Source organism: Mesorhizobium sp. dw_380 (assembly GCF_018588885.1).
Lineage (GTDB): Bacteria > Pseudomonadota > Alphaproteobacteria > Rhizobiales > Rhizobiaceae > Mesorhizobium.
The window spans coordinates 1-55,363 of sequence record NZ_JAFFIW010000032.1 but is presented as its reverse complement, the minus strand read 5'-3'; the positions used below and the strand labels follow the sequence as shown (position 1 = coordinate 55,363).

Below are 55,363 nucleotides of genomic sequence, written 5' to 3'. Positions count from 1 at the left end.
GCTGGGGATCGGTGTCTCGCTCCCTGCCCGCCTGCTGGTCGGCCTCGATCTTGCCGGCGATCGCCTTGCGCCATGCCGTAAAGATGCCGGCAAGGGCGGCGCGGAAATCGGGATCGGCGAGCGACAGCTCGTGCGCCAGATTGTTGAGCGGGCAGCCGCGCACGAAACCCTGCTGCTCCAGTTCCGCCGTCACCGCCTCGAAGACAGCCCGCACCCCTTCGCGGGCCGAAGCCGCCGCCTTGACCGGCACGATCCATGTCTCGTCGACCGCAGCCGCCACGCGCTCCTCGATCACGGCCAGGGCCAGCGCCTTCTTGGTCGGGAAATGGTGATGCAGAGCGCCGCCGCTGACGCCGGCCGCCGCCATCAGGTCGCCGAGGCTGGAAGCATGATAGCCGCGCGCCTGAAACGTTTCCTCGGCGACATCGAGCACTTTCCTGCGCATGCCTTCGGGGTCGTTGATGCGTTTTTGGGCATGCCGTGCCATCGCGAATCTCCCCTTCTCCCCTTGTGGGAGAAGGCGCCTGAACGAAGTGAAGGCGAATGAGGGGTGCTCCAGCTTGCCATAGCCAGCTTGGCATAGACGGTGTTCCGTCCGACACCCTCAACCGTCTTGGCGCTGCGCGCCAATCTTCCTTCTCCCTCAAGGGGAGAAGGAAGAAGAAGATAGCATATTGACAAAACAGGACAACCGGTCTGTTTTATAAACAGGACGATCACCCTGTTTCCTAGGATTGACGGATGAACCTGCCCCTGAATGCCTCAGCAGCCCCCGTTGCGCTCGCCTCGCCTGTCGTCGAATTGCGGCAGTACACTTTGAAATCAGGCAAGCGCGAGAAACTCATCGACCTCTTCGACGGCAGGCTGATCGAAGGCCAGGAAGAGGCCGGGATGACCATCATCGGCCAGTTCCGCGATCTTGACCGTCCGGACATGTTCGTCTGGCTGCGCGGCTTCGACGGTATGGACGCACGCAAGGATGCTCTGGCCACGTTCTACGACGGCCCGATCTGGGCGGCGCACCGTGACGCGGCCAATGCGACGATGATCGATTCCGACGATGTGTTGCTGCTGAAGCCGGCATGGTCAGGCGCCGGCTTCAACCTCTCGGGCATGGAACGGGCCGCCTTGGCTATCGGCGAAAAGCCGATTCGAAACAGGTCGATGGCTGGCATTGTAGTCATCCGGATTCATCATTTGCGGCCGGGAGCGGAGACCGAGTTCGCCAATCGCTTCGAGGCCGAGGCGGCGCCAATGATGAAGGCAACCGGCGCCCGCCTGCTCGCCGCTTTTGTCACGGAGCACGCCGAAAACAGCTTTCCACGCCTGCCGGTGCGGGCGAGTGAAAATGTCTTCATTTCCGTCACCGGCTTCGAGGATGCCGAGGCGCATGCCCGCCATGAAGCCACCTTTGCCGTCTCGCCAGATTGGCTGGCTTTTTGGCAGGCAGCTCGGCTTGACCTGACCAAACCAACGGAGACCTTGCGGCTGTCGCCCACGTCGCGATCGTTGGCCGGGCGGCGCACCTAAAGCGCGTCGCGTTGAGACGGACTCATGCGACGCGCTTTAGGGTATTTATTTTATGCATGTCGTTCTCTCCAAACCGAGGACACTTTTGGGCGGCATGCATTAGACTTCAAATGCCTCAACGATGGCCCTGGCGACAAAAGCCGGCTCCTCCCAATGCGGGTTGTGGCCACACGCTTCGGCCCGCAGGAAGACGGCTTCGGGAAGAGCGCGGAGCAACGCCTGCTGGTGCGCTTCGCCGAACAGCGGGTCGCACGCGCCGGCGAGGATCAGCGTTTGGGTTCGCACTGCCTGTGCCGCACCGGTCAGGTCGGCCCCGCAGATTTCTTCCAGGATGGCCCGCCAGCGCGCCGCGGGCATCGCCGATGCGTCTTTCGCCAGGCCGGCGAGAAACGGCTGGGGCACACCGGGCCGGCAGGCATGCCACCAGGCATAGAACGGGTCGGCCGGCGATATCGGATCGCGCAGAGCCTGAACACCCGCGACGAGCGGATGACCCTGCGCGAAATCGGGCTTCAGCGTGCCGGCCATGACCATCAGCCCCCCGATGAGGTCGTTGTGCCGCGCGGCCAGCGCAATGACCACCATAGCACCCAAGGAATGGCCGACGACGGCAGGCCGGTCGAGCCGCAAGTGCCGGATAAGCCCGGCAATGTCATCGGCAAAGTCGGCGATGCCGAAGCCCTTGCCCGTTTGCGACGCACCGTGGCCGCGCAGGTCAGGCATGATCAGCCGGCGACCGGCCAGATGCGGCACCAGGAGCGAAAAGCTGCGGCTGGTATCGGTGAAGCCATGCACCAGAACCAGCGCCGGCTCGGCGCCTGATATCTCGACATAGGCGATCTCGAGGCCGCCAACATCGACAAGTTGCTTGCGGCCGGCCCAGGCGTCCTGTTCCACCGGGGCATCCAAGCCCGTGTCCAGTACTGCCGGCGTCACAGGCCGAGCTTTTCCTTGACCGCGGCAAGGCCGGGCTTGCCGTCAAAGGTGGTGACGCCGGCGAGCCAGGCGTCAAGGCGGTCCTTGTTGAGCGTGATCGCCTTCAGCGCCCCGTCCTCCGGCTTCATGCCGTCATTGATCAGGTAGCCCATGCCGACATTCTCGAAATCGATGTCGAAGGCGAGATTTTTGAGGAATTGCGCGACGTTCGGGCACTGATCGAGATAGCCTCTGCGCACCTGCGTCGTCACCGTTGCGGCACCGAAGTTCGGGCCGAAGAACTTGTCGCCGCCGGTCAGATACTTGAAATCGTACATGGTGTTCATCGGGTGCGGCGCCCAGCCCTGGAAGACGATGAACTGCTTCTCCTTGATCTCATAGCCGACCTCGGAGAGCATGCCTGCCTCGCTCGACTCGACCACGTGCCAGCCGTCCAGGCCGAAGGCCGGATCGGCGATGGCATCCATCATCAGCTGGTTGGATCCGGGCTCGATGCCGTACATCTTCTTGCCGAACTTGTCGGCGAATTTGTGCAGGTCGGAGACGTCCTTGACGCCCGCTTCCCAGACATAGGTCGGCACGGCGAAGGTGTATTTGGCGCCGACGAGATTGACGTGCACATTCTCGATCGAGCCATCCTTCTTGTAGGGCTCGTAATAGGTGACCATCGCCGGATCCCAGTAGCCCAGGAACAGGTCCAGATCCCTGTTCTTCATGCCCTCATAGATGACGTTGATGCCAAGCACCTCGCTTTGCGGCTGATAGCCGAGCGCTTGCAGCAGGACGTTGGCCACCCCCGTGGTGAAGGCAAGATCGTTCCAGCCGGGCTCGGCCATGCGAACCGTCCTGCATTGTTCGGCCTCCGCCGCCTGGGCCGCGTGAGACGCCAGCGCCAACGCGGCAAGACAGACGCCATTTGCAAGGATGCGCAGCATTTCGTTCTCCTCTATCGTATTGACCAGCTCTTCTCGCTGTTGACCGCTTGGTCTTTTTATTGTCCCATCGGTCAATGATTGATCTGGCTGGACGAAAATGTCAACGTGGATTCGTCATGCATGGATCGAACCCGTGAAACTCAAGCGTCTCGGTGACATACGCCGTAAGGAATTGCGGCAGGCGGCCTTCGCGGTGCTGGAGCGCGAAGGCATTGCGGGTGCTACTCTGGAAAAGGTGGCCGCTCATGCGGGAGCCTCCAAGGGAATCGTGCTGCATTACTTCCGCAACAAGCAGGAACTGTTCGAGCATGCGATGCGGGAGGCCAACGCCGTGCTGCGCGATGCGGTGGTCGTCCGGCTTCGCCAGGCGCGGACGCCGAGGGAGCGCCTGGACGCCGTGATCGAGGGCAATTTCGAGGAGCATCTGTTCCTGCCGCCTCTATGCCATGCCTGGCTTTCGCTTTGCGCCGAGGTGCCGCGCGACGAAAAGCTGGCGCGCATCCAGAAGGTGCTTCACGCGCGCATGCGCTCGAATCTGTTGTCGGGCCTGCACGGCCTTGCCTCGCGCAGGGACGCCGACGACATCGCGCTTGGCGTCACCGCGCTGATCGACGGACTCTGGCTGCGGCTCGGTCTGGAGCCGGGCAGCGTCTCGCGCGAACAGGCGATCCGCCAGGTCAAGGATTTTGTCGCCGCGCGGCTGGCCATGCGGCAGCCTGAGACTGTTGGCGCGTAACCGGAGTTCGGCTGGCCAGCCGGAACAGGCCTTCCTTCTCCCCTTGCAAGGGGAGAAGGAAAGGCCCTCGTCCTTCAACCGATTTGTACCTGTCTCGACATCATTCTCCGCTTGATGCGTTTTGTGCAACACGATACGCCGTTGCCCAAATCGACAGACCGGAGATTTCCCGTGAGCGCTGAGAAAACCAGAACCGAAACCGATACGTTCGGCCCCATCGAGGTTGCGTCCGACCGCTACTGGGGCGCGCAGGCGCAGCGTTCCCTGGGCAATTTCAAGATCGGCTGGGAAAAGCAGCCGGCCTCGATCGTGCGCGCGCTCGGCGTCGTCAAGCGGGCGGCGGCGGAAGCCAATATGGAGCTGAAGCGGCTCGATCCCGCAATCGGCAAGGCGATCATCGCGGCCGCGCAAGAGGTCATCGACGGCAAGCTCAACGACCATTTCCCGCTGGTGGTCTGGCAGACCGGCTCGGGCACGCAGTCCAACATGAACGCCAATGAGGTGATCTCCAACCGGGCGATCGAGATGCTGGGCGGCGTCATGGGCTCGAAGAAGCCGGTGCATCCCAACGATCACGTCAATATGAGCCAGTCGTCGAACGACACCTATCCGACGGCGATGCACATCGCCTGCGCCGAACGCATCGTGCACGACCTGATCCCTGCGCTGCACCACCTGCACAAGGCGCTCGGCGCCAAGAGCAGGGAGTTCAACCACATCATCAAGATCGGCCGCACCCACACGCAGGATGCCACCCCACTCACCCTTGGCCAGGAATTCTCAGGCTATGCGGCGCAGGTCGCCTCCTCGATCAAACGCATCGCGACGACGCTGCCCGGCCTGCAGGAACTGGCGCAGGGCGGCACCGCCGTCGGCACCGGCCTCAACGCGCCGGTCGGCTTCGCCGAGCGGGTGGCCGATCGCATTGCCGCCATCACCGGCATCGCCTTCGTCACCGCGCCGAACAAGTTCGAAGCGCTCGCCGCCCATGATTCCATGGTGTTCTCGCATGGCGCGATCAATGCCGCGGCCGCGGCGCTGTTCAAGATCGCCAACGATATCCGCTTCCTCGGGTCGGGCCCGCGTTCGGGCCTCGGCGAATTGTCGCTGCCGGAAAACGAACCCGGCTCCTCGATCATGCCGGGCAAGGTCAACCCTACCCAGTGCGAGGCGATGACGCAGGTCTGCGTGCAGGTGTTCGGTAACAATGCGGCGCTGACCTTCGCCGGCAGCCAGGGTCATTTCGAGCTCAACGTCTATAACCCGCTGATGGCCTACAACTTCCTGCAGTCGGTGCAGTTGCTCGCCGACGCTTGCGTCTCCTTCACCGACAATTGCGTCGTCGGCATCGAGGCGCGGGAAGACAACATCAAGGCGGCCCTCGACCGCTCGCTGATGCTGGTGACGGCGCTCGCCCCGACCATCGGCTACGACAATGCCGCCAAGATCGCCAAGACGGCGCACAAGAAGGGCACGACACTGCGCGAGGAAGCGCTGGCCACCGGCCTGGTGAGCGAGGCCGACTATGACCGGCTGGTGCGGCCGGAGGACATGACACATCCGGGGTGAGGTTTTTCGGCGGGAAAATTTGCTCCCGTCACCGCATCGACCGACACGAATTTCGCGCGTCTCGTCCAATCACGGAAACGTATGGCCTGTGAACAATGTGTCGCCGCATAGGCGGCTTTGGTGAACAGTCGGCATCGTCTATCTCAGTGGTCATTCAACCCATTCGGAGAGCCACCATGTCCATCAACACTTCTGCCGCCGGCGCCGGTACCGCGTCCAACAGCTCCGTCACCATCCTGCTCGGCCGTATCCTGCTCGCGGTCATTTTCCTACTTTCCGGCTTCGGCAAGCTCACCGCCATTTCCGGCACCGCTGGCTATTTCGGCGGCTTCGGCCTGCCGTTGCCGACCGTAACAGCGGTTGTCGTCGGCCTCATCGAACTGCTCGGCGGCCTCGCCGTCCTCGTCGGCTTCCAGACCAGGATCGCCGCCGTGGTGCTCGCGATCTTCACGGTCGCCACCGGGCTGGTCGCCCACACCGGCTGGGCCGACCAGATGCAGATGATCCAGTTTCTCAAGAACCTCGCCATCACCGGCGGCTTCCTGCTGCTGGCTTCATCGGGCGCCGGCGCTTATTCCATCGACGCCAAGCGCGGCTGAACCTCCCTCCCAAGCCTTGACTGAAGCGGCGCGGAATTTTCCGCGCCGCTTTTTCGTTGTCTGGAATAGCTCGCCGGTTTCAGCTGCTGCCTCACCAGCGTAGACTGCGGTGCGGGCGGCCCGAGGCCAATTGGGGGTGCCGGCAAGGGAGGTGACCATGACCCGCAACGCATTGCTTCTGGTTTCACGACTGCTGCTTGCCGTGCTATTCGTACCGTCCGGCTTCCAGGCGCTGGCCAACATTGCCGGCACGACCAGTTATTTCACCGATCTCGGCCTGCCGCTGCCGGGGCTCGCCGCCTGGGGCACGGGCCTGTTCGAGCTGATCGCCGGATTGCTGATCCTCGTCGGCTTCCAGACCCGGATCGTGGCGCTGCTGCTCGCCGCTTTCTGTATCGCGGCCGGCTACATCGGTCACCATGGCCAGGGCGTCGGCGACGTTACACTCGCCTTCCTGCACCAGCAGATGCTGATGAAGGACATCGCCATATCAGGCGGTTTCCTGGCACTGGCCATGGCCGGTGCCGGAGCCTGGTCGGCCGACGGACGCGGTTTCGGCATCGGTGCGGACGTGACTTGATCTTTATTTGACGGAAACGCTCGGGCCGCCTTCGACCGCCAGCACCAACCGGCGATTGGTGATCCTTGCAAGTTGCGCCAGCCGGCCGGCCGGGCGCTCGCCATAGAGATCGGCCAGCGACGCGGGCAGCACCAGCGCCAGCACGCCGTTGGCGCGCTGTTCCCATTTCAGCCTGGGCATGATGCCGGGCATCGAGGCCGTCAGCAGATAGACGACACGCATCATCGCCGCCAGCACCCGGGCACGCTCGAGATAGCGCGGCGTTGCCAGCGCCTTGATTTCCGGCGCGATCGATTCGTTGAAGATGCCGTCATGGCGATAGGCGTTGGCCAAGGCCAGGAAGGCACGGCCGGGATGATCGACGCCGAAGAAAGAGGCATGGGCAATGATGTTGAGCGACTGCCTGCCGCGATACTCCGGATGCGCGCGCCAACCGATATCGGCCAGCAATGCGGCGGCGTGGCGGTAGCGCGCCTCGTCCTCCGTCTCATCGATGCCGAAGGCGGCAAAGGATTTGGCCGTCCAGTCGACCAGTTCATGCGAATGGCTGACCGAGCGCGACCGCAACCGGGCGAGTTCCTCGGATGCCGAGATCAAGGGATCGGCCTTCTGCTCCGCCTCATCGAGGAGCGAATAGAGAAAGCCTTCACGCACACCGAGCGCCGAGACGATGATCTTCGACGGCTGCATCGCCGCCATGATCTCCTGCAGCACGATGGCGCCGTAGGGCAGCAGCGAACGGCGGTTCTTCGAGACGCCTTCGATACCCTTGACCTTCTCGATCTCGGCTTTGGCCACCTGCTTGAGAAAGGCCGTCGCACTGTCGGCTGATATCTCGTAATGGTGCATGACGCCGAGCGGGTAATTGGTCATCTCCATGTGCAGCCGGGCGAGATTTCGCCAGGTGCCGCCGACGGCGTAGAAGGGCCGGCCCTGCCCGCCCTTCAGCAGCTTGGCCCGCGCCAGTTCGTCGCGCGCGATCTTCTGCGCCTGGCTGAGCGAGTTCTTCGCCATGTCCTGCAGGCGAAGGCCACCGAGCGGCAGCGTTATGCCGTCACCGATCGCTTCGCCATTGACGTCGACCAGTTCAAGGCTGCCGCCACCCAGATCGCCGGCGATGCCATTGGCCGGATGGAAGCCCGAAATGACGCCGAGCGCCGAATAATAGGCTTCCTGGCGCCCGCTGATCACCCGGATTTCGGTCTTCAGCACCTCTTCGGCGCGGTGGATGAAATCGGGGCCGTTGATGGCCTCACGGGCTGCGGCCGTGGCCAAGACGTACATATGCCCGGCGCCGGCCTGGTCGGACAGCGCGCGAAAGCGGCGGAACTCTTCCATCGAGCGCGTCACCGCCTCGGGATCGAGTTTGCCGGTCGAAACGATGCCGCGGCCAAGACCGGCCAGCATCTTTTCGTTGAACAGCATGGTCGGCGAGCGCGCCAGCCCTTCATAGACAACGAGGCGGATCGAATTCGACCCGATGTCGATGATGGACAGCGGTCGCCGGTCCTGCAGCCGGCCCTGGGAATCAGACAGCATCAGCCGGACGCTGCGGCGTTCTTCTTGCGGCGCTTGAACTGCGCGATGCGCTTGGGCGCATGCGACTTCAGCGCGTCACCCCGTCCGGACAGGCTCGGATTGGTCATGAAATATTCCTGCGCGTTGAACGGTTCCTCGCCCTCCTCCAGCATCACGCGCCGGGAGGTTCCATCAGCCAATACGTCGAAACTTTGCTGATTGTCCATGATGTTGCCGAGCATGATCTGGCCCAGGACCTGTTCATGCACAGTTGGATTGGTGATCGGCACCATGGTCTCGACGCGGCGGTCCAGATTGCGCGGCATGAGGTCGGCCGAGGAGATGTAGATGATCGCCTCGTCCGACGGCAGGCCGTGGCCGTTGCCGAAGCAGTAGATGCGGCTGTGCTCGAGGAAGCGGCCAACGATCGACTTGACCCTGATGTTTTCCGACAGGCCCGGCACCTGCGGTCGCAGACAGCAGATGCCGCGCACGACGAGGTCGATCTCGACGCCGGCGCGGCTGGCATCATAAAGCGCATCGATGATGATCGGGTCGACAAGCGCATTCATCTTCATCCAGATTCGCGCCGGCCTTCCTTCTAGCGCGTGGGCAACTTCGTCGGAAATGTGCTGCAGGATGCGGTTTCGCAGCGTGAACGGCGAGATCGCCAGCCGCATTTCGGCGGTCGGCTCGGCATAGCCGGTGATGAAATTGAACAGCTGGGCAACGTCGCGGGCGATCGTCGGATCGGTGGTGAAGAAGGACAGATCGGTGTAGATGCGCGCTGTGACCGGATGGTAGTTGCCGGTGCCGAGATGCACGTAATTGCGCAGCTTGCCGTCCTCGCGTCGCACCACCAGCGACATCTTGGCGTGGGTCTTGAGTTCGAGGAAACCGAACACGACCTGCACGCCGGCGCGCTCGAGGTCGCGGGCCCAGCGGATATTGGCTTCCTCATCGAAACGCGCCTTGAGCTCGACAAGCGCGGTCACCGACTTGCCGGCCTCGGCCGCGTCGACCAGGGCGCGCACGATCGGGCTGTCATTGGAGGTGCGATAAAGCGTCTGCTTGATCGCCACCACTTCGGGATCAGCCATTGCCTGGCGCAGGAACTGCACCACCACGTCGAAGGATTCGTAGGGGTGATGGACGATGATGTCCTTCTCGCGGATGGCGGCAAAACAGTCGCCCCCGTGCTCGCGAATGCGCTCGGGGAAGCGTGGATTGTAGGGCGTGAATTTGAGATCGTCGCGGGGGACGGAGACGATCTCGGAAATCTGGCTGAGCGCCAGCGGACCAGTCAAGACGCTGATGCGGCTCGACGAGACGCCAAGCTCGCCGGCGACGAAGTCGCGCAATTCGCTGGGCATCAGTCTGTCGAATTCGATGCGGATCACCGATCCGCGGCGGCGGCGTTTCAGCGCCGTCTCGAACAGGCGCACCAGATCTTCCGATTCCTCCTCAACCTCGATATCGCTGTCACGGATGATGCGGAATGTGCCTGAGCCCTTGACCTCGTAACCCGGAAACAGCTTGCCGATATAGAGGCCGACCGCCTCTTCCAGCGGGATGAAGCGGACGTGGTGCTTGCGATCCGGAAGGCGGATGAAGCGCTTCAGCGCCACCGGCAGGCGTAAGAGCGCGCTCATCTCCTCGCCATTCTTGCGATGGCGCAGCTGCAGCGCCATCGAGAAGCCGAGATTGGGAATGAACGGGAACGGATGCGCCGGGTCGATCGACAGCGGGGTGAGCACCGGAAACACCTGGTCCTGGAAATGCTCTTCCAGCCAGATCTTCTCGTCCTTGGTCAGCGCGTCGCGGGTGATGCTTTCGATGCCTTCCTTGTTGAGCAGCACCGTCAGAGCCGAAAGGCTCTTCTGCTGGTCTTCCTGCAGCCGCTCGACCTCGCGCAGCAGCTGTTCGAGCTGCTGTTCGGGGGTGCGGCCGTCAGGGCTCTTCAAGACGATGCCCTCGCGCACCTGGCCGGCGAGGCCAGCGACGCGCACCATGAAGAACTCATCGAGATTGGCTGCCGAGATCGACAGGAAGCGGACACGCTCCAGCAGCGGATGATTGGTGTTCAGCGATTCCTCGAGAACGCGGCGATTGAACTGCAGCCAGGAAAACTCACGATTGACGAAACGGTCCGGGTTGCCGCCCTCCGGGCTCGCCGCCTCGACATTGATGAATTCGCTCTGCACCGGCTTCAGTTCGTTCATGGTTCCTGCTCTTCCTACGCCTGGTCGCTTAGCCGCATTTCTGCGACCCCAAGCCGTTCCGCTTGGCTGCAAAATGCTCCAGCCGGTTAACCGGCTTAACTTATCCTCTGACAGGCTTTTGCGACAGTTTCATTTCATCGATCTTGCAAAGAGGCCTGTTATGATCCAGATGCAGACGAGACTGCGTTAAGGAGACGACGATGGCAGGCGGTTCCATTCCCCATTTCCAGAACGATGCGGGCTTTCCGGCAATCGACATCGGGGTCAAGGAATTCATGTGCACGGGTGCCAATCCGCCTTTCGACCACCCGCATGTGTTTCTCGACATGGGCGACGACAATGAAAAAGTCTGCCCCTATTGCTCGACGCTCTACCGCTATTCGCCGAAGCTGAAGGCAACCGAAACGCTGCCGGCCGGCTGCCTCTACATCGACCAGGCCGCCTGATTCTTTCGCGACAGACCTGATGGACACGCGCTCCCGGCAAGTCGTCATCGCCGGGGCTGGCGTCGCCGGGCTGACCGCGGCCATTGCCTTCGCCGAACGCGGCTATCCTGTGCAGGTGTTCGAACAGGCGCAGCGCCTTGAAGCGGCTGGCGCCGGCATCCAGCTCTCTCCCAACGCGACACGCATCCTTCGCCAGCTTGGGGTGCTCGACCGACTGCTGCCGGCGGCGGTGCGGCCGGAGGCCGTGGTGCTGAAGGACGCCGCGACATTGCGCGAACTGGCGCGCGTGCCACTCGGGCAAGCTGGCGAAATTCGCTGGGGCGCTCCGTATCTCGTCGCGCACCGGGCCGACCTGCAGAGCGCGCTGATGGCGGGGGTTGGCGAGATGCCTGATATCCATCTCACCACTGGCGCCCGTGTCAGCAGCGTTGCCGGCGGTCCCCACGGAATCACGGCGACAGCCGAAATTGACGGCAAGATCGTTGGAGCCGAGGGGTTTTTGCTGATTGGCGCCGATGGCGTCTGGTCGTCGACACGTTCGCTTGTCAATTCCGGCAAAGGCGCCGCCTTCGCGAAAAGCCACTTCTCCGGCGAATTGGCCTGGCGTGCCACCGTCGCGGCCGGCAGCCCCGCTGGGCAGGCCTTTGCCGCCATCGGCGCCACCAACTGCGTCACCACTTTCCTCCATCCCGGCTTCCATATGGTCGCCTACCCGGTCAGCAGAGGCAGCGCCTTCAATCTCGCCGCCTTCACCAGGGGCGAGCGGATTGCCGAGGGCTGGTCCGGCAATGCCGACCAGGGAATTCTGACCGGCGCCCTGCGCGGCGCGTCATCGGCACTTGGCCACCTCGTCAAGGAAGCCGGACCTTGGACGGCATGGCCGATCCATACGGTTGACAGCACACGGCCCTGGACGAGCAGGAGCATCGCGCTGATCGGCGATGCGGCGCATGCGATGACGCCGTTCGCGGCGCAGGGCGCAGCCATGGCGATCGAGGACGCGGCAATGCTTGCCCATATCATCGCCGACTTCCCTGCCGATCCGACAAGAAGTCTTCAGATATGGGAGAACCTGCGACGGCCGCGCATCGCGAGAGTGGCTCGTCGCGGCGCCGTCAACCGCCTTGCCTGGCATGCCGCCGGTCCAGTGGCAGTCGCCCGCAATCTGTTCCTGAAAATGCGGCCTTCGGAAAAGCTCGCCACCGACCTCGACTGGCTCTACGGCTGGCGACCGGCTGAAATCAAAACACTGGCCAGTTCTTGACGTAGTGGTAATTTGTAGTTACATTTTCGCAGTGACACGAGGCTTAGATTGCGATTCGAATGGGATGCCGAAAAGGCAATGTCCAAGTTGCGCAAACATGGCGTGAGTTTCGAGACCGCAGCTCGCGTTTTCTTCGACCCTTTTGCATTAACGATCCAGGATCGGGTGGAAGAAGGCGAATATCGTTGGCAGACAATTGGCGCCGTCGACGGGGGATTGGTTTTGTTGATCGCGCACGCTGATCGAGAGGAAGACGGGATGGAGGTGATCCGCATCATTTCAGCGCGGGGAGCCACGCCTCAGGAGAAAAGACGCTATGGGCAAGATCGTCCGACATAAAATCGATCCAACGAATCCGCCTTCTTTGACGGAAGCACAAAAGGCTGAAATTGCCGCTCTCAAAGCGCGACCTGAGGATGACATCGACACGAGCGATATTCCCGAATTGACCGAAGAATTCTGGCAAAACGCGGTTCGAAATCCCTATTTCAAACCCATCAAGCAGCAGTTGACCCTGCGTCTCGATTCCGATCTCGTCGCATGGTTCAAGCGACGCGAGCCGGATGGTCGCGGCTACCAAAGCGCGATCAACAAGGCGCTTCGCGAATACGTGGCAAAGCAAGAGCGCAAGACCGGCTGACCACTTTGGCGACACGTTCAGTGGTCAGTTGTAAAGCCGCATCGACAGCCCAAGCGACACCGGCAGCGGGTTCCACCAGCCGGTGCGCAGGCCGGCGGTGCGCAGTGCCGCCGCCGTCCAGGTGTTGCAGCCGACCAGTGCATTGAAATGGTCGTTCGCCTCGTAGAAGCGGTCGAAGCTGGAATAGCTCGCATTCTCGATCACGACGGGGCCGTTCAGCCCCTGCTGGAAACTCGCCGCGATATAGTCGAGCAATGCCGCGAACCGCTCCTCGCCAATATCGAAGCCCGCGACGTCGGGATGCGGCTCGGCGATCGCGCCGGCGACATCGACATGCATCACCGAGGCATCGAGCGTCAGCGCCTTGAGCACCGGCATCGCCTTTAGTTGCGACCACGTTGGTGTTTCCAGATAGAAGGCGCGGCCACCCCAGCCGAAGACGATGTAGCGCACGTCAGGCGCGTCGGCCGGAAGGCCGGCCTTGACCAGGAAGTGGAAACGCCTGCGAACCTCCTCGTCGACCGGGATGGCGATGTCGGTGTGGATCGGGTTCTTCAGCACCAATATGCGCCGCGCTCCCTCGCCCGCAGCGGCCGCCGGCCAGAGAGGACGCGGCACCAGCGTGCCGAGGCCCGCGGCAAGCACGATTGCGGCCAGGAGGCCTGCAACGAAACGCCAGAACCTTCTCATCGACGACCCCGCTCCCGATGGCATTGGCTGCCCATATGCAGAAAGCCCGGCCACATTGCGGCCGGGCTTTCAGCGGTCGGTGTGCAACCGTCAGTGCAGGATCTGCGACAGGAACAGTTTCGTGCGCTCGTGGCGCGGGTGGTCGAAGAACTCGGCCGGCGTGTTCTGCTCGACGATCTGGCCCTGGTCCATGAAGATCACCCGGTTGGCGACCTTGCGGGCGAAGCCCATTTCGTGGGTCACGCACAGCATGGTCATGCCTTCCTCGGCCAGCCCAACCATGGTCTCGAGCACTTCCTTGATCATTTCAGGGTCGAGTGCAGAGGTCGGCTCGTCGAACAGCATGATGCGCGGGTTCATGCACAGCGATCGGGCGATCGCCACGCGCTGCTGCTGGCCGCCGGAAAGCTGGCCCGGATATTTGTTGGCCTGCTCCGGGATTTTGACACGCTTGAGGAAATGCATGGCGATTTCCTCGGCCTGCTTCTTCGGTGTCTTGCGCACCCAGATCGGCGCAAGTGTGCAGTTCTCCAGGATGGTCAGATGCGGGAACAGGTTGAAGTGCTGGAACACCATGCCGACCTCGCGGCGCACCTCGTCGATCTTCTTGAGATCGTTGGTCAGTTCCTTGCCGTCGACGATGATCTTGCCCTTCTGGTGCTCTTCCAGCCTGTTGATGCAGCGGATCATCGTCGACTTGCCGGAGCCTGACGGTCCGCAGATGACGATGCGCTCGCCGCGCATCACTTTCAGATTGATGTCCTTCAGCACATGGAATTCGCCATACCATTTGTGCATGGCGATGATGTCGATGGCGACATCGGTGGTCGAGATGTGCATCTTGGCGGCGTTGACCTTGATCTCTTCGGCGCTGACGGCGTTTTCGGTGGCCATGACAGGGTCCCCTTGTTCTTAGCGTTTGTGGCCGGTGTCGAGCCGGCGTTCGGTGTACATGGAATAGCGCGACATGCCGAAGCAGAACAGCCAGAAGACGAAAGCGGCGAACACCAGGCCGGACCTGGCCGTTTGCGGCGTCGCCCAGTTGGCGTCCGAGAAGTTTTGCTTGACCACACCAAGCAGGTCGAACATCGAGATGATGAGAACCAGGCTGGTGTCCTTGAACATGCCGATGAAGGTGTTGACGATGCCGGGAATGACCAGTTTCAGCGCCTGCGGCAGCACGATCAGCCCCATCTTCTGCCAATAGCCGAGGCCGAGCGAATCGGCGCCTTCATACTGGCCTTTTGGGATCGCCTGCAGGCCGCCACGCACGACTTCCGCCATATAGGCGGCTGCGAACAGCGACACGCCGATCAGTGCCCGCAGGAACTTGTCGAAGGTGACGCCCGCCGGCAGGAACAGCGGCAGCATGACGCTGACGAAGAACAGCACGGTGATGAGCGGGATGCCGCGTACCGTCTCGATGAAGACCACGCACAACGTCTTGACGATCGGCATTTTCGAGCGCCGGCCGAGCGCCAGCACGGTGCCCAGCGGCAGTGAGACGGCGATGCCGACGAAGGACAGGCTGAGCGTGACCAGCAAGCCGCCCCAGCGCGAGGTCTCGACGTGCGGAAGGCCGAAAGCGCCGCCAATCAGCAGAAAAAAGGAGACGATCGGCAGCACCAGGAAAAGCAGGATAGCGTTCAGCCCCTTGCGCGGCACGCGCGGGATCAGCATCGGCACCAGCAGCGCCACGAACAGGATGGCAACCAGGATCGGCCGCCAGCGCTCCTCGATCGGATAGGTGCCGAACATGAACTGGCCGAACTTGGCATTGACGAAAGCCCAGCAGGCGCCGGTCCAGCCATCCGGCTGGATGCCGCCTTGGGTAATGGTCGCACAGACAGTGCGGTCCGGCCCGGTCCACTGTGCGTTGATGAACGCCCAGTTGATGACCTGCGGCAGGACCCAGGCGACGATGGCGATGCCAAGGATGGTCAGGATGGTGTCGCCGAGCGAGCCGATCAGATTCCTTCGGACCCAGGCAATCGGGCCGCGGACGCTTGTTGGCGCGGGCTGCGCCAGCGCCATTTCGGTGCGCACCCAGGACATGTCGTGTTCCTGCATGGCTCTACCTTTCCACCAGCGCCATTCTGGCGTTGACCACGTTCATGACGGCCGAGGTCACCAGGCTGAGTATGAGATAGGCGATCATCATGATCAGCACGCCTTCGACCGCCTGTCCGGTCTGGTTCAAAACCGTGCCGGCCGTTGCCGTCAGGTCCGGATAGCCAATGGCGATCGCCAGCGACGAGTTCTTGGTCAGGTTGAGATACTGGCTGGTCAGCGGCGGAATGACGATGCGCATGGCCTGCGGCACGACGACCAGCCGCAAGATCGACCCGGACCGCAGGCCAAGTGCCGCGGCAGCCTCGGTCTGGCCCTTGCTGACGCCCCTGATGCCGGCGCGCACGATTTCGGCGATGAAGGCCGCGGTGTAGCAAGACAGAGCCAGATAGAGCGATAGGAATTCCGGCTTCACCTGAAAGCCGCCGGTCAGGTTGAAGGTCGATTGTTTCGGAAGATCAAAGCTCAGCGGAAAGCCGCTCAGGACGTAAGCGAGCAATGGCAAGCCGACGATCAGCGCGACTGAAGTCCAGAGCACCGGAAATTGCTGACCCGTCGCCATCTGCCGCTGGCGCGCCTTGCGGGCGACGAACCAGGCCATGGCGATGCCGACGATGAGCGCGACAAAAATCAACCAGGAGCCCTCGCCCCAGACCGCGCGGGGAAAATAGAAGCCGCGCTGGTTGAGGAAGGAGCCGAGGGGCAGATGGTAGCTGTCACGTGGCGCCGGCAGCACCGCCAGCACGCCCGAATACCAGAAGAAGATGACCAGTAGCGGCGGGATGTTGCGGAAGATCTCGACATAGACCGTGCAGATCTTCTGGATCAGCCAGTTCTGCGACAACCGGCCGATGCCGATAACGAAGCCGATGATGGTGGCGGTGATGACACCGGCTGCCGCGACGATGATAGTGTTTATCAGGCCGACGACGATGGCGCGGCCATAGGTCGAATCCGATGTATAGGCGATCGGCGTGTCCGAGATGTCGAATCCGGCGCGGCCGTTGAGGAAGCCGAAGCCTGAGGCGATGTGCAGGCGCTGCAGATTGTCGATGACGTTCTGCACGATCCACCAGACAGAGCCGAACAGCACGATGACGACCAGCGTCTGGAAGAAGAGGCTCCGGACTTTCGGATCATTGAAGAAGGAGGACCGGCTGGTCTCCTCACGAAGCACTTCCTGCGATGCCATTCGACCATCCCCTGGAAAGAGAAACCGGGAGGCAGATGATCTGCCTCCCGGATCACATTTCAATCAGCGGATCGGCGGAGCGTATTGCAGGCCGCCCTTGGTCCACAATGCATTGATGCCGCGCGCGATCTTGAGCGGGCTGCCCGAGCCGACATTGCGGTCGAACATTTCGCCATAATTGCCGACGGCCTTGACGATGTTGACGACCCAGTCATTGGAGACGCCGAGATCGGTGCCGATCTTGGTGTCGGCTTCCTGGCCGAGCACGCGCTTGATCTCCGGGCTGGCCGAGTTCTTCATCTCATCAACATTGGCCTTGGTGATGCCGAGCTCCTCGGCGTCGAGCAGCGCGAAATAAGTCCACTTGACGATGTGGTACCACTGATCGTCGCCTTGGCGCACGGCCGGCCCGAGAGGCTCCTTGGAGATGATTTCGGGCAGCACGACGTGGTCGGCCGGCGAGTCCAGCGTCAGGCGAATGCCATAAAGGCCCGACTGGTCGGTGGTGTAGACGTCGCAACGGCCGGCGTTATAGGCGGCGTTGACCTCTTCGAGCTTCTCGAAGACGACCGGACTGTACTCCATCTTGTTCGCCTTGAAGTAGTCGGCGAGGTTGAGTTCGGTGGTGGTGCCGCTCTGCACGCAGACGGCGGCGCCCGAAAGCTGGAGCGCCGAATTGACGCCCGGCAGTTTCTTGGCGTTGATCATGAAGCCCTGGCCGTCATAGTAGGTCGTGCCGACGAAATTCAGGCCAAGCGCGGTGTCGCGGTTGATGGTCCAGGTGGTGTTGCGCGACAGGATGTCGACCTCGCCCGACTGCAGCGCCGTAAAGCGCTCCTTGGCGCTGAGCGGCGTGAACTTGACCTTGGTGCCGTCACCGAAGACGGCAGCTGCCACGGCGCGGCAGAAATCCGCGTCGATGCCTTGCCAGTCACCCTTGTCGTCCGGGGCCGAGAAGCCGGCCAGACCGGTCGAGACGCCGCACTGGATGAAGCCCTTCGCCTTGACTGTGTCGAGCGTGGTCGCCGAGGCGGCCGACGCCATCAACCCAAGCGTAGCGGCGCCAAGAATGCCGATAGCAATATGTTTCATGACCCACAGACCCTTTTCTCTGTTTTTCAGGGCAAACCCTGATCTTTTTCCCGCGTGAACGCAGCTCCCATCCCGGCCCATTTCCGGAACCCCGCATCGTAACCGACACGCCACCTCCCATTCACGAATGGCATCGAAGGCGATAATTCCCGTGAGGTCAAGGGAAATGACCGAATCCGAACGCGTTTGGAAATCGGCCGCCTGAAATGCTTGAATTGCAGACAAACGCGCCCGCGATTTAGTCACAAGCGCGAATAAAGTCGGCAAAGCTCATTCAATGAAAATACCGGCGAGCGGCGATATCCATCGCTGGCGCTAGCTTGGCGTCACTGATCTGGAGACGGGATGAATTGGCGCGCCGGAAGACTATCACCAGACCTGCGCTCTCGAAGGCCCCGAGAGATGAACCACGCGCCGGCCGCCGCCATCAACGCCCCGGAAATGGCCGCCCACAATAGGCCGATCGGCGCGCTTGGTTCAGCACGCGACTTCGGCTGCGGTGTCTCTCACGCACGGAATTGGCATATTCGAAGTCCGCGCCCTGGCGGACGGTGCGCTGTTGCACGGGCCATGCCACCGCACTATGGCTAGCGCCTTGTCAAACAAGGCGAAGACGAAGAATGGCTAAGGACGGCAGCGGGCAAGTTTCCGGCACGATGGGCATCAACACGCGGCTTGCCCATTCGGGCAACAACCCGCACGACTATTTCGGCTTCGTCAATCCGCCGGTGGTGCATGCCTCGACCGTGCTATTCCCCAATGCCGCCGCGATGGCGGCGCGGAGCCAGAAATACACCTACGGTACGCGCGGCACGCCGACGACCGACGCCCTTGCCCAGGCGATCGACGCGCTGGAAGGCTCGGCAGGCACCATCGTGGTGCCGTCCGGGCTTGCGGCGGTGACCATACCGCTGCTCGCCTTCCTGTCGGCCGGCGACCACCTCCTGATCGTCGATTCCGTCTATCACCCGACCCGCAATTTCGCCGACACGATGCTGAAGCGGCTGGGCGTCGAGGTCGAGTATTATGATCCCGGCGTCGGCGCTGGCATCGCGGCGCTGATCAAGCCCAACACCAAAGTGGTGTTCACGGAATCGCCGGCCTCCAACACGTTCGAGGTGCAGGACATACCGGCGATCGCCAAGGCCGCACATGCGGCCGGCGCCATCGTGATGATGGACAACACCTGGGCGACGCCGCTCTATTTCCGGCCGCTCGACCACGGCGTCGACATCTCCATCCATGCGGCGACCAAATATCCGGCCGGTCATTCCGACGTGCTGCTTGGCACGGTTTCGGCCAATGAGGGCTGCTGGAAGCAGCTCTACGAGAGCTTTTGCACGCTTGGCTGCTGTGCGGGGCCCGACGACGTCTACCAGGTGCTGCGCGGCCTGCGCACGATGGGCGTGCGCCTGGAGCATCATCAGCGCAGCGCACTCGCCATCGCTTCGTGGCTAGAGGAACAGAAGGGCGTCGCGCGCGTGCTCCACCCTGCCCTTCCCAGCCACCCGGACCATGGCCTGTGGAAGCGCGACTTTTGCGGTTCGAGCGGCATCTTTTCCATCGTGCTCGCCGGCGGAGGCCAGAAGGAGCAGCACGCCTTCCTCGACGCGCTGCAGATTTTCGGGCTGGGCTATTCCTGGGGCGGCTATGAGAGCCTTGCGGTGCCGGTCTGGCTGGGCGACCGCGTCGTTGCGAAACCCGCTTACGAGGGTCCTTTGATCCGGCTGCAGATCGGCCTCGAGGATGTCGAGGACCTGAAAGCCGACATCATGCGCGGGCTGGCCGCTGCCGCCGCCTGACGGCGCCCACGGGCTGACCGCCGGAGAGAATCAGCAAACGGCCGCAAGGCTTTGACGCTGATGACAAAGCGCGAGCCGCTCGCAGCACTCCGGCGCCGCGCGGTACGCAATATTATTCTCCGGGGCCGCGACTTTCCGGATTTGTTTGACTTTCAAATCCGTTGGTCAGGCTGCATTGCGTGCTGCATCCGCATCCTCGCCAAATCGATCCGTCACAAAGCTTGCCATGGCCTTTCGTCTTTTTGTCCCCATCCTCGCCGGCGCGACGCTGCGTGAACGCATCCTGGCGTGTATCGGCGCCACGATCGGCATCGCGCTGACCGGCGTGATCAGCGGGCTGGCAATGGGTGGCGGCCCGCATGTGGCGCTGCTGGTGGCGCCGATGGGCGCTTCCGCGGTGCTTCTCTTCGCCGTGCCCGCGAGCCCGCTGGCGCAGCCCTGGTCGATCATCGGCGGCAACTCCATTTCGGCGCTGGTGGGTGTGACCGTGGCGCATTTTGTCCATGATCCAGTCATTGCCTCGGGCCTCGCGGTTGCGCTTGCCATCGCGGCGATGTCGTTCACGCGCTGCCTGCATCCGCCAGGCGGTGCGGCGGCATTGACGGCGGCGCTCGGCGGGCCGGCCGTTGTCAGCGCGGGCTTCCTGTTTCCGTTCGTGCCGGTGGCGTTGAATTCGACCATCCTGGTCGCGCTGGGCTTTCTTTTTCACAGGCTGGCGCGGCGCAACTACCCGCATGTCGCCGCACCCGCAGCCAACAGTCACGGCACCGCCGATCCGCCGGCGCAGCGGCGTGTCGGCTTCCGGCCCGAAGATATCGACGCAGCGCTGACCACGCTCGATGAAACTTTCGACATCGACCGCAACGACCTCGAACGGCTTTTGAGGCAAGTCGAGCTGCAGGCCATGGTGCGTTCGCACCGGACGCTTCTGTGCGGGGACATCATGTCCCGCGACGTGGTTGCGGTGCCTGAGCACGCCACGGCCGACGAGGCGCGCCGGCAATTGCTCGATCACAATATCCGCACTCTGCCGGTGGTCGACGCGGATGCCCGGTTGGTCGGCGCTGTCGGCTTGCGCGAGCTGACGAGGGCCGTCGATACGGTGAGAGGTGTGATGTCCACGGCCGGCGCCGCCTTACCCGACACGCCGGCGATGAGCCTGCTTCCGGTGCTGACCGACGGCCGCAGTCATGCCGTGGTCATCGTCGATGGCGAGCGGCGCATTCTCGGCCTGATCACGCAGACCGACCTTCTGGCGGCGGCCGCGCGCGTGCAGACCGCAGACAAGGGATTGGCGGCAGCCTAGAGCAATTCCAGGAAAAGTGTGGAACGGTTTTTCCGTCCGGAATTGCGTCTAAGATAGCGAAGCCGGATTGCTGAAAATCCGGGAACCCTTTTCCGGCAGGCGCATCAAACGTGCAGTCAAGCGTCTGTTCGGGGAGATCCGGTCGCGATGAGCAAGCTTGGAATGCCAGCCACGGCGCACGAGGTGGCCGAAAATCCTTCCGGCGACCTGCTGCTCGTGCACCGGGCGCTGGCGCGCGAGGCGGACGCCTTCCGCGTCATCATCAAGAGGTACAACCAGCGGCTCTACCGCATAGCGCGCGGCGTGGTGCGCAATGACGCCGAAGCCGAGGACGTGGTCCAGGAGGCCTATGTTCGCGCCTTCGCCAATCTGGCGGCGTTTCGCGGCGATTCCTCGCTCGCCACATGGCTGTCGCGCATCGTCATCAACGAGGCGCTCGGCCGTTTGCGCAAGAGGCGCCACACTGTGGCGATGCCTGACAATCCGGAAGCGCGGATCATCCCCTTTCCCCTCAATCCCAGCGACGACCCGGAGCGGACGATGGCGCAGCGGCAGATTCTCACACTTGTCGAACGGGCGACCGACAGCCTGCCCGACATTTACCGCATGGTTTTCGTGGCCCGCGTCATCGAGGGGCTGAGCATGGAGGAAACCGCCGATTTGCTCGGCGTCCGGCCGGAAACCGTCAAGACGAGGCTGCACCGGGCGCGTGCGCTGCTGCGCAAGGCGCTGGACGATGAAATCGGCCCGGTGCTGCTCGACGCCTTCCCCTTCGCCGGCCGGCGCTGCGAACGGCTGACCCAGGCGGTGATGGGAAGGCTGGGCCTCGAATGATCCTGTCCAAAATTTCCGGGAACGTTTCTGCCCGCCCCGCATCCAATCAGCGTCAACTGAAAACGCAGGCCCGGCGCCGCCGCGCAGCCGGGCAAAGGAGGATGCCATGTTCACCCGATACACAGCGGCCCTTGCCGCCCTGCTTCTCGTCAGCGCTGCCCCGTTCGCGCAAGCCGCCGACAAGCCGACCGACCCGCAGATCGCCCATATCGCCTATACGGCAGGCGTCCTCGACATCGAGGCAGCCAAGCAAGCGCTCGAGAAATCGAAGACCAAGGAGGTCGTCGACTTCGCCAAGGACATGGAGCGCGACCACGAAGCGGTGAACAAGCAGGCGCTCGATCTGGTCAAGAAGCTCAAGGTGAAGCCTGAGGACAACGCCACCAGCCAGGCGCTGACGAAGGCGGCGAAAGAGGAGCGCGCCAAGCTCGCCAAGCTGCAAGGGGCGGCTTTCGACAAGGCTTACATCGAGAATGAAGTCGCCTATCACAAGCAGGTCAACGGCGCGCTCGAGACCCTGCTCATTCCCTCGGCCAGCAATGCCGAGTTGAAGAGCTTGCTGGAAACCGGCCTGAAGATCTTCCAGGGCCATGAACAGCATGCCGAACATGTCGCCGGCATGCTGAAATGAACGCGATCGCCTTGCATCGCCTGTTATGGCTGGCCGTGCCGGGGCTGGTCCTTGCGACGCTGCCAGCGGCGGCAGCAACCATCCAGGTCACCATCGACAAGCTTGTCTTTTCGCCGGCGACCGTCGAGGCGAAGGTCGGCGACACGATCGAGTGGGTGAACAAGGACGTAATCGCCCACACGGCCACCGTGAAGGGCAGCTGGGAGGTCATGATCCCGCCGAAGAAATCAGCAAGCCTGACATTGAAGGCGGCGGGAGCGGTCGACTATTTCTGCCGTTTCCACCCCAACATGAAAGGCCATCTCGACGTGTCGCCCTGAGGCCTTACGGGTCGACTGCAATGCTACGGCTTTGCGGTCGACCCGTAGTTGGTGCCTCCATTGCCTTCGCCGGTATTCCGGCTGCGAATGGTGCTTGGGATGACGCGGGCCATAACCTTGGCGCAAACGAGTAGTTCTAGCGCTTAGGATTAGCTTGTGTTGCTCCCGCCAGACATCAAGGGCCATGTGGCGGCGATGGCACCCTGGTCCGTGTCCCACGCTGATCGAGTGCCGTTGAGGCTCGTCGGGCCTCATCAGGCCGTGTGATATGGGCCCATGAACCGTCGTAGCTCGGCTTGCGCCGCTCAATCCAGGCATCGAGCCCTTCACGCAGGTCGGTGGTCGGAGCCATGCGGGCGAATTGCTCGGTCTCGATAGCCAAGCCTTCGGCAATGCTCTGATTGAGTCCCCTCGCCACTGCCGTGAGAATGCTGGCGACGGCCGGTCCGGAATGCCGCAGAATACGCTTGGCCAGATCAAGTGCCGCCGGCATCAGCTCGGCATGGGGCACAACCTCGTTGACGAGACCCAGCTCAAGCGCCCGCGGCGGCGGAAACCAGTCGCCCGTCAACAGCAGTTCAAGCGCCCGCTTGCGCCCAGCCAGCCTCGGCAGGCGCTGCGTTCCGCCGAAAGTCGGGGGCATTGCGAGGTTGATCTCCGGCTTGGCGAACAGGGCACGGTCGCTGGCGATGGCGAGCGGCACGGCCTCGGTGATTTCGCAGCCACCGCCAAAAGCGATGCCGTTGACGGCAGCGATGACGGGCTTGCGGAACGCTTCCAGCCTCGCCGTCAGCCGCTGCCCACGCGTGACGAAGTCGCGCATTGCGACATCGGCGCCAAGTGCCACGCTGGCCGAGAATTCATGGATGTCGCCACCCGCCGAAAACGCCCGCTCCCCTGCTCCAGTGAGGATGACAGCCCGGACGCTGCCATCGACTTCAATGTCGTCGAGGATCGCGAGCAGGCGATCGATCAGGGCATAATTCAGTGCATTGAGCTTTTCAGGACGATTGAGGGTGAGGACGGTAACCCCGTCGCTCGTCTCGCTCAGGACAAGATCGGTCATTGCTTTTCCTCTTCAGATACGGCGAGAAAAGGATCATGCTTTCGATTGATTGTATATTCACTAGTCGGTATACATCGACCATGCCTGAAGCTGTCAGCCCGACCCGAAAACGTATCGTCGAAGCCGCGACAAAGCTCTTCTATGCCGAAGGAATCGGCCGTGTCAGCGTCGATGCCATTGCCGAAAAGGCTGGGCTGACCAAGCGGACGCTCTACTATCATTTCAAGAGCAAGGACGACCTGATCGCCGCCTATCTCGATGGACGCGACCAGCCCAATCTGAAGCAGATGGCCGCGTGGTTCGATGAGACGGATGGTGGCGCGGACCGCAAGGTCGAGGCGATCTTCAGCAATCTGGCGCGGGTCGCGCGCCATCCAAAGTGGAAGGGCTGTGGCTTTCTGCGCACGGCCGCGGAACTCGCCTCGATGCCTGGGCACCCAGCGATCAAGGTCGGGTCGCGGCACAAGTCGAATTTCGAGGCATGGCTGGCTGGCGAATTGTCCGGGCTCGACATTGAGGAGCCGCGAGCCCTGGCCCGCGAGATCGTGCTGCTGATAGATGGCTGCTTTTCGATCATGCTGATCCACCGCAATCCCGACTACATCGAAGCAGCCGGCCGGGCCGCCGCAACACTTGTTCGGGCAAGATGCTGGAACAAGGACTGACCGGCTTTGAGCGTGGCTGCCAACCATGATATCGCAACGCCAGGAGGCGGCGATGCGTGTTATTTTCCGATGTGATCCAATGTTGGTCGAACATTTGCCGCGCCCAATGCCGGCGCGAGGCGCTCTGCCGGATTGGCTGCGCGCGATGCCTGCCACCGCATATTCGATGATCCACGGCCGCGACATTCGCACGCTCAAGCACTGCCCGCCGGTGGTCGACGCGATGACCTATGGCTTCATGGTCTTGCTGCCTTGCGATGTCGTTGTCGATAACGGGGCGTTTTCCTGGGATTGGAAGATCCCAGATCCGGTTACCAAAAACCACCCAAGAGCCCCGCTCAGTTTCCACACGCCGGGTCAACTCGCCGGCAGCCCGTTTGCGAAACCAGGCCAGGCCGCCCTCAAATTCAACAGCTTCTGGACCATTGAGGTCGAGGACGGCTGGTCGCTGTTTGCGACGCATCCGGTCAATCGCGAGGATCTGCCCTTCAGGCTGGTGACGGGGCTGGTGGACTGCGACCGGTTCAGCGATGGCGGCATCAATTTCCCGGCGGTCTGGACGGAGCCTGAATTCTCGGGCGTGCTCAGGAGAGGAACTCCTGTCGCGCAATGCTTTGCGGTTCCGCGGGCCGCGCCACAGCTCGAATACGAGGTTTTCGACGAGAAACGGCAAGCCGCCTATGCGCAGACGGTCGCCGATGTCCTGTCAACGCCCGGCGTCTACCGCAAACGGTTTCGCGCCAGACGGGGGCGCTCCACCAGCGAGTGAGCGACGCAGCGCCTCCTCATCGAGCCATAGCCGGCCACTTGGCGCCGACGTAAGTGCCATGGCGATGACGCCAAAGGTGGATGGGCTCAGACCATAGGCCAATGAATAGGCGGCCATGGCCTCGTCGAGATCGCCGGTTTCCTGCAGGACGACACCCAGATTGACGGCAGCCTCCGGTGCGTCCGGGCTCATCTCGAGCACCCGTCGATAGGCCTGTGCGGCGCTGGCGAACTTGCGCATGTCCTGACGCACCAGCCCGAGATCGAACCAGGCGGTTGGATGCCCGCCTCCTGCGACGGCGCGTTCGAGCAATGCTTCCGCCTCCAGAGACGCACCGCGTTCCCACGCGAGACGCCCGAGGCGAGCCGCCGCCTCCTCGGATTTCGGATCCTGTTGCAAGACAATTGTCCAAGACACGCCCGCCGCCGAACTATCGCCGGCCTGATCCAGGGTGCGTGCCCGCTCGATGAGTATTTCCACCTGCGATGAGAGCCTTGCAGCGCGGTCCAATTGCTGCAGCGCCGCTTCAAACCGGCCCTCGGCCCGGGCAATCCTGCATGCCAGGATCAAGGCCGGCACATTGTCTGGGCGAGCGGCAAGACTCGCTTCGATGCGTGCACGAGCCTCGGGCAGGTCTGTCTTCGCGAACAATACAGCCGCCAGAAGATGGCAAAGCGCCGGATCTCCCGGGTGCTGCTTCAGGCCCAATTCACACAGCTCCACCGCCTGGCCGTGATTGCCGGAATTGAACGCGGCCACGGCCCGCCGGATCAAATTGCCGCTATCGCTTGGCCCCGTGCCTATCACTAGATCGAAGCTCCCCGCTAGAACCCAAACGCCAGCCACGCCGTGCCGGCGACGAGCGTTATCAGCGTGAGCGGCAAGCCGACCCTGAAGAAGGCGCCAAAGGACAACGGGTTACCGGTGACCCGCGCATGCTCGGCAACGATCAGGTTGGCGACCGAGCCGAGCAAGGTGAAATTGCCGGCGAGCGTCGAGCTCATCGCCACCACCAGCCAGGCGCGCTGCGGATTCTCCAGGCCGGGTATGAACGGCCGCAGTGCCAGCACAGCCGGAACATTGCTCATGATGTTGGAGAGCACCGCGGTGAACCCGGACAAACGCCAGACATCGCCCAGGCCGAGATCCTTGGCCGAGGCGATTATATCGGGCGTCAGCAGCGTCCTTTCGGCGCCGGCAACCACCACGAACAGACCGGCGAACATGAACAGCAGCGGACCGTCGATCTCGCGGTAGATGCGTTCCGGCTTGATGGCGCGGGTGAGCAGGAGAATGGCACCGCCGATGAGCGCTGCCTTGGCAACGGGAACGCCGGCGAAGAAGGCGATAGCCAGCCCGACGCAGACAACCACCGCCTTCAGCACCTGTCCACGATGCATGCGGCCGCGCGAGACATGCGGCGTCAATTCGGCGGCGCGGGTGAATTCGGCCCGGTAGACGATGCGCACGATGACGATGACCGCGACGAGGCCGAACAGCGCGACCGGCGCCAGCGCCGCCGAAAAGGCCGGATACGAAATGCCCGACAGCGCGCCGATGACCATGTTCTGCGGATTGCCGGTGATGGTGGCGACACTGCCGCAGTTCGACGCGGTGGCGGTGGCGATCAGATACGGGACCGGATTGCGTTTGATGACGCGGGTGACGTGGACAACGATCGGCGCCATGACCAGGCAGATGGCGTCATTGACCAGGAAGGCCGAGAGCACGCCGGTCAAAAGCGTTACCATCACCAGCAGCATGAACGGCGCATGGGCATGCTCGATGGCGATGGCGCCCAGGCCGCGGAAGGCGCCCGACACTTTCAGGTGCGCCACCACGATCATCATGCCGAGCAGCAGTGTGATGGTGTCGAAATTGATGGCCCGGTAGGCATCCTCCATGCTGATCGCGCCAATGGCGATCATCGCGGCGCCGCCAAGCAGCGCGATACCCGCGCGGTCGAGACGCAGGCCAGGGATGCGGCCAATTGCGACGCCGGCATAGGTGAGAACCAGGATCAGCAGTGCCGCGGCGCCCATCAATGTCATCGGTAGGAAGTCTCGCTTGATCTGTTGGCGTGCCAACGATGTCCGGAAGGCCAGATGGCGTGGTGCCGCTAACGCCGGTAGAAATCAAGCCGCTGCCGCAATGCCTGCGGCGAAAACAGCTGCTCGACGGTCTGCCGCGCCTGATGGCCCACCCTCGCCCGCAGCGCCGGGTCGGCTTTGAGTTCGGCCAGGATCCGCGCCGCCTGCTCAGTCGTTTCGAACAGAAAACCGTTTTCACCATGCCTGATATGGTCGGCATAGCCGCCATGCGCATGGCACACGACGGGCAAACCGCAGGCCATCGCCTCGAACACCACGCGGCCGAACGTCTCCACATGCGAGCCGGTGCGATAATAGAACACGTCCAATGTCGGCAGGAACTGTTCGGCGGCAAATTGGCCCTGCGGCAGGAGTTCGAGCAGCGGATGCTGCGCGAGCTTCTCCTTGAGCGTCGCCCCGCCCTGGATTCGCACCGCAACGCCATCGGCCAGCAATGCCTCATAGAGCGCCACATCGTCGGCGTTGTGTTTGTCCGCCGTATCGCGGCTCAGGCGGCCCACAGTGAACGGACCGTCCGGCCTTGCCGGCCGCGGTGAGAACCGGTCGATATCGATCGGCGATGGGTGCACGACGCCTTCAACCCGCAGCAGGCGCTTCTGAAAGTCGGAGATCAGCACCAATTCGGCGTCGGGCCAGCCCAGCAGGCGCGGCATGCCGGTCGTCAGCGCGATGATCTTCGGGTGGAAGGTGTTGAAGACATAGATCAGCCGTCGCGGCCTGGGGATCAGGTAAGGCCACATTTTGTTGCGCCAATGCGCGCCGAGGAAGACATAGGTGCCGCCATCGGGCACGTCGCGCGTCATTGGCGAGACGCCGCGAACCGGAAAGTGCCGCATCAGCTCGTCCGACACGCGCGACGAGGTTGCCCACAAACGCACCGCCGCATCGGCGCTCAACAGCCGATAGAGGTCCAGGGTTTCGCGTTCACTGCCGCCAAACGGGTTCTGAAAACCGTTGAACAAATGGATCATGACCGCTGCGCTTACCTGGCCTTGCCTGAGGGCCGTCCCACCATTCGCCGGTACCGATAAGGGTTGGGCTCTACCGGCAGCCCGGGCAATCGTAGAGGGGAGCAGGAACGTCTCCTGCGATGCCCCATACATCACTTGCCCGGAGGAAGCACACCGGCAAGAAAGCGTCAAGGAAGCGCTCTTCGTCAGTCCTCCACCTGCTGCAGGGCTTTGGTCAATGCACGGTGGCGGCGCTGGGCGGAACCGCCAGGGAGGCTTCCGCCGGATCGAAGCTGACCTGATCGCGTCCGTTCGATTTGGCGGCATAGAGCCGTCTGTCGGCGGCCGAGAATATCGCCTCATAGGTGGTCGGGCCGCTGAAGCTGGTGCCTCCGATGCTGACGGAAAGCGGACAGGAGCGGCCGCCGGGCGAAAAGTCCATCTCGCGAATTCGCCGGCGGATGCCTTCGGCAACCAGCCAGGATTGCGAGGGATCGACACCGGGAAGAAACACGCCAAACTCCTCGCCGCCGATGCGGCCGACGATATCACTGCCGCGCAATTGACCCTTGATGGCCTGCGCGATCAGTTTGAGCGCCTGGTCGCCGCAATCGTGACCGAGGCGGTCATTGATCGACTTGAAGTGGTCGGCGTCGATGATCAGCAACGCGCCGGAACGGGCCTGCTCCTGTTTGCGGGTCTGCTCGAGATAGGCCTCGACCAGCATCGAGAAGGCGCCACGGTTCAGCACCGCCGTCAGACTGTCGGTCGCGGCGACGACGCTGAGATCGCGCTGGGCTATGGCCAACTGGCGGATCTTCCACATGAGAAAAAACAGAAACGACCCACCCAGTGCCAGGGGAAGCAGCAGGTCGGTCAGTTGCGCGCGCCAGACAGCCTCCGGCGAAAGATAGGGGAAATTGAACGAATCGACGAAAAACGCCACCGCAATGAAGAACGCCGTACCGGCGGCGGTGACGGCAATCACCCTGCCCCAGCTGGTCGGCGACAGGTCGAGCTTCATCCCATTCCACTCCGTTAGCCGCCCCTACTATGACGTGCCAACGCAAACAAAATGATAAGACTTTCCTTTCAATTCGAGATCGGATGAGCGGGAGCCGGAGCACGCTTACCTCAACAGGCGGCCATGCTCCGGCGATGGAAGCGCATTCACCGAATTTCGCGCGGATGCGGGAAAAATCCTGAACGTCAGCGGTTGGCTGACTGCCCACCCGTCTCGACAACGAAGGATGCCGCGATCAGGTCGTCGGCATCCAGTCGTAGCGAACCGTCGCCTGCCCCCATGATGGCGGCGACCTTGTGAAATGTCTTCATCTCATGTTCGGAAATTTCGGCATCCTGCATTCTGGCCTTGAGTTCGGCGATACGCCGCCCCAAAGCGGGGGACGTTCCAATTTCACGTTTCGACATGGCCTGCTTCTCCTCCCCCAACCCGCACCTGTTTTGCCCCACCCGATTCGCCGGTCCGCACATTGCCGCTTTATGAGGCACCGCGAATACAAGGCCCCGAACGCGCGGTGTGCGCTAAGGTTCCAGGCCCGGAAGATCACGAAATAATTCCGGGATCGCCGCGCGGACGGGCATTAAGCTCCTGCACCCGCTTGCATTGCACAGAGTTGCGGCACTGACCCTCACGCGGGAAAGGATTCGGTGACCCAGATCAGGCCACGCAGCTTAAATTGTTGAAATTACTGGCGATCCCGACAGGATTCGAACCTGTGACCATCGGCTTAGAAGGCCGGTGCTCTATCCAGCTGAGCTACGGGACCGCTGGCCGGCCAAAGGGCCGGCTGGATACTTGCGCTGGCTTCAATGTGTCCAGGGCGTCCTGCGGTCATAGCGGAAATTCTCCGCATAGGAAATCTGGCGGCGCTTGGTCTCTTTGGGTTCCTCGACACGGAAGGCAAGCCCTTCCTTTTCGGCGTAGGCCACGGCCTCTTCCCGCGTGTCGAAGGTGAGCCTGATCTGGCTCCTCATGTCTCCCGAGGTGGTATAGCCCATCAGCGGATCGATCTTCTTGCGCATCTCGGGGTCGAATTCCAGCACCCAGTAGCCGGTCTTGGCCTTGCCGGACTGCATCGCGGTTTTGGCTGGGCTGAAAATGCGCGCGGACATGGCCACCTCATTGTTGTGCAAGGCAGCATCGCTGCCCTTTGCCCGTCATTACTGCGCAATGCGCATGGCGGCAAGGTTTTTGCACTTGCCATCTAACACCGAAATGAATAGGCAACAGACCGTTCGGAGTGTAGCGCAGGCTGGTAGCGCATCTGGTTTGGGACCAGAGGGTCGGGAGTTCGAATCTCTCCACTCCGACCATCCCCTTTTTTTACATGCAATCTCGTTAGCCATCGGTGCCGTCGAATGCTGACCCCCGCGACGCTTGCAGTCGTGGGCCTTTCCGCGACAGTTTCCTGTGCGAGTCTAAATTATGACAGGGGGGCTTTATGAAATGGCAGCAAATGACAGACCGGTGATCACCCGGAAAGGCCAGGAGAGCAACAAGACCAGCCAGTCCGGCGGCATGGCTCTGGTGACCGGGGTCGGGCCGCAACACACTTCGGCGACCAAGTTTTGGTTCGGCAAGGCCAGCAATGCGCCAGGCTTCAGATCGCTGCCGCATCACCATGGCGAGGCCGAGACCGGCGCCTATCTGCTGTCGGGCAACGCCCGCATCTATTTCGGCGAGAACTATCGGGAGTTCGTCGAACTCTCGGCTGGCGACTTCATGTTCGTGCCGCCGTTCCTGCCGCATCTCGAAGCCAATATGAGCACGACGGAAGAATTGTGGTGGCTGGCCTGCCGCACCCCTGAAAACATCGTGATCAATCTACCCGACGTCGACGACGCGCAACTCGCCGGCTACCGCCGCGCCTGAGCGCCAGGGAACGCAGACAGATGCGCAGACCTCGGCCCTAAAGCACGCCTTCTATGTCTGTCCTGGAAAAATCGGCCCCGACATAGAGCAGACGGCAGGCGTGTTCCTTCGCCACCTCATAGGAGAAACAATCGCCGAAATTGAGTGCGGCCGGGTGGATGCCCTTACTCCATTTCAAATAAGCCTCGGCGATGCGCCGGGCCGACGCCGGCGTCACCGCCACCCCTCGAAACCAAGTCCGTCGATCAGGCTGGAAAGCTCGGCAGCGATACCACGATGGGCCGCGACGATCATCGCCTCGGCGACGGTGCCGGCCGAAATCAGGAGGTCGTTCTCGGCTTCGAGCGCGGCCATGCACGCGTCGGCTTGCGCTTCATCAAGGATGATCGCCATCAGCGCCGATGTGTCGACCGCGATCTTTCGGGCATGCCGCTATCGCCATAGAGGAAATCCTGGCTACGGGCCGCAGACGGCCCGGTTTTCGCCTTGGCGGCACCCGCTGCGCACGCCGCTTCCAGGAGCGCCCGACGGTCTGTCTTGTCAGGCACCGCCTTGATGGGAACCAGCCGCACCGCCGCATGGCCGTGGCGGGTCAGAATGACCTCGTCGCCCGCCTCTGCGCGGCGCACCAGTTCAGTCAACTGCCCCTTGGCATCGGTGACGGATACTTGCATCGGTTGCTCCTCATGGACCGTTCTCTGGTCCATATCAGAAATTAGACCATCGAATGGTCGGTTTCAGCAGCCAAAGGCGAGAGCTCGATGCATTTGAAGGCAAGCTCGCCGGGCGAGAACCCCAACCACCTCATTCCCGGCGAGCCTACAACCTGATCAGGAACCCGATCAGGACCGGGGTCAGCCGGCAAGCTCGTGCAGCAAGACCGGTGCCAGTTGCTTTTTCCCGAAATGGGACACGCCCCTTGGCAGGCCGGCTGAACATAGGCCCTCTAAATCTCGAACTCGCCCTGTCCCTCATCCATGGCGTTGACCGCTTCGGCGGCAAGCGCCCGCGTGATCGGCATCTTGCGCTCGAGCGCGGTGCGATCCAGCCGCTCCACCACGCGCATCGCCGTCGCAAGCGAGCGTTCGATGCGCCGCACCAGATACTGCACGACATGCGGCTCGACCTCGACCTGGCGGTCGGCGAACAATTTGGTGATGACACCGGCAAGCAGGAGATCGTCGGGCTCATGGATCTCGACGGTCGCGGCCGCCTTCAGCCGCGAAGCGAGATCGGGCAATGCGACGCCCCAGGCCGCGGGAAAGCTGCGCGCGGTCAGAAGCAGCGTTGAGCCGGCGCCACGCACCGCATTGATCAGATGGAACAGGCCTTGTTCGTCGACTGCGCCGGCATCGACATCGTCGATCAGCGCCGGCCGGGCGCCGAGACTGGCGATGCTGTCCCCCATGCGCCCGGCGTCGACAGCCATCGCGTTGGCGCGCGCACGCCAGATCGAAGCCAGGTGCGTCTTTCCGGAACCGGCGGGGCCTGCCAGCACGACTACCGGCGAGGGCCAATCTGGCCAGCGGTCGACCAATGCCGCCGCCTGGCTGTTGGTGCCGGAGACGACGAGCTCGTCGCGCGAATAGCCTGTGCCGTGGCCGAGATCGAGCGGCAATTGGCGCGGCGGATCTGTTCGCTGGGCGGTCACTTCAGCGACGCGGTTGCGTGCGGTGGCCACCGCCGCGATCGGCCGGCCGCGGCGGCAAGGGCTCTGTCGCGTGGCCCTTGTAGAGCGGCGATTCGAGATAACGGGCTATGGCAAAGCGCACCAGCACGGCGACGGCCGCCGAAGCCGGCACGGCAATCAGCAGGCCGACGAAACCGAACAGCGCGCCGAAGGCGAACAGCGAAAACATCAGCCACACCGGGTGCAGGCCGACGCTTTTGCCGACCAGCCTGGGCTGCAGGATGTTGCCTTCGATGAACTGACCGATGAAGAAGACCACGGCGACGGCGAGGATCATGGTCCAGTCTGGCCAGAACTGGACGAAGGCGACGCCGACTGCCAGCACCAGCCCGGTCAGCGAACCGACATAGGGGATGAAGGAGATCAGCCCGGCGAACAGGCCGATCAGGATGCCGAAATTCAGCCCGGTCAGCGTCAGGCCGGTTGCATAGATGGCGCCCAGCACCAGGCAGAGCGTGCCCTGCCCGCGCACGAAGCCGGCGGTGGCGGTGTTGATGTCGCGCGCAATGGCGCGCACCGTCGTGACGTTGTCGCGCGGCACCCAGCTGTCGATCACCGTCACCATGCGGTCCCAGTCGAGCAGCATGTAGAAGGCGACGACCGGCGTCACCACGAACAGGCTGATCACCGAAACCAGCGCCACGCCCGAACTCCAGATCGAGGTGAAGACCGTGGTGAGCAGGCCGAAGCCCGAGGTCAGCAGTGAATTCAGCCCGTCGCGCAAACCATTGGCATTGACGCCGAATTTCTGCTCCAGCCATTTCGGATCGAAGGATGTGATCAGGCTCTGCAGCCGGGTCAGGTACTCCGGCAGTTTGCCGGCGAAATCGGCCATCTGGGTGGCCAGCACCGGAATGAGGATGACGAAGGCCAGCACCAGCACGATCAGGAAGGTGATGAGGATGACCACGGTCGCCATGAAACGCGACAGGCCGAGCCGCTGCAGCCGGTCAGCGACGGGATCGAGGAAATAGGCGAGCACCATCCCGGCGACGAAAGGCAGCAGGATGGCGCTGAAGACATAGAGGAACAGCGCAAGCACCGCCAATCCGGCCAGCCAGAAGAAGATCTGCCGGCGGAACGCCAGAGACGCAGTTTCGCCCGCCGCCGCAGCCTCAGCGGCCGCTTCGATGGATCCTTGGTCAGGTGCCCGGTTTGGAGCTTTCGCCATAGCCGCTCATATGCCTCAGCCAAGCCACGAGATAGGCCGCGGCCGAAGCCACGGTCAAGACCCCGGACAGCAATATGAGGGCCGGCCGCAGCGGGTCGAGGTTCAGGGCAAAGGCGAGTTCCCCAAGCACCACCGCCGCCAGCACGATCTGTATGGCAGTATTGGCCTTCGACACCAGAAACGGCTTGATCTCGACCGGATGAGCCATCACCGTGGACAACAGGACCGCGCAGACGATCAGCGCATCGCGCGACACCATGATGACGACCAGCCATAGCGGCAGTTCGCCTGCAAAGCCGAGGACAACGAACACCGAAACCAGCAGCAGCTTGTCGGCCACCGGATCGAGATAGGCGCCGAACCTGGACTGCTTGTTGAAACGGCGTGCCATGAAACCATCGACGCCATCCGAGACGCCGGCAATGACGAACCCGGCAAAAGCCCACTCCCAGCGGGCCTGCAGCATGCCCAGCACAACGACAGGCACCGGGACAAGGCGCAGGATGGTGATCAGGTTTGGGATGGTCAACCCATTGGCCCGCCGTCTTCGTTTCGAGATAGATGAGGGAGATGGGGGACCGGGGCAAGGGCGACGTAGCGCGTGGCAACAGCCAGTCTGGTGTGAGATGCCCGGCTATCCACGCTTTTGTCGGCCAAATGGCGCGGGGTTTCGCCGTTATCCTTGCGGACCGAAACCGTTCATGCGAAGAGCCCGCAAACGAGCAGGAAAATTGCGATGAGCAAGCGCGAAACAAGCCAGCCCAAAACGGGCCAGCCCAAAACGAGCAAGCGCAGGAACGGGCTCACCTATGCCGAGGCCGGTGTCGATATCGATGCCGGCAATCTCATGGTCGAGAAGATCAAGCCGCTGGTGCGGGCCACGCGCCGGCCGGGTGCGGATGGCGAGATCGGCGGTTTCGGCGGCCTGTTCGACCTCAAGGCTGCCGGCTTCAGCGATCCGGTGCTGGTCGCCGCCAATGACGGTGTCGGCACCAAGCTCAAGATCGCCATCGATGCCGGCAAGCACGACACGATCGGCATCGACCTGGTCGCGATGTGCGTCAACGACATCGTCGTGCAAGGTGCCGAACCGCTGTTCTTCCTCGACTATTTCGCCACGGGCAAGCTCGATCCCGACCAGGGTGCGGCGATCGTCGGCGGCATTGCGCAAGGCTGCCGTCAGGCCGGCTGCGCGCTGATCGGCGGCGAGACGGCGGAAATGCCGGGCATGTATCACGGCAAGGACTATGACCTCGCCGGCTTTGCGGTGGGTGCCGCCGAACGCGGCCAGCTTTTGCCGACCGACGACATCGTCGAAGGCGACGTGCTTTTGGGCCTCGCTTCTTCCGGCCTCCACTCCAATGGCTTTTCCCTGGTGCGCCGCATCGTTGCCACCAGCGGTCTTGCCTGGAGCGATCCGGCGCCGTTCAATGACGAGGCGACGCTCGCCGAGGCGCTGCTCGAACCGACCCGCATCTACGTCAAGTCGATCCTCAAGGCCATCCGCAACACGCATGGCATCAAGGCGCTGGCCCACATCACCGGCGGCGGCTTCCCGGAAAACATTCCGCGCGTGCTGCCCAAGGATTTCTCGGCCGAGCTCGACCTTGAGGCTATCGATGTCCCCGCGGTGTTCTCGTGGCTGGCCAAGACCGGCGGCGTGGCGCCGGAAGAGATGATGCGCACCTTCAATTGCGGCATCGGCATGATCCTGGCGGTCGCTTCCGGCCAGGCGGCGCAGGTTGCCGCCGTTCTGCAGGAAGCCGGCGAGACTGTAACGCCGATCGGCCGCATCGTGCCGCGGCGCGATGCCGGCGTCATCTATCGGGGCTCGATCGGCCTATGAGCACGCAGAGAAAACGCACGGTCGTCCTGATTTCGGGGCGCGGCTCCAACATGACCGCGCTGATCGCGGCGGCCAGCGACCCAGCCTTTCCGGCGGAGATCGTCGGCGTCATTTCGGACAAGGCGGACGCCGCCGGCCTCGGCATCGCCAAAGCGCGCGGCATCGCCACGCAGGTCGTTTCTCGTGCAGACCATGGCAGCAAGCAGGCGCATGACGCGGCGATCGACGCGGCGCTCATGGCCTTCAATGCCGAGATCGTGGCACTGGCCGGCTATATGCGCATCCTCACCCCCGGCTTGGTCCAGAAATGGCAGGGCCGCATGATCAACATCCACCCTGCCCTGCTGCCGGCATTCAAGGGCCTCGACACCCATGCGCGCGCGCTTGCCGCCGGCCTGCGCATTCACGGCTGCACCGTGCATTTCGTCACCTCCGAGATGGATGACGGCCCGATCATCGCCCAGGCGGCCGTGCCGGTGATGGTCGGCGACAATGCGGATACGCTTGCTGCCCGGGTGCTGAAAGCCGAGCATCGGCTCTATGCGCTGGCATTGGGTCTGGTCGCCGAAGGCAAGGCACGCATGGAGGCCGGCCGCACCGTGCTTGCCCACTTTGCCGACGATGCCGACAACGGCACCTCGGTGGTGATGGCGCCCGATCCGCTGCGCGAGGAAGCCGACCTCGAGCATCTGGCGCGGATTACGCCGTAAGAGGCCTGGATCGGGACGATGACGGCATGGCACTTGGCTCGGAAGCGCTAAATAAGACTCAGGGCCGGGCCGACGCCGAATGGCTGCGCAGAGCTTGGCTGGAGGGATTAGAAAGCGGCCCATTCGTTCCCTTCGACATCGAACTGATCAGGCAAAGGGCCCGCGCTCGTCTGACCAGTTCCCGTGGTTCTTGATCAATGCCGATGAGACAGCTGCTTCTTCTGCGCCATGCCAAATCGAGTTGGGACGATTCTGGTCTCGATGATTTCGACAGGCCGCTCGCAGAGCGCGGATTGAAGGCGGCCCGATCGGTGGGGCGGGAGCTTGCGGCGCGCGACTGGCTGCCGGATCAGGCGCTGGTGTCGCCGGCGCTGCGCACCCGCGACACCTGGCGGCTGGTGGCGGCGGAACTGCCGGCGCATCGCCGGGTCGTGTTTGTCGATGCGCTCTATGAGGCTTCGGCGGCGGATATTCTAAGCCAGATCCGTCAAGCCGACCCGGCAAGCGTGTGCTTGATCGTGGTCGGCCATAATCCGGGCCTGGAAGATCTGGCGAAGCAGCTTGCCGGTTCAGGCTCGGAGGCCAAAGCGCGCAAGAGGCTCGAGGAAAAATTCCCGACGGCCGCCCTTGCGCGCTTCGTATTCGAGGGCGAGTGGTCGGCCCTGTCGTCCGCAAAGCTGACGCATTGTCTGCGTCCGAAGGATCTGAGCTAGAAATCCAATGCCGGGCGTGCGGCAGGCCAGTCCGCCGCGCCCGAGACGTCAGTTGCCCCAGATGCCCTGGCCGGGTTCCGGCCAGTCGGTGGCGGTGTTCATCCTAGTGTCGGCTGCCTTGTGCCCGGCCATATACGTATTCTCGACCGCGCCGGTGACGGCATGATCCACGCCGGCAACCGAAGCAACCGGCTGATTGGCATTGTCGGAGCCATAATGGTCGCTGCCGGCAAAGGCGCCGCCGGTCGCAAGGAGGATAGCAGCGGCAGCGAGAGCAAGTCTGTTCATTTCAATCTCCTGTTTCATCCGTTAGGCGGCGTCTTGGGAGGACGGTTCCGCTAAGGACAAGACCCGAGGCAGTCCGGTTTTATTCCTGGAAGCGGAAGTTTTTTCTGCCGGGTGCTAAGACCGGCCGCTCAAACCGATGCCGGCTAGCGCCTGTCCCTGTTGCGCAAAAAACAAGAGCGGCGGGCCAGGCCCACCGCTCTTTGTCGTCATGCAAGGTTTGAAGCTGTTAGCGGCCCCAGATGCCCTGACCCGACTCGGCAGGCACCTTGGCATTGGCGTCGGCCTGCGCCTTGTCGGTCTTCAGGATCGAGCCGGTGTGCAAGGTGTCGACGTTGGAAGTCGACTGGGTGACAACCGGCTGGTTGACATTGTTGGAGCCGTAATTGTCGCTGCCGGCAAAAGCAGTGCCCGTGGCAACGAGAATGGCGGCAGCGGTGAGAGCGATCTTGGTCATATTAAGTACTCCTGAGTTTAGGATTGGGTTGGTATCGGCAGTCGCGATTAGCGGCCGAAGAGGTTGCGGTCAGCGCCCTGCGGAGCCTGGACGGACGCAGCGGTCGACTTCGAGGTCGAAGCGGTGACCGAATTGTCGACGGCGGCGGCGGGCTGGTTGACGTTGGCCGAGCCATAATTGTCGCTGCCGGCAAAAGCAGTGCCCGTGGCAACGAGGATGGCCGCGGCGGTAAGAGCGATCTTGGTCATTTTCTTTACTCCAGTATTTCTTCTGTCCTGTCCGTCTAGTGGCGTGCCCTTGGGAGGAATTTCGCGTCGCTCGGACCACCCCGAGGTAGGGAGTGCCTTTTGGGATTTCCAGTTGCGGCGATTTTGCAGAACTTCATTATATTATAGACAATGAATGTTGCGGTGCAGCAAAATTGTGGCTTATTATTCAATGATTTCAGTCATTTAAGCTTTCGCCTTCTGGGAAACCGAAGCGTTTTTGGGGGCCATTGTTCACCGTATGCGATACAATCTGTCAATCAGAACCGAACCGTTCGGTTCGATTTATAGATGAGAATAGGCCGAAATGAGCCTGCAGAGGTCTGCTGCCTTGCGTGGCAAACACCGCATTTGGCTTGCGTTCAGATCGATACTGTCGCTCATTCAACAGAGATCGCCGCGGCCCATCAGCCAAGGCGATCCGCTGGAACGCCGCAGGTGGGATCTGGACTGCCATAGATATGCGACTGCTGCTTGTTGAGGACAATCGCGAACTGGCCGACTGGTTGGGCAAGACCCTGCGTCAGGCGAGCTATGTCGTCGACATTGTCCATGACGGTGAGGATGTCGAGCACGCGCTGGCGGCTGGCGACCACGCGCTCGTCATCCTTGATCTTGCGCTGCCTCGCATGGGCGGCCTCGAAGTGCTGCGCATGCTGCGGGCGCGCGGCAACCGGGTGCCGGTGATCGTGCTGACCGCCAATGCCAGCCTCGACGGCCGGGTCAAGGGCCTCAATGAAGGTGCCGACGACTATCTGGCCAAACCATTCCAGATCGAGGAACTCGAGGCGCGCATCCGGGTGCAGCTGCGCCGCGCCAATGACAGGACCGCGCCTGTCGTTGCCTGCGGCGACCTCATCTTCGACACCAACACCCGGCTGTTCTCACTTGCCGGCGAAACACTGGCGCTGACACCGCGCGAACATGCGGTGCTGGAGCAATTGATGGTCAAGGCCGGGCGCACGGTGAGCAAGGCGGCGCTGTCGGCGGCGATCTACGATTTCGAGACCGATGCCGACCCCAGCGCCATCGAGATCTATGTGCACCGTGTGCGCAAGAAGCTTGAAGGGTCGCGGGTCCAAATCGCCACCTTGCGCGGTCTCGGCTATCTGTTGCGCCACGACGATTTGGCGCCATGACGATCTGGCGCCATGAGGATTAACAGTCTTCGCCTGCAGCTTCTGGCCTGGGTGGTGTTGCCTCTCGCCGGGCTTGCGACCATCAATCTATGGACCAGCCATGGCAATGCGCTGGCAACCGCCGATCTGGTCACCGACCGCATGCTGGTCGGATCGGCGCGGGCCATTGCCGAGCAGGTCGCCATGGTCGACGGAGTGCTCGATGCCACGGTGCCTCCGGCGGCGATCGAGATGTTCGACACCGGCGACCGCGACAGCGTCTATTATCGCGTCGAGACCGCAGGCGGGCGGCTGCTGACCGGATACCCCGATCTGCCCAAAGCGCCGCAGCATGCCAGTGTCGAAGCCCCCTATCGCGATCATCGGCTGCGGGTCCAGACCCTCGGCCATGCGGTGATCGGCGCCGGCGCCGATTCACCGATAACAGTCACCGTGGGCGTTACCCTTGCCGGCCATGACGCGATGGTCAAACGGCTGTGGTTCAGCGCCTTTGCCCAGCAGCTGGCATTGGTGGCGATTGCCGGCGTGTTTGTGCTGCTCGGCCTGCGTCGGGGTCTTGCGCCGTTGATCCGGCTGCGCGATGCGGTGCGTTCGCCAAGCCGTAGTGACCTCGATCCGGTCGAGGTTCCAGGCGCGCAAAGTGAAATCCGGCCGCTGATCGATGCCCTCAACGCCTATATGGATCGGGTGCGGGCGCAGATGGCGGCGCAGCGCCGCTTCATCGCCAACGCCGCGCACCAATTGCGAACGCCACTGGCGTTGCTGTCGACACAGGCGAGCTACGCGCTTCGCGAAACTATCCCCGATGCGCGCCAGGAAGCGCTGGTGGCGCTGCAGGCAAGCTCCGGCAAACTGGCGCGGCTGGCGGAACAACTCTTGACCTTGTCGCGGGCCGAGCCCGGCAGCCGCCGGCCGCGCGCCGATCGCATCGATCTCACCGAAGCGGCCCGGCAGGTGCTCGAAACGCATGCTCCGAACGCGATCGCCCGCAAGATCGACCTCGGCCTCGACGAGAACGGCCCCGTGCCGGTCGTCGGCGACGGCACCATGCTGCGCGAGATGATCGTCAACCTCGTCGACAACGCGCTACGTTACTCCCAGGCAGGCGGCAGCGTCACGGTGAGACTGGCGGCCATCGACGGTGAAGCCGTGCTGACGGTCGCCGACGACGGGCCCGGCATACCGGTGGACGAGCGAGACCACGTGTTCGAGCGCTTCTACCGCATCGCCGGTTCGGCCGAGGAAGGCAGCGGGCTGGGGCTCGCCATCGTGCGCGAGGTCGTCGAAAACGCCGGCGGCCGCGTCACCCTCAGGGATGGCGCGGCCGGCGGTCTGACGGTCGAAGTGCGGCTGCCCTTGGCCTGATCGCAGCAAGCCGGATCGGAAATTGATCAGGTCCCCTGCTCATTGAACGGCGCCGGTCGCCATTTGACGACATAGTTCTCGAAGCGGGTGATGATGAACTCCACCACCAGCGCCATGACAGCCAGGATGATCATCGCGGCGAACACGCCGTTGGCGTTGAAGGCGCCTTGCGCGGTCGAGATCAGCAGGCCCATGCCCTGCTTGGCGCCGAGGAACTCACCGACCACGGCGCCAACCAGGGCAAAGCCGAAACTGACATGTAGGCTGGCGAGGATCCAGCTCATCGCCGAGGGGATGATGACGGTGCGGGTGATCTGGAACGGCGAAGCGCCGAGGATCTGGGCGTTGGCGATCATCGCCCTGTCGGCCTCGCGCACGCCCTGGAAGGCGTTGGCGAAGACGACGAAGAACACCATCACCACGGCCAGCGCCACTTTCGAGGCCATTCCGAGGCCGAGCGCGATGATGAATACAGAACCGAGCACGACGCGCGGCACCGAATTGGCGATCTTGATGTAAATGGAAAACACATCCGCCAAGAGCCGGTTGCGGCCAAGGACAATGCCGGCGGCGATGCCGCCCAGGGCGCCGATCATGAAGCCAAGGAAGGTTTCCTCAAGCGTCACATACATTTGCAGCCAGAGCGGCCCCTGCGAGGTGCCCTCGGTGATCCACGACCAGATTTGTTCCCAGATGCCGGAGGGGCTGGCAAAGAAGAACGGATCGATAATGTTGTAGTCGGCCCCGAGTTCCCACAGGCCGAGGAAGGCAACGAGGATGGCCAGGCGCAGGCCGATAACCAGCGCATGACGCCGGCGCAGCCTCGCCCTTGCCCGGGCTTCGGCAGCGGCAATCGAAGCATCGCGAGCGGCGGCCTGGGACATGGTCGGAGAAATGGCGGTCATGGCGGTGTCTCCTCTCAGAGCAATTCCAGGAAAAAGTGCCACGGGGTTTTCCGTCCGGAATTGCGAAACAAAAATCTAATGGCCCGTCTGCAGGCCACGGCTCTGGCCGAGCTGCACTTCCTCGCGCAGATCGTTCCAGATCACCTTGGCGATCTCGATGAATTTCGGGTCGTAACGGATGTCGGCCATGACACGCGGGCGCGGCAGGTCGATGCGATAGACGCTCTTGACCGTGCCCGGCCCAGCGGTGAGCACATAGACCTTGTCGGCCAGCGCCACCGCTTCCTCCAGGTCGTGGGTGACGAAGACGACCGAGGATTTCTGCTCCGACCACAGGTCGAGCAACTCGTCCTGCATGACTGTTCGCGTCTGCATGTCGAGCGCACTGAACGGCTCGTCCATCAGCAGGATCTTGGGCTGGTTGATGAAGGTTTGCGCCAGCGCGACGCGCTTGCGCATGCCGCCCGAAAGCTGGTGCGGATAATGTTTTTCGAAGCGGCCGAGCCCGACGCGGCCGATCCAGTCGCGTGCCCGCTCATAGGCCTCCGCCTTCGGCGTGCCGCGATAGAGCGGACCTGCGGCGACATTGTCGATGACGCTGCGCCACGGAAACAGCGCATCGGCCTGAAAGACGAAGCCGATGTCGCGGCTAATATCCGTGACCGGGTTGCCCATGACGCGGACATTGCCGGTCGTCGGACGCAATAGGCCAGTGACCAGGTTGAGCGTCGTCGACTTGCCGCAGCCGGTCGGCCCGACGACGCAAGCGAACTCGCCGCGCGCCACCGTCATGGTGAAGTCGCGGATCGCCGTCATCATGTGGCCGTCGGGCGTGACGAAGCGCAGGGTCACGTCGTCGATGGCAATCGCGGCATCGGCTTGTGGGGCGGCCTGAGACAACTTCTCGGCCGCCATGGGTTGCACTTGCATGGCGCACTCCTGTCGCAATGGAGCAAGGGAGTCCGCGGCAGTGCCACGGATCTCTCGGGTGTTTGTGAAGGCTGCGCCGCTGCCCTCTTGATTCAAGCAGCCGGCGCAAACCCTTGTTATGCAATGAGTGGCAGGCTGACGCCGCTATTTGGCGGCGTCGACGAATTCCGTCGTGTAGGTCTTCGACAGGTCGATCTGCTTGCCCTGCAGGCTCTTCGAAAATGTCGAGAGAACCTTGAGCACGGTCGGCGGACCTTCGGCCGGCATGCGGCCGTCCGGCGTGAACATCGCCTTGCCGCCGGCCAGCCCCTGCACGTAGAGATCCTTGTTGCCGGCATAATAGTCCTTCGGCATTTTTTCGGCGATTTCTTCGGCCGAGTGCGTGGCGATGAACTTCATTGTCATGACGAAGGCGTTGGCTAGCTTCTGCGCCTCGTCCTTGTGGCTTTCGAGCCAGGCGGACTGGACGTAGAAGGACGCCGCCGGATACGGACCGCCGAGCGCTTCCTTGGTTTTCTCAGGCGTGCGCATGTCGACCAGGATGCTGGCTTCTCCGGTCTTGAGCAATTTGGCGATGGTCGGCTCGGTGGTCATGCCGGCCTGGATCTGGTCCTGCTTGACGGCGGCGATGAAAGTGTTGCCGGCGCCGACCGGCAGGAGCGTGTAATCGCCGGGCTTCAAGCCATTGCGCACGGCAAGATACTGGGTCAGGAAATCGGTCGAGGAGCCGAGACCGGTGACGCCGAGCGTGGCGCCCTTGAAGTCGGCGGGCGACTTGATCTCCGGGTGCTTGGCGGAGACCAGCTCGACCTCGCCAGGCGCCTGGCTGAACTGGACGATCGACTGGATATACTTGCCCTTCGATTGCAGGTCGACGGTGTGATCATAGAAGCCGACGACGCCCTGGACGGCACCGGCCAGCAGTTCATTTTCGGCCTCGACGCCGGCGCGCGAGTTGAGCAGCTCGACATCGAGCCCCTGGTCCTTGAAGTATCCGAGCTGCTGGGTGAGCACGGCAGGCAGATAGATCTGCTTTTCCATGCCGCCGACGATGATGGTGATCTTGTCGGCAGCCGAAGCCACTGTGGCGCCTGTGGCTGCGATGGCAAGCGTTAGCGCCGCTGTGCGCAGGGCGCACTTCGAGATGAAACCGGTCACGAAACTTCCTCCACTTGGGCGGCGCGCCGTGAAGCTGCGCCGCATTCTCCTCCTCGCCGGCCGCTCGAGGACCGGTCATGCGGTGACACCGCGACCCTGTCATGGCACGCCCAAGCTTTCAGCTGGCTTTCAGCCGCCAAGCGAAAAGGAGTATCGGCAATTCATGCCAGAGCGTTCAACCCCAGCACATCGCGCATATCGTATTGGCCGGGCGAACGTCCCGACAGCCAGAGTGCCGCGGCAATGGCGCCACGGGCGAACATGATGCGGTCGCCGGCCGCATGCGACAGGGTGACAAGCTCGCCTTCTGTGCAGAAGCTGACGCTGTGCTCGCCGACGATGCTGCCGCCGCGCAGCACGGCAAAGCCGATTTCGCCGGCGGGTCGCGCGCCAGTGACGCCGTCGCGGACACGCCGTGCGACAGCATCCAGTTCGACACTACGTCCGCCGGCAACGGCCTGCCCCAACATCTGCGCCGTGCCCGACGGCGCGTCGATCTTATGGCGGTGATGGGCCTCGAAAATCTCGGCATCCCAGTCCTGGGGATCGAGTGCTCTCGCCGCCTGCTCGACCAGTCCGACCAGCATGTTGAGCCCAAGCGAAAAGCTGCCGGAGCGCACGATGGCAATGGTTTTCGCGGCGTCGGCTATATCAGCCAGTTCGGCCGCGTCGAAACCGGTCGAGCCAATCACCAAAGCCGGGCCGCCCCGGTTGGCGCAAAACCTTGCCAGATCGGCCGATGCCGCCGGCGTGGTGAAATCCATGACCACATCGGCCATGGCAAGCGCCTGGTCGCGGCTGACCAGCCCGTCGCCGACACTGCCCGGACGATGGAAGCGGGCGACGAGCGCCAGACGCGCGTCGGCCTGGACGGCGTCCACCATCTGGCGGCCCATGCGGCCGAGCGCGCCGGCGATGGCGATCCTGATCGGTGCCACGGCCTCGGCTATTTCCACATGCCGCGCATGCGCGCGCCGATGTCGACGCGCACGTCCGGCCGGGGCGCCCTGCCCTGTGCGGCCTGCGCACTTGGCCACGACACCTGCTCAAACGCGGAGAGGATCGAGGCCGGGATGAAGCGCGTGCGCGAGGCATAGAGATGGCGATCGCCGCGCGCCGCCTGGCCGTGCGGAAAGAAGCGCTGCGGCATGACCAGATTGAGGCTGTCCTTGGCCCGCGTCATCGCCACGTAGAGCAGCCGGCGCTCCTCCTCGATGTCTTCCTTGGTGCCGACGCCGAGATCGGCCGGTATGCAGCCATCGACCGTGTTGAGCACGAAGACATTCTTCCACTCCTGGCCCTTGGCCGAGTGGATGGTCGACAGGATCAGATAGTCCTCGTCGCGATGCGGCGGCCCGGCCTGGTCGCTGGTGGCGTCCGGTGGATCGAGCGTCAGCTCGGTGAGGAACCGTTCGCGCGAAGCGTAGCTCGACCCAATCTGCTCGAGCTGCAACAGGTCGGCGCGGCGCGTGATCGCATCCTCGTGGATGCGCTCCAGATGCGGCTCGTACCAGAGCCTGATCTGTTCGAGATCGGCCGGCCATTTGGCCCCGGCCCGCAGGCCGGAATAAAGCGAAACGAACCCCGGCCAGTCGTCCGCGGCGCGCTGCGGCGGCCGCCAGCCGGCCAGGCCCATCGCTTCATCCAACGCCGTGGTCATGGTCTCGACGATCTGCGCGGCGGCCGAGGGCCCGATGCCCGGCAAAAGCTGCAGCACACGAAAACCGGCGACGCGGTCGCGCGGGTTCTCGGCGAAGCGCAGCACCGCCAGCACATCCTTGACGTGGGCGGCATCGAGGAATTTCAGCCCGCCGAACTTGACGAAGGGAATGTTGCGCCGCGTCAGTTCGATCTCCAGCGGCCCGCTGTGATGCGAGGCGCGAAACAGCACCGCCTGGGATTTCAGCACTGTCCCGGCCTCGCGCTCGGCAAGGATCGTATCGCAGACGAAATTCGCCTGCTCAACCTCGTCGCGCACGCTCACCAGTCTCGGCTTGGCGGCGGATTTGCGCTCCGACCACAGGTTCTTGGTGAAACGCTCCGAGGCCTCGCCGATCACCGCATTGGCGGCGGCGAGAATGGTGTCGGTCGAGCGGTAGTTGCGCTCCAGCATCACCACGTCGGCGGTTTGCGCGAACTGCAGGGGAAAATCGAGGATATTGCGCACCTCGGCGGCCCGGAACGAGTAGATCGACTGCGCATCGTCGCCGACCACCGTCAGCCCTGCACCATCGGGCTTCAGCGCCATCAGTATCGAAGCCTGCAACCGGTTGGTGTCCTGGTATTCGTCGACCAGCACGTGGTCGAATCGTTGTCCCAGATGCGCCGCTATTTCCGGCTCGGCCGCCATCTGCGCCCAGTAGAGCAGCAGGTCATCATAATCGAGCACGTTCTGCGCCTGCTTAGCCTCGACGTAACCCGCAAACAATTGTTTCAGCTGCTCGGCCCAGCCAGCGCACCAGGGAAAAGCCGACCCCAGCACTTCGTTGAGTGGTGCCTGCGCGTTGACGGCGCGCGAATAGATGGCAAGGCACGTGCCCTTGGTCGGAAAGCGCGCCTCCGTCTTGGAGAAGCCGAGTTCGTGGCGCGCGAGATTCATCAGGTCGGCGGAATCCTCGCGATCATGGATGGTGAAGGCCGGATCGAGGCCGATCTCCAGCGCATAGTCTCGCAAAAGCCGGGCGCCGATGCCGTGAAAAGTGCCGGCCCAGGTCAGCGCATCCGTGATCACCGCGGCGTCACGGCCGAGCACTTCACCGGCGATGCGCTCGACGCGCCTGGCCATTTCTGACGCGGCGCGCCGCGAAAAGGTCATCAGCAGGATGCGGCGCGGGTCGGCGCCCTTGACGATCAGGTGCGCGACGCGATGCGCTAGCGTGTTGGTCTTGCCCGAGCCGGCGCCGGCAATGACCAGCAAGGGCCCGGCGACCCTGCCGTCGCCGTGTTCGACGGCCTGGCGCTGGGCGTCGTTCAGCCGGGCGAGATAGGCGGGCGGGACGGTCGATTCCAAATAGGTCGAATCATGGGCGGCGAGGTTCATCGCCCATCAAGCATCGTTTCTGCTTTGTTCGCAACAAAGAAGCGGCGCGACGCAGCTCTTGGTTTTGATGCAATTCCCAAGGGAAAGCGCTACGCGCTTTTCCCGGGACTTTTCCTGAAATCGCTTACCGCTTGGGATCGACGCCCATCGCCGCCGATTGACGGCGCAGGGCCTCGCGGTCACTTCTTGGTGCCGGCAGCAGCAGGGGATCGAAATTGTCCGGCACCTCATCGATCATTCTGCGAGCGAGGCGATAGATCAGAAAAGCAAAGGTGCCTGCCAGAAGCAAACGGATCATGCAGCGGTTCTCCTCTGATAGGGATCAACCGGAGACATGGCGTTTTGTTCCCGCGCGAATACGGGCAGTGCCGGAATGATATCCAGCACGAAGAGGTCGAGAGTTCAGGGTATTGCCAAGATACATTCCTCGAGGTCCTCGAGGCGGAACTTGGCATTGCGCAGCTCGCCCGCGTCTTTATTGCTAATTTAGCAAGCGTACGCCGCAAAGAAGAAGGCCGGCGCCGCTTGGGAGGTAATCTGATAGCGCCGGCCAGGCGGATATCAGGTCCGCCGCAGGGGGAAGGCTAGCTGAGTCTTGCCGCTACGTCATGCGGGATCGAGGATTTCGGCCCCTTCCCAGGCGTTTTCCCCCGGCAAAAGCGTGCCGAAGGGACCTTTCAAATCCCAAGCCGTCGCCTGGCGATGGCGACATGGAAGTTGGCGCCGAACAGCAATCCCTCATCATTGAAATCATAGGCCGGGTTGTGCAAAGGCGCTGAGGCCTCGCCATTGCCGAGGAAGACGAAACAGCCCGGCACATGGTCGAGGAAGCGGGCAAAGTCCTCCGAGGCCGTCATCGGCTCACGCGCGATAGCGATATTGCCGGGTTCGAAGACGTCTTTGGCGGCGGCGAACGCGGCGTCGACCAGTTCGGCATCGTTATGCAGCGGCACGAATTCTCGGCTGTATTTGACTTCGGCGGCGACGTTGTAGGCGGCGGCGGTGCCTTCGGCGATGATGCGCATCTGGCGTTCGATCCCGGCGCTGACTTCCGGTCGGAAGCTGCGCGCATCGCCAAGGATGCGGGCAAGGCCGGGCAGTGCATTGCGGGTGCCGTCGGTGATCAGCTCAGTCACGGAAACCACCGATATGTCGGCCGGGCTCAGCCGACGCGAGACGATGGTCTGCAGATTGGTGACCAGGGCGCAGGCGGCGACCAGCGTTTCGTTTCCCGAATGCGGCCGCGCCGCGTGGCCGCCGAGACCTCTGAGCACGATCTCGAAGTTATCCTCCGCCGACATGATGGGACCGGCACGGGTCTCGAAATGGCCGATGGGAAGGCCGGGCATGTTGTGCAGCCCGAAAATCTCGTCGAAGGGAAAGCGCTGCATCAGGCCATCGGCGAGCATGGCCAGCGCGCCCCTGCCCCATTCCTCGGCCGGCTGGAAGATGAAGCGCACAGTGCCGTCGAAACCGCCCTCTTCGGCCAGAAGCTTTGCCGCGCCAAGCAGCATTGCCGTGTGGCCGTCATGGCCGCAGGCATGCATGATGCCGGGATTGCCGGAGCGATATGGCGCGGCCGATTGCTCTGATATACGCAGCGCATCCAAGTCGGCCCGCAGCGCAACGGCGCGGTTGCCGCTGCCGCGCTTCAGCGTGCCGACGACACCGGTTCCGCCGACACCCTCAGTGACATCGTCCAGGCCGAATTCGCGCAGCTTGGCCGCGACAAAGGCCGCGGTGCGTTTCTCCTCGAAGCCGAATTCGGGGTTCGCGTGCAGATCACGCCGCCATCCGGTCATCTCGCGCTTCAGCGTTTCGGGATCGCGTTCAGCCACTCCTGCGCTCCTCCATCTCCGCAAGTTCGGTGACGATATCAAGCAGGATGTTTGCGCCGGCAACAAGCTCGACATCGTCGGTATGCTCGCGCGGACTGTGACTGATGCCTCCGGCGCTCGGCACGAAAATCATCGCCGCAGGCGCGATACGCGCGATCATCTGCGCGTCGTGGCCGGCGCCCGAGGTCATGCGCCTCGATACAAGTCCCCGCTTCCTCGCCGCGGCCTCGATCAGCTCGACCACCCGCCTGTCGAAGACAACCGGCTCGAAGCGCGCCAGCCTCTCGACTGTCACGGTGATGCCCTCGGCGGCGAGCTGTTGCAGGAAGGCGGCCGGCGCCGTCTCTTCCGCCTGCAAGCGCTGCTCGTCGGGATCGCGCAGATCGACGGTGAAGACGGCGCGTGATGGTATGACGTTGATGGCGTTCGGCTCGAACCGCATCGTGCCGACGGTGGCAACGGTTGGCGCGTTGGAGGCCGCTGCCCGGTCGTGCAGGAAGGTGATCACGCGTGCCGCAGCGTATCCGGCATCGCAGCGCATCGACATCGGTGTGGTGCCGGCATGATTGGCGACACCATCGAGGGTGATGCGTTGCCAGGAAATCCCCTGCAGGGTTTCCACCGCGCCGATCGGAATGCCTTCGCGCTCCAGAACCGGCCCCTGTTCGATATGCAGTTCGACATAGATGTGCGGCTTGAGAAAGCCAGGTTCGCGGTCGCCGGCATAGCCGATGCGAGCCAGCTCCTGTCCGAGCGTGCAGCCGTCAGTGCCGACGGCAGCGAGTGCCGCCTCGACACCGATGCCGCCGGCATAGACCAGCGATCCCATCATGTCGGGAGAAAAGCGCACGCCTTCCTCGTTGGTGAAGGCCGCGACGGCGAGCGGGCGCGACGGCGCGAGGCCCGACGCTTTCAGCGTCTCGATCACTTCCAGCCCGGCAAGCACGCCATAGCAGCCATCATAGATGCCGGCATCGATGACGGTGTCGATGTGCGAGCCGATGAGCAGTGGCGCCTCGCCTGCATTGTCCTCGCTTTGCCAGATGCCGAAGATATTGCCGACGCGGTCGATGGCGACATCGAGCCCGGCCCGCCGTAGCCAGCCGACGAAAAGATCGCGGCCGAGCTTGTCGGCGTCGGAAGCGGCCAGCCGGATCAGCCTGCCCTCCGCGTCGCGGCCAACAGCGCCGAGTTCACGGATGCGGCCAAGCAGGCGCTGTGCGTCGATCGCGATCATGGCATTGCCTCGGCAACAAGCTTGCCGGCCAGCACATCGGCCGGGCTCATGCCGACCAGCTCGGCATAGCGATGCGGATCGGTGGCCCCTTCCGTGTTGATCACCAGCACGCGAGCCCGGCTGTCGAGCCCGAGATCGTTCTTGTTTTCAGCCACCGCCCGGATCAGTCCGGCAAGGCCGACGCCGCCGCTCTCGCCGGCGACGATCACCGGATCGCCGCCGTCTGGCCGCGCCAGCCGCCGCATCACCGCGACGGCGTCGTCCTCCTCCACGGTCATGAAGGCGTCGGCGACGCGCGCCAGCACGCGCCAGGCGACCTGTGAGGCCTCATAGCATTCAAGCATGGCCATCACCGTCGGCTGATCGTGCGCCACCTTGACCACGCGCCCTGCCCGGGCAGCAGCGACAACGCAAGCGGCCCGCGCGGGCTCGACCACGGTGAAGACCGGCCTGGCGTCGCCGAGCACGATGGCGAGATGGCCGGCCAGCGCGGCGGCAATGCCGCCGACGCCGGCCTGGACGAAAACGTGGGTCGGCGGCTCCCGCAGCTGGCGCAGTGCTTCGCGCACGATCGCCGTATAGCCTTGCATCACCAGGCCGGGAATGCGCTCATAGCCCGGCCACGACGTATCCGACACCACGGTCCAGCCTTTCTCGGCCGCGACTTTGGCGGCTTGCCTGACCGAGTCATCATAATTGCCGTCGACCCGAACCATCTCCGCGCCATAGCGGGCTATTGCCGAGATCCGCTCGTCGCTGACGCCGGCATGGACAAAGATCACGGCCCTGGCACCGGCAAGCTCGGCGCCTTGCGCGACAGAGCGACCGTGATTGCCGTCGGTGGCGCAGGCGACCGTCATCCTCGCGGCGACCGAGCGGACATCGGGCCGATCGAGATCATCGATGTCGACAGGGCGGCCAAGCCGTTTGCTTGCCTCCTCCAGCACCAGGCGGAAGACGGCATAGGCGCCGCCCAGCGCCTTGAAGCTGCCGAGGCCGAGACGGAAGCCCTCATCCTTGACATGCAAGGCAGCGAGGCCAAGTTCGCTCGCCAGCGCCGGCAGCGCGTGCAGCGGCGTCACGCTGTGATTGTCGCGATGGGCAAGAAAGCGCTCGACCGCATCCGCCCCGGCAAGCCCAAGGGTTTCGGCGTCGGCCGCATCAAGCGGCTGACGATGCAACGCCTTGCGGTTGAGCAGGAACATTGAGGCCTCCTTGTTGGTGAGCGAGAACATATTGCAGGATTGGCGCAAAGAGCGCTGTATTTGGCCCTCCTAAATGCAAGTTTGTTTCGCCGGATATCTCCATTGCCTCAATCACCACCGTCACTCGACAGCTTCGACCTCGCCATCCTTGCCATCCTGCAGCGGGACAATACGACGCCGCAGCGCCTGATCGGCGAAGCGGTGAACCTGTCGGCGCCGGCGGTGCAGCGCCGCATCAAGCGGATGGAGCAGGCCGGCGTGATCGCGGGCAATGTCGCCGTGGTCGAGCCGACGGCCGTCGGCCGGCCCATCACCATCTTCGTCGAGGTGGAGCTGGAGAGCGAACGCACCGAACTGATCGATGCGGCCAAGCGGCAATTCTCGGCGGCGCCCGAAGTGCAGCAATGCTACTACGTCACCGGCGAGGCAGACTTCATCCTGATCATCACCGTGGCCGACATGGGAGCCTATGAGGCACTGACGCGAAAGTTGTTTTTCGGCAGCAACAATGTCCGGAAGTTCCGCACCTTCGTCGCCATGGACCGCGTCAAGGTCGGGCTGACGGTGCCTTTGCCGGATTGAGGCAAATCCCGGTCGGTCCCTGCCATGCTTTTGACATTCTCAGGACGCGAATTGAACGATGGAGGCGCGCTTGGACGACACCACACCAGTTGCTATCATCGGTGCCGGGCCGGCGGGCCTGGCCGTTGCCGCGTGCCTGCGACAGGCCGGGGTCGACTTCATCCTGCTTGAGAAAGAGCAGCAGGCCGCGCCCGCCTGGCGGCGCCATTACGAACGCGTCCACCTGCATACGACCAAACGCTATTCGTCCCTACCCTTCGTGCCCTTCCCGAAGCACTATCCGCGGTATGTGCCGCGCGATCTCTTCGTCGACTATCTCGATGCCTATGCGCAACGCTTCGACTTGCGGCCCAGGTTTGGGGAAATGGTGAAAGCGGTCGCTCGCGAGGGTCGCGGCTGGCATGTGGACGCGACATCCGGCCCGTTGCGCGCCAAACATGTGGTGATCGCGTCAGGCTACAATGCCGAGCCCTTGCGGCCCAGATTTGCGGGCGTCGATACCTTCACGGGCAAGACACTGCACAGCGCCGACTATCGCCATGCGACGCCTTTTGCCGGTCAGTCAGTGCTGGTCATCGGCATGGGCAACACCGGCGCGGAGATTGCGCTCGATCTGGCGGAAAATGGCGCAAAACCGACGATTTCCGTGCGCGGCGGCGTTCATATCGTGCCGCGCGAACTGTTCGGCGTCCCCATCCAAATCGTCGGCATGGCGGCGCGCCTGGGGCCGCAACGCATCAATGACGTTCTTTTCCCCATCATCCTCGATCTGGTGTTGGGCAGGCTGGAAAAATACGGGCTCAAACGGCCAAGACAGGGACTGCTGGAACAGATTGCGATTGCGTCGCGCATTCCGGTGATCGACGTGGGCACTATCGGCAAGATCCGCGAAGGCACGATCAAGGTTGCCCCCGATGTCGCCGAGATCTCTGAGCGCGGCGCCCGTTTTGCCAACGGCAAACATGGCGAATTCGACGCGATCGTCTTTGCGACCGGTTTCCGGCCGGGCTATGCCAAATTCCTCGAACCCGGCATCCAGCCGGATCGCAGCGGCGTTACCGCGCAAGCTTCGGATCTCGGCCTCTACCTCATTGGTTTCCACAATGCGGTCACCGGATTGCTGCGCGAAATCGGGATCGAGGCCCAGGCGATCGCCGACGACATCCGGCACCGGCTGAACAGGAAAAAGGTGGCCGAATTCCTGCCGGTGTGATTGGTCGCGAGCGGAGCAAAGCTCCCTTCGGCCTCAACTTGCCTTGCGCAGCCAGACCTTGTTGTCATGGAAGGCAGCGCCGCCGTAAGGCGCCGGCGCATCCGCGCCGGTCAGTACATTGATGCCCTCCCCGCGCTCATGGGCGCTGTTCGGCCAGATGCCTTCGGCGATCACGACGCCGCGCTTGATGCCGTCGAACAATTTGGCGTGCAGCACCACCTCGCCACGCATATTGCCGACCTCGACCCGGTCGCCGTCGGCCAGTCCGTACGCGGCGGCATCGTCGGGATGGAGAAGCAGTTCCGGGCGGCCTTCCCTGGCCTTCGACACCGGCGTTTCCGAGAACGTCGAGTTCAGGAAATTGCGCGCCGGCGAGGTCGTCAGCCGGAACGGATGCGCCTCGTCCGCCACCTCGATCAGGTCGACATGATCGGGAAATTCCGGCAGTCGCTCCACCGGCCCGAACAGCCCCATGCTCTTCGGCGGCCTGTTGGGGGCCGCCTGCCCGGTCCAGTCAGCGCGGAAGCGGAATTTTCCATCCGCATGGCCGAATCCTCCAATGAAATGCGCGGTCTCGAAATCCGGCTGCAGGTCGACCCACTTGTCTTCCTTCAAGCTGTCGAAGCTGCCCAGCCCGCGCTTGCCGAGAATGATGTCGATATGCTGCTGTTCGGTGAGACCAAAGCCTGGACGGTCGGAGACTCCCAGGCGCTCGGCCAATTGTTCGATGACGAAATGATTGGTGCGCGGCCCTTCCGGCGGCTCGATCAGCTTGGGGCCGAGCGTGATATGCTGATTGCCGCCGCCCTTGTAGACGTCGTCATGCTCGAGGAACATCGTTGCCGGCAGCACGACATCGGCAAGCTTGGCGGTGTCCGTCATGAACTGCTCGTGCACGCAAGAGAACAGGTCGTTGCGCAGAAAGCCCTGCTTCACCAGCCGCTGCTCGGGCGCGACATTCACCGGATTGGTGTTCTGGATCAGCATCGCCGTCACCGGTGGTCCGCCATAAAGTGCATCGCCGGAGCCACTCAGCACCGGGCCGATGCGGGAATGGTCGAGATAGCGGATCGAGGGATCGCGCATCCCTGTGCCTTCCAGCACATCCTGGTTGAGCTTGAAGATGCCCGAATTGGAATGGAAGGCGCCGCCGCCCTCATATTGCCAGCTGCCGGTGACAGCGGCGATGCAGGAGGCGGCATGCATGTTGACGGCACCGTTGCGCTGGCGGGCAAAGCCGTAGCCGAGGCGGAAATACGTTTTCCTGGTGGTGCCAACCAATCGCGCGAAGGCCTCGATTTCAGCGACGCCAAGGCCGGTGATTGCGGAGGCCCATTCCGGCGTACGCGTCTTTAGATGCGCTTCCAGCCCTCCGGGATCGTCGGTGTATTTTTCTAGATAGGCGCGATCGGCCATCCCTTCCCTGAACAGCACATGCATGACCGCGCAAGCCAGTGCGCCATCGGTGCCGGGCTTGAGCACAAGGCCCATGTCGGCCTGTTTCATGGTCGCGTTTTCATAGACGTCGATGACGACGATCCTGGCGCCGCGTTCCTTGCGCGCCTTGATGGCGTGGGTCATCACGTTGACCTGCGTGACCACGGCATTGGTGCCCCAGATCACCACGCAGTCGGATTTCGCCATCTCGCGCGGGTCCGGCCCGCGCAATGCGCCCGCTCCCATCATCCAGCCGGTCCAGGCGAGATTGGTGCAGATCGACCCGAAGAAGCCGGAATATTTCTTGGCATGGCGCAGCCGGTCGATGCCGTCGCGCTGCACCAGCCCCATCGTGCCGGCATAGTAATAGGGCCAGACCGTCTCCGAGCCGTGTTTCTCCTCGGCAGCAACGAATTTTTCGGCGACGAGGTCGAGCGCGGCCTCCCAGCTTGCTTCCTTCCAGACGCCATCGCCCTTGGCGCCGGCGCGGATCAGCGGCTTCAGCAAACGGTCGGGATGATGGACGCGGTCGGCATAACGCGCGACCTTGGCGCAGACGACGCCGGCCGTATAGGTATTGGACTTGGCACCATGGACACGCCCAATGCGGTTGTCGTCGAGCAACTCGACCTCGAGCGCGCAGGTCGACGGGCAATCATGCGGACAAGCCGAATGGCCGATGCGGAGCTTGGCGTGCTGGTTCATGGCACTTGTTTAACCGCTTTCGGGCAAGGCGTGTAGGGCCAGATCTTACCCTCCCCTTGATGGGGAGGGTCGGCGCGTAGCGCCGGGGTGGGGTGTGGCGCA

58 protein-coding genes, 2 tRNA genes and 1 pseudogene (1 of these 61 cut by a window edge) are annotated in these 55,363 nt (G+C 63.2%); 25 read left to right on the top strand and 36 right to left on the bottom strand.

Going from position 1 to position 55,363, the window contains the following annotated elements; translation table 11 throughout:
- On the bottom strand, positions 1-487 hold the 5' portion of the coding sequence (locus tag JT360_RS24815) for a TetR/AcrR family transcriptional regulator (protein ID WP_250889050.1). 188 nt of this gene lie to the left of the window's left edge; only the first 487 of its 675 coding nucleotides appear in the window; it begins with the start codon at positions 485-487; its stop codon lies off the left edge, out of view.
- Positions 488-741: 254 nt separating this feature from the next.
- Here JT360_RS24815 and JT360_RS24810 point away from each other — a divergent pair, with 254 nt between their 5' ends.
- Entirely contained in the window at positions 742-1,530 is a 789-nt protein-coding gene (locus tag JT360_RS24810) for an NIPSNAP family protein (protein ID WP_214474859.1), read from the top strand.
- Positions 1,531-1,629: 99 nt separating this feature from the next.
- Here JT360_RS24810 and JT360_RS24805 read toward each other — a convergent pair whose 3' ends face one another.
- Both JT360_RS24805 and choX read right to left on the bottom strand, forming a co-directional pair.
- Positions 1,630-2,427, bottom strand: coding sequence for an alpha/beta fold hydrolase (locus JT360_RS24805; RefSeq protein WP_352128305.1), 798 nt, complete (start codon positions 2,425-2,427; stop codon positions 1,630-1,632).
- Positions 2,428-2,462: 35 nt separating this feature from the next.
- Positions 2,463-3,401 carry a choline ABC transporter substrate-binding protein gene (gene choX / locus JT360_RS24800; RefSeq protein ID WP_214474856.1) on the bottom strand — a complete coding sequence of 313 codons (939 nt, stop codon included), beginning with the start codon at positions 3,399-3,401 and terminating at the stop codon, positions 2,463-2,465.
- A 97-nt stretch (positions 3,402-3,498) separates the two neighbouring features.
- On the opposite strand from choX, the gene betI reads away from it, so the two are divergent.
- The 4 genes from betI to JT360_RS24780 all read left to right on the top strand — a co-directional run bounded on the left by betI (position 3,499) and on the right by JT360_RS24780 (position 6,885).
- Positions 3,499-4,137, top strand: a complete 639-nt coding sequence (betI, locus tag JT360_RS24795; RefSeq protein WP_214474855.1) for a choline-binding transcriptional repressor BetI — start codon at positions 3,499-3,501, stop codon at positions 4,135-4,137.
- 171 nt (positions 4,138-4,308) lie between these two features.
- Complete coding sequence (fumC, locus tag JT360_RS24790; protein ID WP_214474853.1) at positions 4,309-5,706, top strand: class II fumarate hydratase; 1,398 nt, start codon at positions 4,309-4,311, stop codon at positions 5,704-5,706.
- A 176-nt stretch (positions 5,707-5,882) separates the two neighbouring features.
- Entirely contained in the window at positions 5,883-6,305 is a 423-nt protein-coding gene (locus JT360_RS24785; protein ID WP_214474851.1) for a DoxX family protein, read from the top strand.
- Positions 6,306-6,462: 157 nt separating this feature from the next.
- Positions 6,463-6,885, top strand: coding sequence for a DoxX family protein (locus tag JT360_RS24780; protein WP_214474849.1), 423 nt, complete (start codon positions 6,463-6,465; stop codon positions 6,883-6,885).
- 3 nt (positions 6,886-6,888) lie between these two features.
- On the opposite strand, the gene ppx is transcribed toward JT360_RS24780, so the two are convergent.
- Positions 6,889-8,424, bottom strand: a complete 1,536-nt coding sequence (gene ppx / locus JT360_RS24775; protein WP_214474848.1) for an exopolyphosphatase — start codon at positions 8,422-8,424, stop codon at positions 6,889-6,891.
- Positions 8,424-10,625, bottom strand: coding sequence for an RNA degradosome polyphosphate kinase (locus JT360_RS24770; protein ID WP_214474846.1), 2,202 nt, complete (start codon positions 10,623-10,625; stop codon positions 8,424-8,426). The genes ppx and JT360_RS24770 overlap by 1 nt, the downstream gene beginning before the upstream one ends.
- 200 nt (positions 10,626-10,825) lie before the next feature.
- On the opposite strand from JT360_RS24770, the gene JT360_RS24765 reads away from it, so the two are divergent.
- Genes JT360_RS24765 through JT360_RS24750 form a run of 4 tightly spaced genes read left to right on the top strand, consistent with a single transcriptional unit; the run spans position 10,826 to position 12,975 of the window.
- The gene (locus JT360_RS24765) at positions 10,826-11,071 is read left to right on the top strand and encodes a zinc-finger domain-containing protein (RefSeq protein ID WP_013896203.1); all 246 of its coding nucleotides are present in this window, start codon (positions 10,826-10,828) and stop codon (positions 11,069-11,071) included.
- A 16-nt stretch (positions 11,072-11,087) separates the two neighbouring features.
- The gene (locus JT360_RS24760; protein WP_214474889.1) at positions 11,088-12,335 is read left to right on the top strand and encodes an FAD-dependent monooxygenase; all 1,248 of its coding nucleotides are present in this window, start codon (positions 11,088-11,090) and stop codon (positions 12,333-12,335) included.
- Positions 12,336-12,383: 48 nt separating this feature from the next.
- Entirely contained in the window at positions 12,384-12,674 is a 291-nt protein-coding gene (locus JT360_RS24755; RefSeq protein WP_284731907.1) for a BrnT family toxin, read from the top strand.
- Positions 12,652-12,975: a BrnA antitoxin family protein gene (locus JT360_RS24750; protein WP_214474842.1), complete on the top strand. Its 324-nt coding sequence runs from the start codon at positions 12,652-12,654 to the stop codon at positions 12,973-12,975. The genes JT360_RS24755 and JT360_RS24750 overlap by 23 nt, the downstream gene beginning before the upstream one ends.
- Before the next feature lie 24 nt (positions 12,976-12,999).
- On the opposite strand, the gene JT360_RS24745 is transcribed toward JT360_RS24750, so the two are convergent.
- From JT360_RS24745 to JT360_RS24725, 5 genes are all read right to left on the bottom strand, one after another.
- The gene (locus JT360_RS24745; RefSeq protein ID WP_214474841.1) at positions 13,000-13,665 is read right to left on the bottom strand and encodes a TIGR02117 family protein; all 666 of its coding nucleotides are present in this window, start codon (positions 13,663-13,665) and stop codon (positions 13,000-13,002) included.
- A 90-nt stretch (positions 13,666-13,755) separates the two neighbouring features.
- On the bottom strand, positions 13,756-14,505 hold the full coding sequence (locus tag JT360_RS24740) for an amino acid ABC transporter ATP-binding protein (protein ID WP_031240865.1): 750 nt from the start codon (positions 14,503-14,505) through the stop codon (positions 13,756-13,758).
- 72 nt (positions 14,506-14,577) lie between these two features.
- Positions 14,578-15,735, bottom strand: coding sequence for an amino acid ABC transporter permease (locus JT360_RS24735; protein WP_214474840.1), 1,158 nt, complete (start codon positions 15,733-15,735; stop codon positions 14,578-14,580).
- 4 nt (positions 15,736-15,739) lie between these two features.
- Positions 15,740-16,927, bottom strand: coding sequence for an amino acid ABC transporter permease (locus tag JT360_RS24730; protein WP_214474839.1), 1,188 nt, complete (start codon positions 16,925-16,927; stop codon positions 15,740-15,742).
- Positions 16,928-16,990: 63 nt separating this feature from the next.
- Positions 16,991-18,019, bottom strand: a complete 1,029-nt coding sequence (locus JT360_RS24725) for an amino acid ABC transporter substrate-binding protein (RefSeq protein ID WP_214474838.1) — start codon at positions 18,017-18,019, stop codon at positions 16,991-16,993.
- 620 nt (positions 18,020-18,639) lie between these two features.
- Here JT360_RS24725 and JT360_RS24720 point away from each other — a divergent pair.
- The 5 genes from JT360_RS24720 (at position 18,640) to JT360_RS24700 (ending at position 22,912) form a co-directional block, all read left to right on the top strand.
- Complete coding sequence (locus JT360_RS24720) at positions 18,640-19,821, top strand: cystathionine beta-lyase (protein WP_214474837.1); 1,182 nt, start codon at positions 18,640-18,642, stop codon at positions 19,819-19,821.
- 226 nt (positions 19,822-20,047) lie between these two features.
- The gene (locus tag JT360_RS24715; protein WP_214474836.1) at positions 20,048-21,127 is read left to right on the top strand and encodes an HPP family protein; all 1,080 of its coding nucleotides are present in this window, start codon (positions 20,048-20,050) and stop codon (positions 21,125-21,127) included.
- 147 nt (positions 21,128-21,274) lie between these two features.
- Complete coding sequence (locus JT360_RS24710; protein ID WP_214474834.1) at positions 21,275-21,961, top strand: RNA polymerase sigma factor; 687 nt, start codon at positions 21,275-21,277, stop codon at positions 21,959-21,961.
- A gap of 106 nt (positions 21,962-22,067) precedes the next feature.
- Positions 22,068-22,592: a DUF4142 domain-containing protein gene (locus JT360_RS24705; protein WP_214474833.1), complete on the top strand. Its 525-nt coding sequence runs from the start codon at positions 22,068-22,070 to the stop codon at positions 22,590-22,592.
- Positions 22,589-22,912 carry a cupredoxin domain-containing protein gene (locus JT360_RS24700; protein WP_214474831.1) on the top strand — a complete coding sequence of 108 codons (324 nt, stop codon included), beginning with the start codon at positions 22,589-22,591 and terminating at the stop codon, positions 22,910-22,912. Before JT360_RS24705 ends, JT360_RS24700 begins: the two co-directional genes overlap by 4 nt.
- A gap of 175 nt (positions 22,913-23,087) precedes the next feature.
- Here the strand turns inward: JT360_RS24700 and JT360_RS24695 are convergent, their stop codons facing one another.
- Positions 23,088-23,978 (bottom strand): crotonase/enoyl-CoA hydratase family protein, encoded by an 891-nt coding sequence (locus JT360_RS24695; protein ID WP_214474829.1) that lies wholly within the window; start codon positions 23,976-23,978, stop codon positions 23,088-23,090.
- A gap of 80 nt (positions 23,979-24,058) precedes the next feature.
- Here JT360_RS24695 and JT360_RS24690 point away from each other — a divergent pair, with 80 nt between their 5' ends.
- Together JT360_RS24690 and JT360_RS24685 are read left to right on the top strand one after the other, a co-directional pair.
- The gene (locus JT360_RS24690) at positions 24,059-24,643 is read left to right on the top strand and encodes a TetR/AcrR family transcriptional regulator (RefSeq protein WP_214474827.1); all 585 of its coding nucleotides are present in this window, start codon (positions 24,059-24,061) and stop codon (positions 24,641-24,643) included.
- 52 nt (positions 24,644-24,695) lie between these two features.
- Positions 24,696-25,412 carry a hypothetical protein gene (locus JT360_RS24685; protein WP_214474826.1) on the top strand — a complete coding sequence of 239 codons (717 nt, stop codon included), beginning with the start codon at positions 24,696-24,698 and terminating at the stop codon, positions 25,410-25,412.
- Here JT360_RS24685 and JT360_RS24680 read toward each other — a convergent pair.
- The 7 genes from JT360_RS24680 to JT360_RS24650 all read right to left on the bottom strand — a co-directional run bounded on the left by JT360_RS24680 (position 25,350) and on the right by JT360_RS24650 (position 30,609).
- On the bottom strand, positions 25,350-26,171 hold the full coding sequence (locus tag JT360_RS24680; RefSeq protein WP_352128295.1) for a tetratricopeptide repeat protein: 822 nt from the start codon (positions 26,169-26,171) through the stop codon (positions 25,350-25,352). The genes JT360_RS24685 and JT360_RS24680 overlap by 63 nt on opposite strands.
- A 65-nt stretch (positions 26,172-26,236) precedes the next feature.
- Positions 26,237-27,463 carry an anion transporter gene (locus tag JT360_RS24675; RefSeq protein ID WP_214474822.1) on the bottom strand — a complete coding sequence of 409 codons (1,227 nt, stop codon included), beginning with the start codon at positions 27,461-27,463 and terminating at the stop codon, positions 26,237-26,239.
- 68 nt (positions 27,464-27,531) lie between these two features.
- The gene (locus JT360_RS24670; protein WP_214474820.1) at positions 27,532-28,494 is read right to left on the bottom strand and encodes a glycosyltransferase family 4 protein; all 963 of its coding nucleotides are present in this window, start codon (positions 28,492-28,494) and stop codon (positions 27,532-27,534) included.
- 214 nt (positions 28,495-28,708) lie between these two features.
- On the bottom strand, positions 28,709-29,497 hold the full coding sequence (locus tag JT360_RS24665; RefSeq protein ID WP_214474818.1) for a GGDEF domain-containing protein: 789 nt from the start codon (positions 29,495-29,497) through the stop codon (positions 28,709-28,711).
- A gap of 185 nt (positions 29,498-29,682) precedes the next feature.
- Complete coding sequence (locus JT360_RS24660) at positions 29,683-29,904, bottom strand: hypothetical protein (RefSeq protein WP_214474816.1); 222 nt, start codon at positions 29,902-29,904, stop codon at positions 29,683-29,685.
- A 282-nt stretch (positions 29,905-30,186) separates the two neighbouring features.
- A tRNA-Arg gene (locus JT360_RS24655) sits at positions 30,187-30,263 on the bottom strand.
- Positions 30,264-30,303: 40 nt separating this feature from the next.
- The gene (locus JT360_RS24650) at positions 30,304-30,609 is read right to left on the bottom strand and encodes an ETC complex I subunit (protein ID WP_145720501.1); all 306 of its coding nucleotides are present in this window, start codon (positions 30,607-30,609) and stop codon (positions 30,304-30,306) included.
- A gap of 124 nt (positions 30,610-30,733) precedes the next feature.
- On the opposite strand from JT360_RS24650, the gene JT360_RS24645 reads away from it, so the two are divergent.
- Positions 30,734-30,810: transfer RNA gene (locus tag JT360_RS24645), tRNA-Pro, on the top strand.
- 133 nt (positions 30,811-30,943) lie between these two features.
- A complete protein-coding gene (locus JT360_RS24640) occupies positions 30,944-31,369 on the top strand; it encodes a cupin domain-containing protein (RefSeq protein WP_214474814.1) in 426 nt (141 codons plus the stop codon).
- Positions 31,370-31,406: 37 nt separating this feature from the next.
- Here the strand turns inward: JT360_RS24640 and JT360_RS24635 are convergent.
- From JT360_RS24635 to JT360_RS24615, 5 genes and pseudogenes are all read right to left on the bottom strand, one after another.
- Positions 31,407-31,762, bottom strand: a pseudogene (locus JT360_RS24635) (type II toxin-antitoxin system VapC family toxin).
- Complete coding sequence (locus tag JT360_RS24630) at positions 31,762-32,043, bottom strand: type II toxin-antitoxin system Phd/YefM family antitoxin (RefSeq protein ID WP_214474813.1); 282 nt, start codon at positions 32,041-32,043, stop codon at positions 31,762-31,764. The pseudogene JT360_RS24635 and the gene JT360_RS24630 overlap by 1 nt, the downstream one beginning before the upstream one ends.
- A 272-nt stretch (positions 32,044-32,315) precedes the next feature.
- Positions 32,316-33,020, bottom strand: a complete 705-nt coding sequence (hdaA, locus tag JT360_RS24625; protein ID WP_214474888.1) for a DnaA regulatory inactivator HdaA — start codon at positions 33,018-33,020, stop codon at positions 32,316-32,318.
- A 1-nt stretch (position 33,021) separates the two neighbouring features.
- Positions 33,022-34,230, bottom strand: coding sequence for an AI-2E family transporter (locus JT360_RS24620; RefSeq protein ID WP_214474812.1), 1,209 nt, complete (start codon positions 34,228-34,230; stop codon positions 33,022-33,024).
- On the bottom strand, positions 34,202-34,759 hold the full coding sequence (locus tag JT360_RS24615) for a CDP-alcohol phosphatidyltransferase family protein (protein ID WP_214474811.1): 558 nt from the start codon (positions 34,757-34,759) through the stop codon (positions 34,202-34,204). The genes JT360_RS24620 and JT360_RS24615 overlap by 29 nt, the downstream gene beginning before the upstream one ends.
- Positions 34,760-34,966: 207 nt before the next feature.
- On the opposite strand from JT360_RS24615, the gene purM reads away from it, so the two are divergent.
- The 3 genes from purM to JT360_RS24600 all read left to right on the top strand — a co-directional run bounded on the left by purM (position 34,967) and on the right by JT360_RS24600 (position 37,499).
- A complete protein-coding gene (purM, locus tag JT360_RS24610; RefSeq protein ID WP_214474810.1) occupies positions 34,967-36,076 on the top strand; it encodes a phosphoribosylformylglycinamidine cyclo-ligase in 1,110 nt (369 codons plus the stop codon).
- The gene (purN, locus tag JT360_RS24605; RefSeq protein WP_214474809.1) at positions 36,073-36,786 is read left to right on the top strand and encodes a phosphoribosylglycinamide formyltransferase; all 714 of its coding nucleotides are present in this window, start codon (positions 36,073-36,075) and stop codon (positions 36,784-36,786) included. The genes purM and purN overlap by 4 nt, the downstream gene beginning before the upstream one ends.
- A 203-nt stretch (positions 36,787-36,989) precedes the next feature.
- Positions 36,990-37,499, top strand: a complete 510-nt coding sequence (locus tag JT360_RS24600) for a SixA phosphatase family protein (protein WP_214474808.1) — start codon at positions 36,990-36,992, stop codon at positions 37,497-37,499.
- 48 nt (positions 37,500-37,547) lie between these two features.
- On the opposite strand, the gene JT360_RS24595 is transcribed toward JT360_RS24600, so the two are convergent.
- From JT360_RS24595 to JT360_RS24585, 3 genes are all read right to left on the bottom strand, one after another.
- Positions 37,548-37,787 (bottom strand): DUF680 domain-containing protein, encoded by a 240-nt coding sequence (locus tag JT360_RS24595; protein WP_214474807.1) that lies wholly within the window; start codon positions 37,785-37,787, stop codon positions 37,548-37,550.
- Positions 37,788-38,013: 226 nt separating this feature from the next.
- The gene (locus tag JT360_RS24590; protein ID WP_214474805.1) at positions 38,014-38,241 is read right to left on the bottom strand and encodes a DUF680 domain-containing protein; all 228 of its coding nucleotides are present in this window, start codon (positions 38,239-38,241) and stop codon (positions 38,014-38,016) included.
- A gap of 47 nt (positions 38,242-38,288) precedes the next feature.
- Positions 38,289-38,489 carry a DUF680 domain-containing protein gene (locus JT360_RS24585; RefSeq protein ID WP_214474803.1) on the bottom strand — a complete coding sequence of 67 codons (201 nt, stop codon included), beginning with the start codon at positions 38,487-38,489 and terminating at the stop codon, positions 38,289-38,291.
- Between the two features lie 479 nt (positions 38,490-38,968).
- On the opposite strand from JT360_RS24585, the gene JT360_RS24580 reads away from it, so the two are divergent.
- Together JT360_RS24580 and JT360_RS24575 are read left to right on the top strand one after the other, a co-directional pair.
- On the top strand, positions 38,969-39,646 hold the full coding sequence (locus JT360_RS24580) for a response regulator (protein WP_214474800.1): 678 nt from the start codon (positions 38,969-38,971) through the stop codon (positions 39,644-39,646).
- A gap of 12 nt (positions 39,647-39,658) precedes the next feature.
- The gene (locus JT360_RS24575) at positions 39,659-41,011 is read left to right on the top strand and encodes a sensor histidine kinase (RefSeq protein ID WP_214474798.1); all 1,353 of its coding nucleotides are present in this window, start codon (positions 39,659-39,661) and stop codon (positions 41,009-41,011) included.
- Positions 41,012-41,037: 26 nt separating this feature from the next.
- On the opposite strand, the gene JT360_RS24570 is transcribed toward JT360_RS24575, so the two are convergent.
- The 9 genes from JT360_RS24570 to JT360_RS24530 form a co-directional block, all read right to left on the bottom strand.
- On the bottom strand, positions 41,038-41,916 hold the full coding sequence (locus JT360_RS24570; protein ID WP_214474796.1) for an ABC transporter permease: 879 nt from the start codon (positions 41,914-41,916) through the stop codon (positions 41,038-41,040).
- Positions 41,917-41,991: 75 nt separating this feature from the next.
- Positions 41,992-42,846 carry an ABC transporter ATP-binding protein gene (locus tag JT360_RS24565; RefSeq protein ID WP_214474794.1) on the bottom strand — a complete coding sequence of 285 codons (855 nt, stop codon included), beginning with the start codon at positions 42,844-42,846 and terminating at the stop codon, positions 41,992-41,994.
- Between the two features lie 144 nt (positions 42,847-42,990).
- Positions 42,991-44,004 (bottom strand): ABC transporter substrate-binding protein, encoded by a 1,014-nt coding sequence (locus JT360_RS24560; protein ID WP_214474792.1) that lies wholly within the window; start codon positions 44,002-44,004, stop codon positions 42,991-42,993.
- Between the two features lie 161 nt (positions 44,005-44,165).
- Positions 44,166-44,960: a 4-hydroxy-tetrahydrodipicolinate reductase gene (gene dapB / locus JT360_RS24555; RefSeq protein ID WP_214474790.1), complete on the bottom strand. Its 795-nt coding sequence runs from the start codon at positions 44,958-44,960 to the stop codon at positions 44,166-44,168.
- Positions 44,951-47,044, bottom strand: a complete 2,094-nt coding sequence (locus JT360_RS24550) for an ATP-dependent helicase (protein WP_214474788.1) — start codon at positions 47,042-47,044, stop codon at positions 44,951-44,953. Before JT360_RS24550 ends, dapB begins: the two co-directional genes overlap by 10 nt.
- Positions 47,045-47,168: 124 nt before the next feature.
- Positions 47,169-47,342 (bottom strand): hypothetical protein, encoded by a 174-nt coding sequence (locus JT360_RS24545; RefSeq protein WP_214474787.1) that lies wholly within the window; start codon positions 47,340-47,342, stop codon positions 47,169-47,171.
- A 379-nt stretch (positions 47,343-47,721) separates the two neighbouring features.
- Positions 47,722-48,846 carry a M20 aminoacylase family protein gene (locus tag JT360_RS24540; protein WP_214474887.1) on the bottom strand — a complete coding sequence of 375 codons (1,125 nt, stop codon included), beginning with the start codon at positions 48,844-48,846 and terminating at the stop codon, positions 47,722-47,724.
- Between the two features lie 28 nt (positions 48,847-48,874).
- Entirely contained in the window at positions 48,875-50,119 is a 1,245-nt protein-coding gene (locus tag JT360_RS24535; RefSeq protein ID WP_214474786.1) for a Zn-dependent hydrolase, read from the bottom strand.
- The gene (locus tag JT360_RS24530) at positions 50,116-51,324 is read right to left on the bottom strand and encodes a diaminopropionate ammonia-lyase (protein WP_214474785.1); all 1,209 of its coding nucleotides are present in this window, start codon (positions 51,322-51,324) and stop codon (positions 50,116-50,118) included. Before JT360_RS24530 ends, JT360_RS24535 begins: the two co-directional genes overlap by 4 nt.
- A 102-nt stretch (positions 51,325-51,426) precedes the next feature.
- On the opposite strand from JT360_RS24530, the gene JT360_RS24525 reads away from it, so the two are divergent.
- Together JT360_RS24525 and JT360_RS24520 are read left to right on the top strand one after the other, a co-directional pair.
- Positions 51,427-51,906, top strand: a complete 480-nt coding sequence (locus JT360_RS24525) for an Lrp/AsnC family transcriptional regulator (protein ID WP_214474784.1) — start codon at positions 51,427-51,429, stop codon at positions 51,904-51,906.
- 70 nt (positions 51,907-51,976) lie between these two features.
- Positions 51,977-53,119: a flavin-containing monooxygenase gene (locus JT360_RS24520; RefSeq protein WP_214474783.1), complete on the top strand. Its 1,143-nt coding sequence runs from the start codon at positions 51,977-51,979 to the stop codon at positions 53,117-53,119.
- Between the two features lie 33 nt (positions 53,120-53,152).
- On the opposite strand, the gene JT360_RS24515 is transcribed toward JT360_RS24520, so the two are convergent.
- Positions 53,153-55,261 (bottom strand): molybdopterin-containing oxidoreductase family protein, encoded by a 2,109-nt coding sequence (locus tag JT360_RS24515; protein ID WP_214474782.1) that lies wholly within the window; start codon positions 55,259-55,261, stop codon positions 53,153-53,155.
- Positions 55,262-55,363 lie beyond the last annotated feature (102 nt).

Coding starts and splice junctions, on each gene's coding strand:
- JT360_RS24670 (WP_214474820.1), bottom strand. CDS start 28,494: ATGATCCATTTGTTCAACGGTTTTCAGAACCCGTTTGGCGGCAGTGAA.
- JT360_RS24750 (WP_214474842.1), top strand. CDS start 12,652: ATGGGCAAGATCGTCCGACATAAAATCGATCCAACGAATCCGCCTTCT.
- JT360_RS24730 (WP_214474839.1), bottom strand. CDS start 16,927: ATGGCATCGCAGGAAGTGCTTCGTGAGGAGACCAGCCGGTCCTCCTTC.
- JT360_RS24540 (WP_214474887.1), bottom strand. CDS start 48,846: ATGACCGGATGGCGGCGTGATCTGCACGCGAACCCCGAATTCGGCTTC.
- JT360_RS24720 (WP_214474837.1), top strand. CDS start 18,640: ATGGCTAAGGACGGCAGCGGGCAAGTTTCCGGCACGATGGGCATCAAC.
- JT360_RS24690 (WP_214474827.1), top strand. CDS start 24,059: ATGCCTGAAGCTGTCAGCCCGACCCGAAAACGTATCGTCGAAGCCGCG.
- JT360_RS24550 (WP_214474788.1), bottom strand. CDS start 47,044: ATGAACCTCGCCGCCCATGATTCGACCTATTTGGAATCGACCGTCCCG.
- purM (WP_214474810.1), top strand. CDS start 34,967: ATGAGCAAGCGCGAAACAAGCCAGCCCAAAACGGGCCAGCCCAAAACG.
- JT360_RS24810 (WP_214474859.1), top strand. CDS start 742: ATGAACCTGCCCCTGAATGCCTCAGCAGCCCCCGTTGCGCTCGCCTCG.
- choX (WP_214474856.1), bottom strand. CDS start 3,401: ATGCTGCGCATCCTTGCAAATGGCGTCTGTCTTGCCGCGTTGGCGCTG.
- JT360_RS24595 (WP_214474807.1), bottom strand. CDS start 37,787: ATGAACAGACTTGCTCTCGCTGCCGCTGCTATCCTCCTTGCGACCGGC.
- JT360_RS24570 (WP_214474796.1), bottom strand. CDS start 41,916: ATGACCGCCATTTCTCCGACCATGTCCCAGGCCGCCGCTCGCGATGCT.
- JT360_RS24665 (WP_214474818.1), bottom strand. CDS start 29,497: ATGAAGCTCGACCTGTCGCCGACCAGCTGGGGCAGGGTGATTGCCGTC.
- JT360_RS24705 (WP_214474833.1), top strand. CDS start 22,068: ATGTTCACCCGATACACAGCGGCCCTTGCCGCCCTGCTTCTCGTCAGC.
- JT360_RS24780 (WP_214474849.1), top strand. CDS start 6,463: ATGACCCGCAACGCATTGCTTCTGGTTTCACGACTGCTGCTTGCCGTG.
- JT360_RS24585 (WP_214474803.1), bottom strand. CDS start 38,489: ATGACCAAGATCGCTCTTACCGCCGCGGCCATCCTCGTTGCCACGGGC.
- JT360_RS24685 (WP_214474826.1), top strand. CDS start 24,696: ATGCGTGTTATTTTCCGATGTGATCCAATGTTGGTCGAACATTTGCCG.
- betI (WP_214474855.1), top strand. CDS start 3,499: ATGTCAACGTGGATTCGTCATGCATGGATCGAACCCGTGAAACTCAAG.
- JT360_RS24530 (WP_214474785.1), bottom strand. CDS start 51,324: ATGTTCCTGCTCAACCGCAAGGCGTTGCATCGTCAGCCGCTTGATGCG.
- JT360_RS24675 (WP_214474822.1), bottom strand. CDS start 27,463: ATGACATTGATGGGCGCCGCGGCACTGCTGATCCTGGTTCTCACCTAT.
- JT360_RS24620 (WP_214474812.1), bottom strand. CDS start 34,230: ATGGCGAAAGCTCCAAACCGGGCACCTGACCAAGGATCCATCGAAGCG.
- JT360_RS24630 (WP_214474813.1), bottom strand. CDS start 32,043: ATGCAAGTATCCGTCACCGATGCCAAGGGGCAGTTGACTGAACTGGTG.
- JT360_RS24770 (WP_214474846.1), bottom strand. CDS start 10,625: ATGAACGAACTGAAGCCGGTGCAGAGCGAATTCATCAATGTCGAGGCG.
- JT360_RS24650 (WP_145720501.1), bottom strand. CDS start 30,609: ATGTCCGCGCGCATTTTCAGCCCAGCCAAAACCGCGATGCAGTCCGGC.
- JT360_RS24695 (WP_214474829.1), bottom strand. CDS start 23,978: ATGACCGATCTTGTCCTGAGCGAGACGAGCGACGGGGTTACCGTCCTC.
- JT360_RS24660 (WP_214474816.1), bottom strand. CDS start 29,904: ATGTCGAAACGTGAAATTGGAACGTCCCCCGCTTTGGGGCGGCGTATC.
- JT360_RS24785 (WP_214474851.1), top strand. CDS start 5,883: ATGTCCATCAACACTTCTGCCGCCGGCGCCGGTACCGCGTCCAACAGC.
- JT360_RS24765 (WP_013896203.1), top strand. CDS start 10,826: ATGGCAGGCGGTTCCATTCCCCATTTCCAGAACGATGCGGGCTTTCCG.
- JT360_RS24600 (WP_214474808.1), top strand. CDS start 36,990: ATGAGACAGCTGCTTCTTCTGCGCCATGCCAAATCGAGTTGGGACGAT.
- JT360_RS24725 (WP_214474838.1), bottom strand. CDS start 18,019: ATGAAACATATTGCTATCGGCATTCTTGGCGCCGCTACGCTTGGGTTG.
- JT360_RS24515 (WP_214474782.1), bottom strand. CDS start 55,261: ATGAACCAGCACGCCAAGCTCCGCATCGGCCATTCGGCTTGTCCGCAT.
- JT360_RS24745 (WP_214474841.1), bottom strand. CDS start 13,665: ATGAGAAGGTTCTGGCGTTTCGTTGCAGGCCTCCTGGCCGCAATCGTG.
- JT360_RS24565 (WP_214474794.1), bottom strand. CDS start 42,846: ATGCAAGTGCAACCCATGGCGGCCGAGAAGTTGTCTCAGGCCGCCCCA.
- purN (WP_214474809.1), top strand. CDS start 36,073: ATGAGCACGCAGAGAAAACGCACGGTCGTCCTGATTTCGGGGCGCGGC.
- JT360_RS24590 (WP_214474805.1), bottom strand. CDS start 38,241: ATGACCAAGATCGCTCTCACCGCTGCCGCCATTCTCGTTGCCACGGGC.
- JT360_RS24740 (WP_031240865.1), bottom strand. CDS start 14,505: ATGCACATCTCGACCACCGATGTCGCCATCGACATCATCGCCATGCAC.
- JT360_RS24545 (WP_214474787.1), bottom strand. CDS start 47,342: ATGATCCGTTTGCTTCTGGCAGGCACCTTTGCTTTTCTGATCTATCGC.
- JT360_RS24640 (WP_214474814.1), top strand. CDS start 30,944: ATGGCAGCAAATGACAGACCGGTGATCACCCGGAAAGGCCAGGAGAGC.
- JT360_RS24710 (WP_214474834.1), top strand. CDS start 21,275: ATGAGCAAGCTTGGAATGCCAGCCACGGCGCACGAGGTGGCCGAAAAT.
- JT360_RS24735 (WP_214474840.1), bottom strand. CDS start 15,735: ATGCAGGAACACGACATGTCCTGGGTGCGCACCGAAATGGCGCTGGCG.
- JT360_RS24575 (WP_214474798.1), top strand. CDS start 39,659: ATGAGGATTAACAGTCTTCGCCTGCAGCTTCTGGCCTGGGTGGTGTTG.
- JT360_RS24715 (WP_214474836.1), top strand. CDS start 20,048: ATGGCCTTTCGTCTTTTTGTCCCCATCCTCGCCGGCGCGACGCTGCGT.
- JT360_RS24700 (WP_214474831.1), top strand. CDS start 22,589: ATGAACGCGATCGCCTTGCATCGCCTGTTATGGCTGGCCGTGCCGGGG.
- JT360_RS24580 (WP_214474800.1), top strand. CDS start 38,969: ATGCGACTGCTGCTTGTTGAGGACAATCGCGAACTGGCCGACTGGTTG.
- ppx (WP_214474848.1), bottom strand. CDS start 8,424: ATGCTGTCTGATTCCCAGGGCCGGCTGCAGGACCGGCGACCGCTGTCC.
- JT360_RS24535 (WP_214474786.1), bottom strand. CDS start 50,119: ATGATCGCGATCGACGCACAGCGCCTGCTTGGCCGCATCCGTGAACTC.